Annotated in this window: 55 protein-coding genes, 4 tRNA genes and 1 pseudogene (2 of these 60 running past the window's edge); 22 read left to right on the top strand and 38 right to left on the bottom strand. The window is 65.5% G+C overall.

All coding sequences use genetic code 11. The features are described from left to right. The 5 genes from U4012_RS11365 to hpnI form a co-directional block, all read right to left on the bottom strand. On the bottom strand, positions 1–36 hold the start of the coding sequence (locus U4012_RS11365; RefSeq protein ID WP_044849120.1) for a lipoprotein. The gene continues 522 nt to the left of window position 1, outside the view; 36 of the gene's 558 nt are visible here — the first part of the coding sequence; the start codon lies at positions 34–36; its stop codon lies off the left edge, out of view. Positions 37–124: 88 nt separating this feature from the next. Then, on the bottom strand, positions 125–1165 hold the full coding sequence (locus tag U4012_RS11360; RefSeq protein WP_044849119.1) for a lysylphosphatidylglycerol synthase domain-containing protein: 1041 nt from the start codon (positions 1163–1165) through the stop codon (positions 125–127). Next, complete coding sequence (gene hpnK / locus U4012_RS11355; RefSeq protein ID WP_321798495.1) at positions 1162–2046, bottom strand: hopanoid biosynthesis-associated protein HpnK; 885 nt, start codon at positions 2044–2046, stop codon at positions 1162–1164. Before hpnK ends, U4012_RS11360 begins: the two co-directional genes overlap by 4 nt. A gap of 3 nt (positions 2047–2049) precedes the next feature. Continuing rightward, positions 2050–3492: a hopanoid biosynthesis associated radical SAM protein HpnJ gene (hpnJ, locus tag U4012_RS11350; protein WP_308234889.1), complete on the bottom strand. Its 1443-nt coding sequence runs from the start codon at positions 3490–3492 to the stop codon at positions 2050–2052. Between the two features lie 167 nt (positions 3493–3659). Further along, complete coding sequence (hpnI, locus tag U4012_RS11345; protein WP_044849116.1) at positions 3660–4835, bottom strand: bacteriohopanetetrol glucosamine biosynthesis glycosyltransferase HpnI; 1176 nt, start codon at positions 4833–4835, stop codon at positions 3660–3662. A 640-nt stretch (positions 4836–5475) separates the two neighbouring features. Here hpnI and U4012_RS11340 point away from each other — a divergent pair. Continuing rightward, on the top strand, positions 5476–6474 hold the full coding sequence (locus U4012_RS11340) for an LLM class flavin-dependent oxidoreductase (protein WP_044849136.1): 999 nt from the start codon (positions 5476–5478) through the stop codon (positions 6472–6474). Positions 6475–6516: 42 nt separating this feature from the next. Here the strand turns inward: U4012_RS11340 and U4012_RS11335 are convergent, their stop codons facing one another. Continuing rightward, positions 6517–7578, bottom strand: coding sequence for an alpha/beta fold hydrolase (locus tag U4012_RS11335; protein WP_124487407.1), 1062 nt, complete (start codon positions 7576–7578; stop codon positions 6517–6519). Positions 7579–7752: 174 nt separating this feature from the next. Here U4012_RS11335 and pdxY point away from each other — a divergent pair, with 174 nt between their 5' ends. From pdxY to U4012_RS11320, 3 genes are all read left to right on the top strand, one after another. Next, positions 7753–8613: a pyridoxal kinase PdxY gene (gene pdxY, locus U4012_RS11330; protein WP_044849114.1), complete on the top strand. Its 861-nt coding sequence runs from the start codon at positions 7753–7755 to the stop codon at positions 8611–8613. A gap of 346 nt (positions 8614–8959) precedes the next feature. After that, on the top strand, positions 8960–11104 hold the full coding sequence (locus U4012_RS11325; protein WP_321798489.1) for a phosphocholine-specific phospholipase C: 2145 nt from the start codon (positions 8960–8962) through the stop codon (positions 11102–11104). 394 nt (positions 11105–11498) lie between these two features. After that, positions 11499–12647, top strand: a complete 1149-nt coding sequence (locus U4012_RS11320; RefSeq protein ID WP_321798487.1) for a branched-chain amino acid ABC transporter substrate-binding protein — start codon at positions 11499–11501, stop codon at positions 12645–12647. A gap of 220 nt (positions 12648–12867) precedes the next feature. Here the strand turns inward: U4012_RS11320 and U4012_RS11315 are convergent, their stop codons facing one another. Beyond that, positions 12868–13629, bottom strand: coding sequence for a FadR/GntR family transcriptional regulator (locus U4012_RS11315; protein ID WP_044844738.1), 762 nt, complete (start codon positions 13627–13629; stop codon positions 12868–12870). A gap of 424 nt (positions 13630–14053) precedes the next feature. Here U4012_RS11315 and gudD point away from each other — a divergent pair, with 424 nt between their 5' ends. Beyond that, entirely contained in the window at positions 14054–15406 is a 1353-nt protein-coding gene (gene gudD, locus U4012_RS11310; protein WP_321798485.1) for a glucarate dehydratase, read from the top strand. Positions 15407–15504: 98 nt separating this feature from the next. Here the strand turns inward: gudD and U4012_RS11305 are convergent, their stop codons facing one another. From U4012_RS11305 to U4012_RS11295, 3 genes are all read right to left on the bottom strand, one after another. Then, positions 15505–15969 carry a DUF2214 family protein gene (locus U4012_RS11305; RefSeq protein WP_257767732.1) on the bottom strand — a complete coding sequence of 155 codons (465 nt, stop codon included), beginning with the start codon at positions 15967–15969 and terminating at the stop codon, positions 15505–15507. A 37-nt stretch (positions 15970–16006) separates the two neighbouring features. Continuing rightward, a complete protein-coding gene (locus U4012_RS11300; RefSeq protein WP_124487414.1) occupies positions 16007–16807 on the bottom strand; it encodes a hypothetical protein in 801 nt (266 codons plus the stop codon). 238 nt (positions 16808–17045) lie between these two features. Continuing rightward, positions 17046–18110, bottom strand: a complete 1065-nt coding sequence (locus U4012_RS11295) for a glycosyltransferase family 4 protein (RefSeq protein ID WP_044844742.1) — start codon at positions 18108–18110, stop codon at positions 17046–17048. 563 nt (positions 18111–18673) lie between these two features. Here U4012_RS11295 and U4012_RS11290 point away from each other — a divergent pair. After that, entirely contained in the window at positions 18674–20503 is a 1830-nt protein-coding gene (locus tag U4012_RS11290) for an ABC transporter ATP-binding protein (RefSeq protein ID WP_044844743.1), read from the top strand. Positions 20504–20611: 108 nt separating this feature from the next. On the opposite strand, the gene otsA is transcribed toward U4012_RS11290, so the two are convergent. Continuing rightward, positions 20612–21988, bottom strand: a complete 1377-nt coding sequence (otsA, locus tag U4012_RS11285) for an alpha,alpha-trehalose-phosphate synthase (UDP-forming) (RefSeq protein ID WP_321798481.1) — start codon at positions 21986–21988, stop codon at positions 20612–20614. Further along, entirely contained in the window at positions 21985–22737 is a 753-nt protein-coding gene (gene otsB / locus U4012_RS11280; RefSeq protein WP_044844745.1) for a trehalose-phosphatase, read from the bottom strand. Before otsB ends, otsA begins: the two co-directional genes overlap by 4 nt. Before the next feature lie 283 nt (positions 22738–23020). Here otsB and U4012_RS11275 point away from each other — a divergent pair, with 283 nt between their 5' ends. The 3 genes from U4012_RS11275 to U4012_RS11265 are packed head-to-tail and all read left to right on the top strand — an operon-like array spanning position 23021 to position 25016. Beyond that, positions 23021–23668, top strand: coding sequence for an SCO family protein (locus tag U4012_RS11275; protein WP_321798479.1), 648 nt, complete (start codon positions 23021–23023; stop codon positions 23666–23668). 24 nt (positions 23669–23692) lie between these two features. Further along, entirely contained in the window at positions 23693–24133 is a 441-nt protein-coding gene (locus tag U4012_RS11270) for a copper chaperone PCu(A)C (protein WP_321798477.1), read from the top strand. Between the two features lie 10 nt (positions 24134–24143). Further along, positions 24144–25016 (top strand): cytochrome c oxidase assembly protein, encoded by an 873-nt coding sequence (locus U4012_RS11265; RefSeq protein ID WP_124521357.1) that lies wholly within the window; start codon positions 24144–24146, stop codon positions 25014–25016. Positions 25017–25030: 14 nt separating this feature from the next. Here U4012_RS11265 and U4012_RS11260 read toward each other — a convergent pair whose 3' ends face one another. Continuing rightward, on the bottom strand, positions 25031–25522 hold the full coding sequence (locus U4012_RS11260) for a GNAT family N-acetyltransferase (RefSeq protein ID WP_044844749.1): 492 nt from the start codon (positions 25520–25522) through the stop codon (positions 25031–25033). Positions 25523–25650: 128 nt separating this feature from the next. After that, positions 25651–26517 (bottom strand): pirin family protein, encoded by an 867-nt coding sequence (locus tag U4012_RS11255; RefSeq protein ID WP_321798473.1) that lies wholly within the window; start codon positions 26515–26517, stop codon positions 25651–25653. Between the two features lie 110 nt (positions 26518–26627). Here U4012_RS11255 and U4012_RS11250 point away from each other — a divergent pair, with 110 nt between their 5' ends. Both U4012_RS11250 and U4012_RS11245 read left to right on the top strand, forming a co-directional pair. Beyond that, the gene (locus tag U4012_RS11250; protein ID WP_321798471.1) at positions 26628–27545 is read left to right on the top strand and encodes a LysR family transcriptional regulator; all 918 of its coding nucleotides are present in this window, start codon (positions 26628–26630) and stop codon (positions 27543–27545) included. A 163-nt stretch (positions 27546–27708) separates the two neighbouring features. Next, the gene (locus tag U4012_RS11245; protein WP_124487423.1) at positions 27709–28221 is read left to right on the top strand and encodes a GAF domain-containing protein; all 513 of its coding nucleotides are present in this window, start codon (positions 27709–27711) and stop codon (positions 28219–28221) included. 127 nt (positions 28222–28348) lie between these two features. On the opposite strand, the gene map is transcribed toward U4012_RS11245, so the two are convergent. Next, positions 28349–29155, bottom strand: coding sequence for a type I methionyl aminopeptidase (gene map, locus U4012_RS11240; protein ID WP_044844753.1), 807 nt, complete (start codon positions 29153–29155; stop codon positions 28349–28351). Beyond that, entirely contained in the window at positions 29155–29394 is a 240-nt protein-coding gene (locus U4012_RS11235) for a ParD-like family protein (RefSeq protein WP_321798467.1), read from the bottom strand. Before U4012_RS11235 ends, map begins: the two co-directional genes overlap by 1 nt. Positions 29395–29534: 140 nt before the next feature. On the opposite strand from U4012_RS11235, the gene U4012_RS11230 reads away from it, so the two are divergent. The 3 genes from U4012_RS11230 to U4012_RS11220 all read left to right on the top strand — a co-directional run bounded on the left by U4012_RS11230 (position 29535) and on the right by U4012_RS11220 (position 32244). Continuing rightward, positions 29535–30194: a helix-turn-helix domain-containing protein gene (locus U4012_RS11230; RefSeq protein ID WP_321798465.1), complete on the top strand. Its 660-nt coding sequence runs from the start codon at positions 29535–29537 to the stop codon at positions 30192–30194. Next, on the top strand, positions 30191–30739 hold the full coding sequence (locus tag U4012_RS11225; protein ID WP_321798463.1) for an N-acetyltransferase family protein: 549 nt from the start codon (positions 30191–30193) through the stop codon (positions 30737–30739). Before U4012_RS11230 ends, U4012_RS11225 begins: the two co-directional genes overlap by 4 nt. A 581-nt stretch (positions 30740–31320) precedes the next feature. After that, a complete protein-coding gene (locus tag U4012_RS11220) occupies positions 31321–32244 on the top strand; it encodes a DUF4238 domain-containing protein (RefSeq protein ID WP_321798461.1) in 924 nt (307 codons plus the stop codon). Positions 32245–32404: 160 nt separating this feature from the next. On the opposite strand, the gene U4012_RS11215 is transcribed toward U4012_RS11220, so the two are convergent. The 7 genes and pseudogenes from U4012_RS11215 to U4012_RS11190 form a co-directional block, all read right to left on the bottom strand. After that, positions 32405–33289, bottom strand: coding sequence for a M48 family metalloprotease (locus U4012_RS11215; protein WP_321798458.1), 885 nt, complete (start codon positions 33287–33289; stop codon positions 32405–32407). Positions 33290–33385: 96 nt separating this feature from the next. Beyond that, positions 33386–34102, bottom strand: coding sequence for an Imm52 family immunity protein (locus U4012_RS11210; protein WP_321798456.1), 717 nt, complete (start codon positions 34100–34102; stop codon positions 33386–33388). A 12-nt stretch (positions 34103–34114) separates the two neighbouring features. Beyond that, positions 34115–34552: a restriction endonuclease fold toxin 5 domain-containing protein gene (locus U4012_RS11205; RefSeq protein WP_370448779.1), complete on the bottom strand. Its 438-nt coding sequence runs from the start codon at positions 34550–34552 to the stop codon at positions 34115–34117. A gap of 61 nt (positions 34553–34613) precedes the next feature. Then, on the bottom strand, positions 34614–35084 hold the full coding sequence (locus U4012_RS11200) for a hypothetical protein (RefSeq protein ID WP_321798451.1): 471 nt from the start codon (positions 35082–35084) through the stop codon (positions 34614–34616). Next, positions 35074–35571, bottom strand: a complete 498-nt coding sequence (locus U4012_RS11195) for a DUF4123 domain-containing protein (RefSeq protein WP_321798449.1) — start codon at positions 35569–35571, stop codon at positions 35074–35076. The genes U4012_RS11200 and U4012_RS11195 overlap by 11 nt, the downstream gene beginning before the upstream one ends. A 6-nt stretch (positions 35572–35577) precedes the next feature. Further along, on the bottom strand, positions 35578–36009 hold the full coding sequence (locus U4012_RS35915) for a PAAR domain-containing protein (protein WP_174414472.1): 432 nt from the start codon (positions 36007–36009) through the stop codon (positions 35578–35580). 173 nt (positions 36010–36182) lie between these two features. Further along, positions 36183–36643: pseudogene (locus U4012_RS11190) on the bottom strand (DNA adenine methylase); the annotation flags it as partial. On the opposite strand from U4012_RS11190, the gene U4012_RS11185 reads away from it, so the two are divergent. The 5 genes from U4012_RS11185 to U4012_RS11165 all read left to right on the top strand — a co-directional run bounded on the left by U4012_RS11185 (position 36561) and on the right by U4012_RS11165 (position 39698). After that, positions 36561–37784, top strand: a complete 1224-nt coding sequence (locus U4012_RS11185; protein WP_321798447.1) for a pyridoxal phosphate biosynthetic protein PdxJ — start codon at positions 36561–36563, stop codon at positions 37782–37784. The pseudogene U4012_RS11190 and the gene U4012_RS11185 sit on opposite strands and share 83 nt — an antisense overlap. Beyond that, positions 37766–37975 (top strand): hypothetical protein, encoded by a 210-nt coding sequence (locus U4012_RS11180; protein ID WP_321798445.1) that lies wholly within the window; start codon positions 37766–37768, stop codon positions 37973–37975. The genes U4012_RS11185 and U4012_RS11180 overlap by 19 nt, the downstream gene beginning before the upstream one ends. After that, positions 37945–38430, top strand: a complete 486-nt coding sequence (locus U4012_RS11175; protein WP_321798443.1) for a hypothetical protein — start codon at positions 37945–37947, stop codon at positions 38428–38430. The genes U4012_RS11180 and U4012_RS11175 overlap by 31 nt, the downstream gene beginning before the upstream one ends. Next, a complete protein-coding gene (locus U4012_RS11170; RefSeq protein ID WP_321798440.1) occupies positions 38427–39215 on the top strand; it encodes a hypothetical protein in 789 nt (262 codons plus the stop codon). Before U4012_RS11175 ends, U4012_RS11170 begins: the two co-directional genes overlap by 4 nt. 135 nt (positions 39216–39350) lie before the next feature. Further along, a complete protein-coding gene (locus U4012_RS11165; protein ID WP_321798438.1) occupies positions 39351–39698 on the top strand; it encodes a helix-turn-helix domain-containing protein in 348 nt (115 codons plus the stop codon). Between the two features lie 145 nt (positions 39699–39843). On the opposite strand, the gene U4012_RS11160 is transcribed toward U4012_RS11165, so the two are convergent. The 8 genes from U4012_RS11160 to uvrC form a co-directional block, all read right to left on the bottom strand. Further along, positions 39844–41517 carry a hypothetical protein gene (locus U4012_RS11160; RefSeq protein ID WP_321798436.1) on the bottom strand — a complete coding sequence of 558 codons (1674 nt, stop codon included), beginning with the start codon at positions 41515–41517 and terminating at the stop codon, positions 39844–39846. A 132-nt stretch (positions 41518–41649) separates the two neighbouring features. Continuing rightward, a complete protein-coding gene (locus U4012_RS11155) occupies positions 41650–42849 on the bottom strand; it encodes a site-specific integrase (protein WP_321798434.1) in 1200 nt (399 codons plus the stop codon). Positions 42850–43019: 170 nt separating this feature from the next. Next, a tRNA-Cys gene (locus U4012_RS11150) sits at positions 43020–43093 on the bottom strand. Positions 43094–43195: 102 nt separating this feature from the next. Beyond that, a tRNA-Gly gene (locus U4012_RS11145) sits at positions 43196–43271 on the bottom strand. A 51-nt stretch (positions 43272–43322) separates the two neighbouring features. After that, positions 43323–43398: transfer RNA gene (locus tag U4012_RS11140), tRNA-Gly, on the bottom strand. 53 nt (positions 43399–43451) lie between these two features. Further along, positions 43452–43527 (bottom strand) — tRNA-Gly (locus U4012_RS11135). Positions 43528–43677: 150 nt separating this feature from the next. Continuing rightward, positions 43678–44265, bottom strand: coding sequence for a CDP-diacylglycerol--glycerol-3-phosphate 3-phosphatidyltransferase (gene pgsA / locus U4012_RS11130; protein ID WP_006757520.1), 588 nt, complete (start codon positions 44263–44265; stop codon positions 43678–43680). 99 nt (positions 44266–44364) lie between these two features. Beyond that, the gene (gene uvrC, locus U4012_RS11125) at positions 44365–46407 is read right to left on the bottom strand and encodes an excinuclease ABC subunit UvrC (RefSeq protein WP_321798432.1); all 2043 of its coding nucleotides are present in this window, start codon (positions 46405–46407) and stop codon (positions 44365–44367) included. 76 nt (positions 46408–46483) lie between these two features. Here uvrC and earP point away from each other — a divergent pair, with 76 nt between their 5' ends. The 3 genes from earP to U4012_RS11110 all read left to right on the top strand — a co-directional run bounded on the left by earP (position 46484) and on the right by U4012_RS11110 (position 50033). Next, positions 46484–47680 carry an elongation factor P maturation arginine rhamnosyltransferase EarP gene (gene earP / locus U4012_RS11120; RefSeq protein ID WP_321798430.1) on the top strand — a complete coding sequence of 399 codons (1197 nt, stop codon included), beginning with the start codon at positions 46484–46486 and terminating at the stop codon, positions 47678–47680. Between the two features lie 138 nt (positions 47681–47818). Further along, positions 47819–48376: an elongation factor P gene (gene efp / locus U4012_RS11115; RefSeq protein ID WP_044844759.1), complete on the top strand. Its 558-nt coding sequence runs from the start codon at positions 47819–47821 to the stop codon at positions 48374–48376. 271 nt (positions 48377–48647) lie between these two features. Continuing rightward, the gene (locus tag U4012_RS11110; protein ID WP_044844760.1) at positions 48648–50033 is read left to right on the top strand and encodes a sigma-54-dependent transcriptional regulator; all 1386 of its coding nucleotides are present in this window, start codon (positions 48648–48650) and stop codon (positions 50031–50033) included. Positions 50034–50188: 155 nt separating this feature from the next. Here U4012_RS11110 and nagZ read toward each other — a convergent pair whose 3' ends face one another. The 7 genes from nagZ to lepB form a co-directional block, all read right to left on the bottom strand. Continuing rightward, positions 50189–51217, bottom strand: coding sequence for a beta-N-acetylhexosaminidase (gene nagZ, locus U4012_RS11105; protein ID WP_321798426.1), 1029 nt, complete (start codon positions 51215–51217; stop codon positions 50189–50191). Between the two features lie 16 nt (positions 51218–51233). Next, positions 51234–51671 carry a holo-ACP synthase gene (acpS, locus tag U4012_RS11100; RefSeq protein ID WP_044844762.1) on the bottom strand — a complete coding sequence of 146 codons (438 nt, stop codon included), beginning with the start codon at positions 51669–51671 and terminating at the stop codon, positions 51234–51236. Positions 51672–51740: 69 nt separating this feature from the next. Continuing rightward, complete coding sequence (gene pdxJ / locus U4012_RS11095; protein WP_321798423.1) at positions 51741–52517, bottom strand: pyridoxine 5'-phosphate synthase; 777 nt, start codon at positions 52515–52517, stop codon at positions 51741–51743. Beyond that, positions 52514–53353 (bottom strand): DNA repair protein RecO, encoded by an 840-nt coding sequence (recO, locus tag U4012_RS11090; protein ID WP_014897645.1) that lies wholly within the window; start codon positions 53351–53353, stop codon positions 52514–52516. The genes pdxJ and recO overlap by 4 nt, the downstream gene beginning before the upstream one ends. Further along, positions 53340–54239 (bottom strand): GTPase Era, encoded by a 900-nt coding sequence (era, locus tag U4012_RS11085; protein WP_006476493.1) that lies wholly within the window; start codon positions 54237–54239, stop codon positions 53340–53342. The genes recO and era overlap by 14 nt, the downstream gene beginning before the upstream one ends. Positions 54240–54299: 60 nt before the next feature. Further along, positions 54300–55583, bottom strand: coding sequence for a ribonuclease III (gene rnc / locus U4012_RS11080; RefSeq protein ID WP_321798560.1), 1284 nt, complete (start codon positions 55581–55583; stop codon positions 54300–54302). A gap of 153 nt (positions 55584–55736) precedes the next feature. Then, positions 55737–56328, bottom strand: the 3' portion of a protein-coding gene (lepB, locus tag U4012_RS11075; RefSeq protein ID WP_124487453.1) for a signal peptidase I. Its footprint extends 302 nt past the window's final position; the window shows 592 of its 894 coding nt (coding positions 303–894); its start codon lies beyond the right edge, outside the window; its stop codon occupies positions 55737–55739.

Below are 56328 nucleotides of genomic sequence, written 5' to 3'. Positions count from 1 at the left end.
CATCGTGACGGGAAGCAGCCGGAAACGGAAGATCATCGGAAGAAATGCGCGTCGAGAAAACACGCGGCAAGGATACCCGCGCAACGCCAAAAGCGCGAGACGGACCGCGCGGCCCGTCTCGTGATCAATGCGTCGTTTCGGTTTGCACCTGGGCCTCGCGGCCCGCTTGCGGGGCGCGCGGCCCGGCCGGCACCGCCTTGATCCGGCGGCGCGTGCGCACCAGCTCGGCCAATTGCCACGACCCGAGCGCGAGACAGCCGAACAGCACCTCGCGGCCGCGCTTGACCAGCGCGAGCGACAGCGCCGTCTCGCGATCGACGCCGAACATCTGCGCGAGCAGCACGACGGTCGCCTCCTGCACGCCGAGACCGCCCGGCACCATGAACGCCGCATGCCGCACGGCCTGCGTCATCGCCTCGATCGCGATCGCGCCGCCGATCGAGACCGGATGACCGAGCAGCGCGAGCGCCCAGTAAATTTCGAGCGCGCCGAGCACGTAGCCGGACAGCTGCCAGAAGAACGCACTGAACAGCAGCGGCGTGCGCGACATCAGCGCGTCGATGTCGCCGTCGAGGCGGCGGCCGTCGACGCCCTGCAGCAACCGGTGCGAATCGCCGAGCAGGCGCCCCGCGAACCGCTCGATCGCATGGAAGATCCCGCCGCGCCGCATCAGCACGACGCCGAGCACCGGCAGCGGCAGCGTCAGCAGCAGCGCGAGGCCGATCGTGCCGCCGCCCATGTCGTGCGTCGTCGCGAGCAGCAGCACGAGGCCGAGCGCCGCGAACGCATACTGGACGACGATCGTCACCAGCACCTCGACGATCACCGACGCGGTCACGCGGCTCGCGTCGGGCACCTGCCAGCGCGCCATCCGGATCCCGACCAACTCGCCGCCGATCCCGACCACCGGCAGCAGCCGGTTCACCGCTTCACGCACGGTCGCGACCCACCACAGGAACGACAGCGACGCGCGCCGGTCGAGCAGCTGGTGCCACGCATACGCGTCGAGCAGCAGCGGCAGCGCATGGAACGGCACGAGCCACAGCAGCGCGAAGCCGGCGCGCTCGAGCATCCGCGTCACGTCGCCGATGCCTTCGTGCAGCCCGAGCGCGAGCAGGATCCCGATGCCGATCGGCCAGCCGAGCCATTTGATCCACTTGGTCATGACGGCTGCGCCCCCGCTTCGCGCGACGCACGCGTGCCGCGCCGCGCCGCGGGCTGGCCGAACACGTCGGCAAAACCGCCGGTCGCGACGCCCGCGGCCTTCAGCGCGGCCGCGACGCGCGGCGACAGCAGCGCATCCAGTTCGTCGACCGGCCGGTAAGCGGCCATCGTCGGCGTGATCGGGCCGTCGCCGGCTTCCGCCGGATGACAGTAGATCTCGCCGACCCCGGGCGGCAATGCCGCGAGCGCGTCGAGCAGCACGGCCTCGTCCATCGCGCCCGTATGCTCGATCCCGACCACGTAGTCGTTGTGCGCGAGCCCCGCACGGTCGAGCCGGGCGCGCACCAGCGCGATCCACGGCTTGAGCAGCGCGGGCGCACGCGTTTCGTACGGCAGCCGCACCGCACGCAGCCCGTAGTCGCGGCCGATCTCGATGATCATCGACAGCACGGTCGGATGCAGGTGGAAATGCTTGTGCGCGTTCACGTGGTCGAGCGGCAGGCCGCTCGCCGCGAACGCGTCGAACTGCGCGCGGATCTCGCGGCGCAGCTGCGCACGCACGTGCGGCAGGAAGAAGAAGCGGCAGCCATCCTTCGCCATCGCGTCGCCGAAGCGCCCGTCGGGGCCGACGAGCGCGGGTATGTCATGCGCGGGTAGCGTGGCCGGCCCGTCCGCGAGGACGAGATGCAGGCCGACCGCGAGCGACGGCAGGCGCCGCGCGCGTTCGATCGCATCCTGCGCCGCGGGCGCACCGACCATCAGGCTCGCGGCGTTCAGCACGCCGTCGCGATGCGCGCGCTCGACCGCCGCGTTGACGCGCGGATGCAGCCCGAAGTCGTCCGCGGTGAAGATCAGCGCCCGCGCCGCCCGCTGCGTCGCCACGAATCAGGCCTCGTGCGCGCGCAGGAAGCGGAAGAACTCGACGCCTTCGCGCAAGCGACGCTTCATCATGTCCCAGCTCGTCAGCATCTCGCGGACGATCTCCCAGATCTTCGACGGGCGGAAGTAGAACTGGCGATAGAACTGCTCGAGATGGTGATAGATCTCGTCGCGCGACAGGTGCGGATAGCCGATCGCCGCGAGCTGCACGCCTTCCTTGCTGACCAGGTTGATGGTCTTGTTCTCTTCCATCCAGCCGTTCTCGACGGCCTGCTTGTAAAGCGTCGTGCCCGGATACGGCGCGGCGAGCGACACCTGGATCGTGTGCGGATTGATTTCCTTCGCGTACTCGATCGTCTTCTTGATGGTGTCCTGCGTCTCGCCCGGCAGGCCGAGGATGAAGGTGCCGTGGATCTTGATGCCGAGCTTCTTGCAGTCCGCGCTGAAGCGGCGCGCGAAATCGGTGCGCACGCCCTTCTTGATGTTCACGAGGATCTGGTCGTCGCCGGATTCGAAGCCGACCAGCAGCAGGCGCAGGCCGTTTTCCTTCATGATCTTCAGCGACTTGTACGGCACGTTCGCCTTCGCGTTGCACGACCACGTCATGCCGAGCTTGCCCAGGCCGATGGCGATCGCTTCGGCGCGCGGCAGGTCGTCGGTGAAGGTGTCGTCGTCGAACATCAGCTCCTTCACTTCCGGCATGTTGTCGCGGATCCACTTCGCTTCCGCGAGCACGTTCTCGACCGAGCGCGTGCGGTAGCGATGGCCGCTGACCGTCTGCGGCCACAGGCAGAACGTGCAGCGCGACTTGCAGCCGCGGCCCGTGTAGATCGACACGTACGGATAGTTCAGGTAGCCGATGAAGTAGTTGTCGATCTTCAGGTCGCGCTTGTAGACGGGCGCGACGAACGGCAGTTCGTCCATGTTCTCGAGGATCGGACGCGCTTCGTTGTGCTCGATCGAGCCGTCCTTCGCGCGCCAGCTCAAGCCCTTGATCTCGGGGAACGGCTTGCCTTCGGCGATTTCCTTGCAGGTGTAGTCGAATTCCTCGCGGCACACGAAGTCGATCGCGTCGCTCGCCGTGAGCGAGTTGTGCGGATCGACCATCACCTTCGCGCCCACCATGCCGACCAGCATCGACGGCTTCATCTTCTTCAGATCCTGCGCGAACATCGCGTCGGTCGGGAACGACGGCGTACTCGTGTGGATGATCACGAGATCGTAGTCGTTGGCGATCTTCAGCGTTTCCTCGACCGACAGGCCGTCGGCCGGCGCGTCGACGACGCGGCTGCCCGGCACGAGCGCGGCCGGCTGCGCGAGCCACGTCGGGTACCAGAAGGAACGGATTTCGCGCTTCGCCTGATAGCGCGAGCCGGCTCCGCCGTCGAAGCCGTCATACGAAGGGGCCTGCAAGAACAGCGTTTTCATGAATGCTCCGGTAGCCTGCATAGTTCGATTCGTTTCAACGATTCAGTCAATCAACCGCGGGCCGCCCTGCCGGCGCCCGCCTCTCTGTCATGTCGCGTCGCGCGGCGTGGCCGCGCGGCGCGTCTCGGCCCTCGGGCCGGATTCGATCGGGACCGGGCGCATCGCCGGTTCCCTTCGGGGAACGTACGTCAGCGGCCGTCCCCGCCCTCCACGATCACCGTCGCGCGTTCGCCGCCGACGACCGTCATCCGCGCGCCGCGCCACACGACGTGCGTGCCGAACACGGCCGCGAGCCATTCGAGCGCGAGCAGCGTGTCGCGCACCGCGACGAGCGGCAGGTCGCGCCAGAACGCGCGCCAGCCGTCCTCGCCGCGCGCGTGCAGCACCAGCCGCCCGAACGCGCCCACGACGGCCGCGCCACCCGCCAGCGTGCCGGCGACGGTGCCGTCGAGACGCAGCGCGAGCGCCGCGCCGATCGCGAGCCACGGCGCGGTAAACGTGATGAACAGGAACGCGAAGCCGGCCGGGTTCAGCGAACGGATCGTGCGCAGCCAGCGCGTCTCGCGGTGCCAGAGCGGCCCGAACGACGGCTCGATCACGTCGGTCGCGACCTCGACCTCGGACAGCACGGTGCGCCGCCCGAGGCGGCGCGGCAGCTCGGCCAGCCAGAAGTCGTCGGCCAGCTCGTCCTTCAACGCGAGAAAACCGCCGATCCGCTCGAGCGTGTCGCGCGTGAGCGCCAGCGTCGCGCCGAAGCCGAAGCGGCTCGAGCGGCCGAGGTGCGTGATCCGTACCGACGGCGCGAACCAGGCATCGACGAACTGCGCGCCGATCCGCGTCCAGAACCCGCCGACGCTGCGCGCATGATACAGGCACGTGACGACCCCGACCGACGCGTCGGCGAGCGGCGCCGTCACACGCTCCAGATAGTCCGGCTTCACCGCGATGTCGCTGTCCGCGATCACGATGCGGCCGTACTTCGCGCGTTCGGCGAGATTGATCAGGTTGCTGACCTTCAGGTTCTTGCCGTGCACGCGCGCGTCGATCACGAGCGTGATGTCGCATTCCGGATAGTCGGCGCGCAGCCGCTCGACCACGGCGACCGCCGGATCGGATGCCGACGCGACCCCGAACAGCACTTCATGGCGCGGGTGGCGCTGTTCGCAGAACGTCGCGAGGTTCTCGTACAGGTGCGGCTCGGCGCCGCACAGCGGCTTGAGCACGCTGACGGGCTCGAAACCGTCGCGCGCGGCGGTGCGCGGCGTGCGCGGGCGCGGCGCGAACGCCGCGACGAACGCATAGCCGGCCGCAGCCAGCGTGAACACGGTCAGGAGCCAGTCGAGCAGCGTGACGGTCGGCGTCATGCGCGACGCCCTCCGGCGACGCGGGCGCCCTGCCGACCGATCGAACCGGGTTGAACGTGATTGGGTATTCCGACAGCAACGAACGCGGGCACGACCCGACTCCTTGTTCCAGCAGCGTCTGTGTAAATGGGGAGGCACGGCCCATTTCCCCGAAAGCGGCCATGCCCGGCATCGCGTGGCACATCCTCGCGCGATGCCCGGACGGGATGCGGGAAGATTCTAATGGCTACCGTCGGCACAACATGGACAGGCGCCGGATTTTAGCAGCCCGCGCCACCCCGCGCTTGGCACCACGCGAAACGGACTACTGCGATTTCGGCAAAGCTGTGCGGCCGGGGAACCATTCCGGTGCCACCTCGTTCACGTTAGCGTAAGCACTTTGCAGGCGGATTGCAGTCTTGAAAATCAAACGTTTCGTGGAAATTTGTATGTCGATGCGAAGACATGCCCAATCGCCGTAAAGATCGGTAATTATTCGGCGATTAGATTGATTTTTGCAACAGTTGTCCGCGCCACCTTGCGCCCCTGAAAGGCGCATGGGTATCCGCGCGTCGCCAGCGCGTTCCGGAACCCTTTGGCAAAATCATCGCCATCTGTTGCGCATGCGCATCACCGCGCCCCTCCCTTCCGAAGGCCACCGATGATTCCGTTTTCCGTACTCGATCTCGCCCCCATTCCCGCCGGCGCCGACGCCGCGCAGGCGTTCCGCAACACCGTCGATCTCGCGCAGCACGCGGAGCGCCTCGGTTATCGCCGCTACTGGCTCGCCGAACATCACAACATGCCCGGCATCGCGAGCGCGGCGACGGCCGTCGTGATCGGCCATGTGGCGGGTGCGACGAAGACGATCCGCGTCGGCTCGGGCGGGATCATGCTGCCGAACCATGCGCCGCTCGTGATCGCCGAGCAGTTCGGCACGCTCGCGTCGCTGTATCCGGGGCGCATCGACCTCGGGCTCGGCCGCGCGCCCGGCACCGACCAGACCACGTCGCGCGCACTGCGCCGCGACCTGATCGGCAGCGCCGACTCGTTTCCGGACGACGTCGCCGAGCTGCAGCGCTACTTCGCGGAACCGGTGCCCGGCCAGCGCGTGCGCGCGGTGCCCGGCGCGGGGCTGGACGTGCCCGTGTGGCTGCTCGGTTCGAGCCTCTTCAGCGCGCAACTCGCCGCGATGCTCGGGCTGCCGTTCGCGTTCGCGTCGCACTTCGCGCCGGACTACCTGATGCGCGCGCTCGAAGTCTATCGCGCGCAGTACCGGCCGTCGGCCGCGTGGCCGAAGCCGCATGCGATGGTCGGCGTCAACGTGTTCGCAGCCGATACCGACGACGAGGCGCGGCGCCTCTTCACGTCGCTGCAGCAGCAGTTCATCAACCTGCGCCGCGGCACGCCCGGCAAGCTGCCGCCGCCCGTCGACGCGCTCGAGGCGAGCGAGTTCGAACTCGCGAACGTCGCGCATGCGCTGTCGTTCGCGGCCGTCGGCTCGCGCGACACGGTGCGCGACAAGCTGCGCGACCGGATCGCGCAAACCGGCGCGGACGAGGTGATCATCACCGCGCAGATCTACGATCACGCCGCGCGCGTGCGCTCGTTCGAGCTGGCCGCGCAGATCCGCGACGAACTCGCGAACGAAACCCGCTGACCCGGCGGGCGGCCCACCCAGGCGGGTGCGCCCGCCTGCGCGTCACTGCGGGTGCACCGCCCCCATCCCGTCGAGCAGCGCCTTGTGGAACGCGTCCGGATCCTGGATCTGCGGCGCGTGCCCGAGCGCCGGGAATTCGACGAGCTGCGCGCCGGGAATCGCCGCCTGCGTGCGTTTCGCGAGTTCCGGGTAACGGCCGAGCTTCGCGTGCACGTCCGGCGGCGCCACGTCCTTGCCGATCGCGGTCGTGTCCTTGTCGCCGATCAGCAGCAGCGTCGGCACGCGTATCGCGCCGAGTTCGTAGACCACCGGCTGCGTGAGGATCATGTCGTAGATCAGCGCCGAGTTCCACGCGACCGCGTCGCGGCCCGGGCCGCGATACATGCCGGCGAGCATCTGCACCCAGCGCTCGTAGGACGGCGCCCACTTGCCCGCGTAGTAGGTCGCCTGCTCGTAACGGCGGATGCCGTCCGCCGTCGTCTTCTGCTCGCGTGCGTACCAGTAGTCGACCGACAGCGGCGGCACGCCGAGCGCCTTCCAGTCCTCGAGGCCGATCGGGTTCACCAGCACGAGCTGCTCGGTCGCCTTCGGGTACATCAGCGCGTAACGCATCGCGAGCATCCCGCCCGTCGAATGGCCGACGATCGTCGCCGATTTCACGCCGACCGACTCGAGCAGCGCATGCGTGTTGCGCGCGAGCTGCTGGAAGCTGTACTGGTAGCGCTCGGGCTTCGACGACTTGCAGAAGCCGATCTGGTCCGGCGCGATCACGCGATAGCCGGCGCGGCTCAGCACGCCGATCGTGTCTTCCCAGGTCGCCGCGCAGAAGTTCTTCCCGTGCAGCAGCACGACGGTGCGGCCGTTCGGGTGCGCCGGCTGCACGTCCATGTACATCATCTCGAGGGTGTCGCGCTGCGACACGAACGCGTAGCGATGCACCGGCTCCGGATAGGCGAAGCCTTCCAGGCGAGGGCCGTACGCGGGCCCGTCGTTGCCGGCCGGTGCCGGGACGGCGACCGCGACCGACGTCGCGCATGCGGCGGCGACGCCCGCGCCGAGCACGGCCGCGCGCGCGAGGGAGAACATCTTGCAATTCGAAGGCATGGCGCTCACGGTAATGGGAAATGCACGCGGTCAGCCGGGCGGCTTCACGCCCCGCGATTCTACGCGGTCGGGCTGACGACGGCGCGCAACACTCGTCGGCCGAGCGACTTCCGCGCACGCGACGAACTCGGGTATCGTGTGACGAGACCCTGAAACGCCTGCAGGCGAACGCTCATGAAAAACGTCCTCAGCATTCAGTCGCACGTCATCTACGGACACGCCGGCAACAGCGCGGCCGTGTTCCCGATGCAGCGCCTCGGCGTCAACGTCTGGCCGCTCAACACCGTCCAGCTGTCGAATCACATGCAGTACGGCCACTGGGCCGGTAGCGCGATCGACGCCGCGAAGATGGAGCAGCTGGTCGACGGCGTCGCCGCGATCGGCGCGCTCAAGCGCTGCGACGCGGTACTGTCCGGCTTCGTCGGCTCGCCGGCGCAGGCGCGCGCGACGGTCGAGATCGTGCGCTCGGTGAAGGCGATGAACCCGAACGCGTGGTACTTCTGCGATCCGGCGATGGGCCAGACGGGCGGCATCCGCCCCGAACCCGGCGTCGAGGAATTCATCGTCGCGGAGATGCCGGCGCTCGCGGACGGCATGTCGCCGAACCACACCGAGCTGCAGAAGCTCGCCGGGCGGCGCATCGAAACCGTCGCCGAAGCCGTCGACGCGTGCCGCGCGCTGATCCGCCGCGGGCCGAAAATCATCCTCGTCAAGCACCTGCACGACCGCAGCAGCCCGGCCGACCGCTTCAACATGCTCGCCGTCACCGAGACCGAAGCGTGGATCGGCCAGCGCCCGCTGTATGCGTTTCCACGCCATCCGGTCGGTGTCGGCGACCTCACCAGCGCCATTTTCGTCGCGCGCCGGTTGCGCGGCGACTCGGTGCGCGCCGCGTTCGAGCACACGCTCGCGGCGGTGCACGCGGTCGTGAAGGCAACCTACGACGCACGCCGCTACGAGCTCGAACTCGTCGCCGCGCAGGACGAAATCGCGCGCCCGAGCGAATGGTTCGGCGCGTGGGTGACGGACGCCTGACGCCGCTGCATCCGCATCGCAGGCGCGCGTCAAGCGCCATTTGCTGTCCTGCTGTCCTGCTGTCCTGCTGTCCTGCTGTCCTGCTTTCCCGCTTTCCCGCTTTCCCGCTGTCCGCTGTCCGCTTTCCCGCTATCCGCGTCCCCGCTGCCCGTTGCACCGCGACCGTCGGCCGTTGTCCGTTCAACGCCGCGCCTGCAAACGTTTCCGGACTTCACATGAATGACACCGATTTCTCGCTATGCTCGCGGCGGCACGACCCGGCGCAGCCGCATCCTGCGCCGCGGGGCGCGTCCATTTTCCGCATGTCCCGCCAACCGGCTCCCCCCTTTAACGCACGATAACGACCATGACCCGATCGAACCGTCGTGACTTCCTGCGCGTCGCCGCCGGCACCGCCGGCGCAGCCGCGCTGAACCTGTTCCCGCCCGTGATCCGCGATGCGCTCGCCATCCCCGCGAACCGCCGTACCGGCACGATCCGCGATATCGAACACATCGTGATCCTGATGCAGGAGAACCGTTCGTTCGACCATTACTTCGGCACGATGCGTGGTGTCCGCGGATTCGGCGACCCGCGCCCGCTGCGCCTCGCGAACGGCAAGTCGGTATTCCATCAGCCGGTCGGCCCGGCCGAGCTGCTGCCGTTCCACCCGGGCGCCGACAAGCTCGGCCTGCAGTTCCTGCAGGACCTGCCGCACGGCTGGCAGGACATGCACGCCGCATGGAACAAGGGCCGCTACGACCAGTGGGTGCCGAACAAGGGCACCACGACGATGGCGTACCTGAAGCGCGACGACATCCCGTTCCACTACCAGCTCGCCGACGCGTTCACGATCTGCGACGCGTACCACTGCGCGATCCCGAGCTCGACCGACCCGAACCGCTACTACATGTGGACCGGCTACGTCGGCAATGACGGCACGGGCGGCGGCCCGGTGCTCGGCAACGAGGAAAAGGGCTACGGCTGGACGACCTATCCGGAAGTGCTCGAGCAGGCCGGCGTGTCGTGGAAGATCTACCAGGACGTCGGCACGGGGCTCGATGCGAACGGCTCGTGGGGCTGGACGCAAAACCCGTACATCGGCAACTACGGCGACAACGCGCTGCTCTACTTCAACCAGTACCGCAGTGCGCTGCCCGGCACGCCGCTGTACGACAAGGCGCGCACCGGCACCAACATCAGCGCCGGCGGCACGCTGTTCGACGTGCTGCAGCAGGACGTGAAGAACGGCACGCTGCCGCAGGTGTCGTGGATCTGCGCGCCGGAAGCGTACTCGGAGCACCCGAACTGGCCGGCGAACTACGGCGCGTGGTACATCGAGCAGGTGCTGAAGGTGCTCGTATCGAATCCGGACGTGTGGAGCAAGACCGCGCTCTTCATCACCTACGACGAGAACGACGGCTTCTTCGACCACGTGCCGCCGCCGTTCGCACCGCAGTCGCGCGACAACGGGCTGTCGACGGTCGCGACGACCAACGAGGTGTTCGCCGGCGACGCGTCGCACATGGCCGGCCCGTACGGGCTCGGGCCGCGCGTGCCGATGCTGGTGGTGTCGCCGTGGACCAAGGGCGGCTGGGTCTGCTCGCAGACCTTCGATCACACGTCGCTGCTGCAATTCATCGAAGCACGCTTCGGCGCGCAGTACGCGGTCACCGCGGCGAACGTGTCGCCGTGGCGCCGCACGGTGTGCGGCAACCTGACGTCCGCGTTCGACTTCGCGACGCCCGACGCAAGCTGGCCGCAGCTCCCGGACACGAGCGGCTACGCGCCGCCCGACCGCAACCGTCACCCCGACTACATCCCGGTGCCGCCGGTCGTCCAGCATCTGCCGAAGCAGGAGGCCGGCCTGCGTCCGGCGCGCGCGCTGCCGTACGAACTGTTCGTGCATGGCCGGATCGACAATGCGAGCGGCCAGTTCCGGCTGACCTTCGCGAACACCGGCACCGCGGGCGCGGCGTTCCAGGTCCAGGCGCGCAATCGTGTCGACGGCCCGTGGACCTACACGGTCGACGCCGGCAAGCGGCTTTCCGACCTGTGGAGCCCGGCGCCGTCGCTCGGCCTGTACGACCTCGACGTGTACGGCCCGAACGGCTTCTACTGCCACTTCCGCAGCCCCGCGGCGACGGCGGTCGGCCCCGCGAGCATCAACCCCGAGGTGATCTACGGCTACGACGTCGCGAACGGCAACATCACGCTGCGCCTGATGAACCGCGGCCACCAGGCCGTGCGGCTCAAGGTGACGAGCGCATACGGCCACGACCATCCGCGCGAGTTCGACCTCAAGCCGGGTACGCACGTCGACGACTACTGGGATCTGCGCGGCAGCCACGGCTGGTACGACCTGACCGTCAGCGACGGCCGCCCGCTCGGCTTCCTGCGCCGTTTCGCGGGCCACGTGGAGACCGGCCGCCCGAGCACGAGCGACCCGGCGATCCGCACGAACGCGTCGCATGACGACGCCGAAGCCGCGTCGGACGCCCTGTCCGACTGACGACGCCGAAGCCGCGTCGGACGCCCTGTCCGACTGACGACGGCGAACGCGGCGCGGCCCCGCCGGGGGCTGCGCCGCCCGCCCGCACCCGCCTCCCGTCCGTTCGTGACGGGAAACTCCCGATACCGGCCGCCCGCGCTCGCGCGGAAGCTATGCGCAAATCCGCATCGAATGCGCGGCAAATTGCCAAGACCCGCGCATATCGGCGACCTATATATCGAGACGATCGGGGCTCCTCGCAGAGCCTGACGGGAGGTCCTTTCCGGGAAGCATCAGCAAGCCGACCTCCACGTCCGATTCCGAGAAGCGGTCGAACCGCCCGCCCGTCGCACGCGCCCGGCCCGCCGGCTGCGTGCGGTACCCACCCGCTGGTGTTAGAACAAGAGGAACGAACATGACATTCCGTCATTCCCTGTTGTCGGTATCGGTCGTATCCGCGGTAGCCCTTCTCTCGCAACACGCCGCCCAGGCCGCCGACGCGTCCGACGTGAAGGTCGGCTTTGCCGCGCCGCTCACCGGCGTGAACGCCGGCTACGGCAAGGATCTCCAGAACGGCGTGCAGCTCGCGCTCGACGACGCCGCCGCGCAGAAGGTGCAGATCGCCGGCAAGCCCGTGCATTTCGACCTGGTCGTGCAGGACGACCAGGCCGACCCACGCATCGGCGTGCAGGCCGCGCAGGCGCTCGTCGACCAGAACGTGTCGGTGGTGGTCGGCCACTTCAACTCGGGCACGACGATTCCGGCGTCGGTGGTCTACGACAAGGCCGGCATTCCGGTGATCGACCCGGCCGCGACCAACCCGACGCTCACGTCGCGCGGGCTCGCGAACATGTTCATGGTGATCGCGACCGACGGCCAGAACGCAGGCAACGCGGGCAAGTACGCGGTCGACGTGACCAAGGCGAAGCGCATCGCGATCATCGACGACCGCACCGCGTTCGGCCAGGGTGAGGCGGACGAGTTCGAGAAGGCCGTGAAGGCGGCCGGCGGCAACATCATCGGCCGCGAGTTCACCAGCAACCAGGCGGTCGACTTCCGCGCGCAGATCACGAGCCTGAAGGGCAAGAACCCCGACCTGATCTTCTTCGGCGGTCTCGACTCGCTCGCCGCGAACTTCATCAAGCAGATGCGCCAGCTCGGGCTGAACGCGCAGTTCGTCGGCGGTGGCGGTGTGAAGGACAACGAGTTCATCAAGATCGCCGGCCCGGCCGCGGAAGGCGCGATGGCGTGGGAATACGGGCGGCCGCTCGACGAGCTGCCTCAGGGCAAGGATTTCGAGCAGCGTTTCAAGAAGCGCTTCGGCGTCGACGTGCTGTCGTACGCGCAGTTCGGCTACGACGCGGCATGGGCGGCGATCAAGGCGATGCAGGCGGCCAACTCGACCGATCCGAAGGTCTATCGCCCGGCGCTGAAGAAGGTCGACTTCGAAGGCGTCACCGGCCGCATCTCGTTCGCGAACGACGGCTCGCTGAAGAGCGGGATGTCGACGCTGTACCAGGTGAAGAGCGGCACGTGGAAGACCATCGTGACGAAGGGGGGCTGATCGGGCAGGATCGGCGGTCCGGGTAGCCGGGCCGCGGCCGGGGCGCGGGCGACGGCGGGAACGCCGCCCCGGCGCCCCTCCCACGATACAGGTGACCGGACGATCCGCAGCCGGCGCTAAAGCGATCGGCGCAATCGCACCGACCTCATACGATGACTGATGTTGCGGCGATATTCGTCAAGGCCTGCGGCGCCGCGCAGGCCATGTCAGCGGCCACGCGTCAGCTGGCCTGCGTGTCGCGTTCCGCCTCGGCCGCCTCGTGCGCACGGCGCAGCCGCTCGCGGCTGTTGGTCAGGTGCGTGCGCATCGCGGCGCGCGCGGCTTCCGGGTCGTGACGCGCGATCGCCTCGTAAATGTCTTCATGCTCGTGATTGAGCCGGGCGACATAGCGCTCGAGGTCGTCGCCGGCGAAGCGCGCCGAATTCACGCGCGTGCGCGGAATGATCGACGCGCCGAGCTGCGTCATGATGTCGACGAAATAGCGGTTGCCGGTGGACTGTGCGATCTGCAGGTGGAACTGGAAATCGAGTGGTGCCGTGTCACGGCCGCCGCCCGCCCCCGACGCGATCGCGTCGAGCGCGCGCCGCAACGCGGCGAGGTCGGTATCGTTCGCGCGCTGCGCGGCGAGGCTCGCGCATTCGCTTTCGAGGCTGATGCGCAGCTCGAGCACCGCCAGCACGTCGCGCAGCGTCGTGATGGTCGCGGGATCGATACCGAGCGTCTGCCGGCGCGCCGGCTCGAGCACGAAGCTGCCGATGCCGTGGCGCGTCTCGACGAGGCCGCTCGCCTGCATCCGCGAGATCGCTTCGCGCACGACCGTGCGGCTGACGCCCTGCGCCGCCATGACTTCGGTTTCGGTCGGCAGCTTGTCGCCGGGACGCAGCGTGCCGTTTTCGATCTGCGCGGTCAGCGCGTCGACGACATCTTGTGCGAGGCTGCGTGCGCGACGGCGCGGCGCTGCGGGAAGCGTGGGCACGGACATGAGGCCGGTTCCTTTTTGAATGATCGTAATGTGAGCCGAGGGTTTACGCGGGGTTTGAGCGAACGCCGATGATTCATTATACTGCGTCACAAGTCATCCGACGACTGATGATCGCGACACGGGTCTCCTGTCGACCGAGGCTGGCGCTCCAGCGCTGCCCGGTCCCGTGGTTCGCGATCGGCCGGCATTCGCGCTTCTGCGCGGCTGCCGGCGCCCGGTTTCGCGACCGATCAAAGCGCGCTTGCGCGCGTGCTCCGGCCTGTCGCGACACCGGCATCGAGCGGGTCGCCCCCATCCTTTCGGGTTGCTGTCGACATGCGGGGCTTGCGCGCCGCGCACGTCGGTTGTCGAATGATCGCACCTCCCGCCGCGCGCAGCAAAGATTTTGCCGCACGGCATTGCCCACTCTTTTGCCACCGCCGCCATGAACGCCGTCACTGCCTCGCCTTCCCACGACACGCCGCGCATCGTCGACCTGCAAGCCATTCCGGTCGCCGGCCACGACAGCATGCTGCTCAACCTGAGCGGCGCGCACGGCCCGTTCTTCACCCGCAACCTCGTGATCCTGAAGGACAGCGCGGGCCGGACCGGCGTCGGCGAGGTGCCGGGCGGCGAAAGCATCCGCCGCACGCTGGAGGACGCGCGCGCGCTCGTCGTCGGTCAGCCGGTCGGCAATTACCATGCGGTGCTCAACGACGTGCGGCGCACCTTTGCCGACCGCGACGCGAGCGGCCGCGGCCTGCAGACCTTCGACCTGCGCACCACGATCCACGCGGTCACCGCGCTCGAAGCCGCGCTGCTCGACCTGCTCGGCCAGCATCTCGGCGTGCCCGTGGCGGCCCTCCTCGGCGAAGGGCAGCAGCGCGAGCGCGTCGAGATGCTCGGCTATCTGTTCTACATCGGCGATCGCACGCAAACTGCGCTGCCCTATCGCGACGGCCGCGGCGCGACCGACGACTGGACCCGCGTGCGCGACGAAGCCGCGCTGACGCCCCAGGCGGTCGTGCGCCTCGCCGAAGCCGCGCATGCGCGCTACGGGTTCAACGACTTCAAGCTGAAGGGCGGCGTGTTCGAAGGCGCGCGCGAGGTCGACGCCGTGACAGCGCTTGCCGAGCGCTTCCCCGAAGCGCGCGTGACGCTCGATCCGAACGGCGCATGGTCGCTCGACGAGGCCGTGCGGCTGTGCCGCGACCTGCATCACGTGCTCGCGTATGCGGAAGATCCGTGCGGCGCGGAGAACGGTTATTCGGGCCGCGAGGTGATGGCCGAATTCCGCCGCTCGACCGGGCTGCCGACGGCCACCAACATGATCGCGACCGACTGGCGCCAGATGGGCCACGCGGTGCAGTTGCAGGCGGTCGACATCCCGCTCGCCGATCCGCACTTCTGGACGATGCAGGGCTCGGTGCGCGTCGCGCAGATGTGCCGCGACTGGGGCCTCACGTGGGGCTCGCATTCGAACAACCACTTCGACGTATCGCTCGCGATGTTCACGCACGTCGCGGCCGCCGCGCCCGGCCAGGTCACCGCAATCGACACGCACTGGATCTGGCAGGACGGCGAACGGCTGACGCGCGAGCCGCTGAAGATCGAGAACGGGCTCGTGGAAGTGCCGAAGCGTCCGGGCCTCGGCATCGACATCGACATGGAGGCGGTCGCGGTCGCGCACGAACTGTACAAGCAGCACGGGCTCGGCGCGCGCGACGACGCGGCCGCGATGCAGTATCTGATTCCGGGGTGGACGTTCAACAACAAGCGCCCCTGCCTCGTGCGCTGAGCGCGGGACGAAACGGGCGGCGGGTCCGCCCGGTCGACATGCGCGGCCGGCCGGGCGTAGCCGGCCAGACCTAGCCGGCCGCACCTACCAGGCCAGACCTAGCCGGCCGCCCCAATCCCCCGCGCCATCCCCGACGCGGCGAGCACGATCACCATCACGAGCACGGCCTGCCAGTGGCCGATCCGCACATAGCTCCGTGCGCGGCCCAGATCGGGCATCTGCTGCTGCCGCGCGGCGATGCGCCAGCGGATCAGCCCGAGCATCGGCACGATCTCGAGCAGGAGGATCAGCACGAGCGCGGTCATCTTGAGGTGAAAGAGCGGCTCATGAAGGTAGTACGCCGAGCCCTTCTCGAAGCCGCCGAATGCGCGCGTGAGCCCGGTCGCGATCAGTACCAGCGCGGACAATCCCCAGGCCGCGTCGGCCTTGAACACGCCGGGCAGGTCGGCGGCCTGCGCCGACGCGATGACCCGGCGCAGCGCACGGTTGCGTCCCGCGATCGCGGCGAACGCGACGCCGAATGCCATCAGGTGAACGGCTGCCAGCAACCAGCGGACGATCATTGCGCCTCCTTGTCGCCCGCGCGCCGCGCAGGCCTTGTCAGACGATCTGTTTGAGCGCCGCGTCGAGCGCGAGCACCGCGACCCGGTCGCCCTCGGTCGCGAGCGGCGCGCGCATCACGATCTGCCGGTTATGGCCGACGGCCGCCGGCGAATCCCACAGCAGCTCCACCTTCGGCCGCCGGAACAGGCTGCCGCGACGCGGCGGCACGGCGGCCGGCTGCGCACCCTGCTCGCCCGCGGCGGGCGCGACCCGGCCGGGCCAGCGCACCGACAGTTCGCGCGCGTCGTACTGACCGACCTTGCGGCTCTCCATCCAGACGATCGCGGTACGCGTGAGCGTGTCGAGCGAGATCGCGTAGCGGCCGACCGCGAAGCGGCGCGCGGCCACGTTGGTGCGCCACAGCGGCCGCGGGCGGCACATCCAGACGATCGCCGCATACAGCGCCGGCGCGGCGACGAGCCAGCCGTTGGTCGCCGTCACCGCGTGCAGCGCGCGGCGCCAGCCGGCCGCCCACGCGAACGCGCCGATCGACCACACGGCGAACAGGAAACCGATCAGCGCGAAGACCCGCAGCGCCTGGCGCAGCCACTGCGGCAGCGGATGGAACGGCCGCTCGGCGCGCGCGACGGCGCCCGGCAGCGCGAGCAGCAGGAAGATCAGGACGAGATAGACGAACGCCCAGGGCGACGACACCATCGCCGACAGCGACGCGCGATAGCCCATCTGGGACATCGAGAACAGCCAGCGCGCGAGCAGCACGAGACCGATCGCGCGCAACGCGAAGATCACGCCGGCGCCGGGGGCCGGTGCTGCGCGCGTGGTTTTCGTTCTCGCCAAGACTGCTCTCCTCTCGATGTTCGTGCGGGGCCGGATTTCACGGCACGGCCATTATAGGGACATTACCGTCTGGACAGACGGCCGGATGGCGTGCCGGACCGCTTCCGCGGCCGTTCGCGGCGCCGGGCGCGGCGAGAATACAACAGATCCGCGCCGCAGATGTGACAACGCCCCGCCGGAGACCCGGACGGGGCGTCGATGACTGGACCTCAGCCGCGGTGCGGCCGGCGGCCCGGCATCAGCCTGCGTTGACTTCGCGCAGGACGGTGCGGCGCTTCTGGCGCAGCAGTTCCTCGTAGCCCTTCACGTAGTTCTGCGCCATCACCTTCGACGAGAAACGGGCTTCGAACGCGGCGCGCACCTTCTCGCGCGGCAGCGTATCGAGGCGCTTGAGCGCCGCGACGGCCGACAGTTCGTCTTCGACGACGAAGCCCGACACGCCGTTCTCGATCACTTCCGGCACCGAGCCGCGCTTGAACGCGATCACCGGCGTGCCGCACGCCATCGCCTCGATCATCACCAGGCCGAAGGGCTCCGGCCAGTCGATCGGGAACAGCAGCGCGTGCGCGTTGCCCAGGAATTCGGTCTTTTCCGACTCGCTGATTTCGCCGATGTACTCGACGTGCGGCAGCGCGAACAGCGGCTTGATCTTCTCTTCGTAGTACGCGCGGTCAGCCTTGTCGAGCTTCGCGGCGATCTTGATCGGCAGGCCGGCCTGCTCGGCGATGCGGATCGCGGTGTCGACGCGCTTTTCCGGCGAGATGCGGCCGAGGAACGCGAGGTAGCTCGGCTTCACGTTCGGGATCGGCGTCAGCAGGTTTTCCGGCAGGCCGTGGTACACGGTCGACAGCCAGTTCGCCTGCGGCAGCGGGATACGCTGGTTGTCGGAGATCGACACGACCGGCACGTCGCTGAACGCATTGAAGATCGGCTGCAGTTCCGGCAGGTCGAGACGGCCGTGCATCGTCGTCAGATGCGGGACCGGCTGGCGCGAGAACAGCGAGAACGGGTAGTAGTCGATGTGGCAGTGCAGCACGTCGAACTCTTCCGCGCGGCGGCGCACCTGCTCGAGGAGCAGCATGTGCGGAGCCATCACGTCGCGGATCGTCGGGTCGAGGCGCAGTGCCTGCGGCCAGCACGCTTCGAGCTTCGCCGACGTTTGCGAATCGCCGCTCGCGAAGAGCGTGACGTCATGCCCCATCTCGACAAGTGCTTCGGTGAGGTAGGACACCACTCGCTCGGTACCACCGTACAGTTTCGGGGGCACCGCTTCGTGCAACGGAGCGATTTGGGCGATTCGCATGCGTAACTCCTAAAAAATCGGCTAAAAACCAGGTATGGGTCGGCAACCTGCCGGCGGTCCGGGCTGGATGCATTTCATCCGAAAAATCGGACGAATCAGCCTGCCGGGGGCGTCGAACCCGCGCTGCTCAAGGAGCGTCGGCGACGCGACAGGCATAGAACGTTTGAAACGAAGACCCGTTGACAGGGGTTCGTAAAAACCTGGAATCGAACCCGGAGCCGATTATCTAGGGTTAATCCCGATACGGCGCACAACATTTCAAACTCTTTGCTTTGTTACAAAGGCGCAACACTTTGCAACCCGCGGACTTGGGTGTCCGTTCTAGAGTGGAAGGCTCTTTTTGGCGTTCCGAGTCATCCGCCACGGCCGGCATCGTGATTCCGGTGCACGCGGCAGGACGGATGCCGGATTTTATCTCAAAATTGATCGCGCGCCCCTGACCAAGGCAAGATTCGCGCTGCGCAATGCACGGCCTTGTTTACAATGCCGGATTATTCAGTCCGGGCGGCCGTGGGCTGCGATCCTGACGATCCGCTCAACCACCGAATCACCGCACGCATATTTTGGAATCTCTCACCCCTGCCCAGCGCAACGCCCACAACGCGAAGCTGTCGAGCTACGCGCATCGGCCGATCGCGTTCCTGTTCCGCTACATCCGCCTGCATCCGGTCGCGCACCTGGTCGTGCTCTGCAGCGTGCTGGCCGCCGTCGGCTGCGCGCTCGGCTCGCAATACGCGATCAAGCATCTGATCGACGTGCTCGCGACCGGGCGCCATCATCCGGGCCCGCTGTGGAGCGCGTTCGCGCTGCTCGTCGGCCTGATCGCGGCCGACAACCTGCTGTGGCGCGTCGGCGGCTGGGCCGCCGCGCACACGTTCGTCGCGGTCACCGGCGACCTGCGGCGCGACCTGTTCCAGTACCTGATCGGCCATTCGCCGACCTACTACTCGGAAAAGCAGCCGGGCACGCTCGCGAGCCGCATCACCGCCACGTCGAACGCCGTCTATACGTCGGAGAACACGATGGCGTGGAACGTGCTGCCGCCGTGCATCGCGGTGATGGGCGCGATCCTGATGATCATCGTCGTGAACCCGCTGATGGCCGCCGGCCTGCTCGGCTGTTCGGCCGTGCTCTCCGTCGTGCTGTTCAAGCTCGCCGGGCGCGGCTCCGCGCGCCATCACGCGTTCGCGTCGAAGGCCGCCGCGGTCGACGGCGAGCTCGTCGACGTGATCGGCAACATGGGCCTCGTGCGCGCATTCGGGATGACGCTGCGCGAACAGAAGCGCTTCGGCGCGACGGTGAAGGCCGAGATGGACGCGCGCCAGCAAAGCCTGTTCTACCTCGAGAAGCTGCGCCTGCTGCACGCGGTGATCACCGCGATGCTGTCCGCCGGCCTGCTCGGCTGGGCGTTGTGGCTGTGGGACCAGGGCCGCGCGACCTCCGGCGACATCGTGCTCGTCAGCTCGCTCGGCTTCACGATCCTGCACGGCACCCGCGACCTCGCCGTCGCGCTCGTCGACGTCACGCAGCACGTGGCACGCCTGTCCGAAGCCGTGAAGACGCTGCTCGAGCCGCACGGGATGCCGGACCGCTCCGACGCGCAGCCGCTGTCGGCCAAGGGCGGCCGCGTCGATTTCGAACGCGTGACGTTCGCGTATCCGCATCGCCGCGCGATCCTCGACCACTTCGATCTCCATATCGAACCGGGCCAGCGCGTCGGCCTGATCGGCAAGTCGGGCGCCGGCAAGTCGACCGTGCTCGCGCTGCTGCAGCGCTTCTACGACACGCAGGACGGCGCCGTGATGGTCGACGGCCAGGACGTGAAGGCGATCACGCAGGACAGCCTGCGCCATGCGATCGCGCTCGTGCCGCAGGACATCTCGCTGCTGCACCGGACCATCTACGACAACATCGCGTACGGCCGCCCCGAGGCGACCCGCGAGGAAGTGCTCGCCGCCGCGCGCGACGCCCGCTGCTCGGAGTTCATCGAGGCGATGCCGGAAGGCTATGACACGATCGTCGGCGACCGTGGCGTGAAACTGTCGGGCGGCCAGCGCCAGCGCATCGCGATCGCGCGCGCGATCCTGAAGGACGCGCCGATCCTGCTGCTCGACGAAGCGACGTCCGCACTCGACAGCGCATCCGAGGAAGCGATCCAGAGCGCGCTCGACCGCCTGATGGTCGGCCGCACGGTGATCGCGATCGCGCACCGGCTGTCGACGCTGCGCAACTTCGACCGGATCATCGTGATGAGCAACGGCAAGGTGATCGACGACGGCAGCCCCGACGTGCTGCGCAATCGTCCGGGCCTGTACCGCGACCTGCTCGCGAAGCAGCACGGCCGCCATCACGCCCCCGACGGCACCGCGCCGACCGGCGAACGCGTGGCCTGACGCCGCCCAGACAGCATCCCGTCCTGGCAGCCGATAAAAAAACCGCCGTGCGCGAAGCACGGCGGTTTTTTCATGGCGCCGCGCGACCGTCGCCGCGCTGCACGCGGATCACACGCGCTGCAGGTCGCGCAGGAAGTTGTCGCGCCACACCGACACGTTGTTCTCGCGCAGCTGCGCGATCATGTCCGCATAACGCGCGCGCCGCTCCGCGAGCGGCATCGTCAGCGCCTGCGACAGCGCATCGGCCATCCCGTCGATGTCGATCGGATTGACGATCAACGCGCCCGTCAGCTCGCGAGCGGCGCCCGCGAAGCGCGACAACACCAGCACGCCCGGATCGTCCGGATTCTGCGCGGACACGTACTCCTTCGCGACCAGGTTCATCCCGTCGCGCAGTGGCGTCACGAAGCCCACGCGTGCGAGGCGATACAGTGCGGCCAGCACCTGCCGATCGTACTGGCGATGAATGTAGAGGATCGGCGCCCAGTCGAGCTCCGCATAGCGGCCGTTGATGCGCCCCGACTCCGCTTCGAGCTGCAGGCGGATGTCCTGGTACGCGCGCAGGTCGGCGCGCGTCGACGGCGCGATCTGCAGGAACGACACGCGGTTGCGGATCGAGGTCTGGTGCTCCAGCAGCTTCTCGAACGCGCGGAACCGCTCGACGAGCCCCTTCGAATAATCGAGCCGGTCGACGCTCATGATCAGTTGGCGCCCGCGCAGCGACGTGGCCATGCGCGCAGCCTTGCCGTGCTCGCCCGCCTGCGCGAGCGACGCGATCTCGTCCGGATACACGCCGATCGGATAGGCGGCCGCGCGCAGCGTGTTGCCGAACGCGCTCACGCGCACCGTGTGCCCTTCGCGCGCCACTTCGCCGCCGGCCTCGAACTCGATGTAGTCGCAGAACGCGCGCAGGTCCGGCTCGGTCTGGAAGCCGAGCAGATCGAACGCGCACAGCGACTCGACGAGCTCGCGATGCGGCGGCACGTTGACGAGCACCTGCGCGGCCGGAAACGGAATGTGCAGGAAAAAGCCGATGCGGTTCTTCACGCCGGCCGCACGCAGCGCACGCGCGAACGGGATCAGGTGATAGTCGTGCACCCAGATCACGTCGTCGTCCTGCAGCAGCGGCACGAGCTGCTGCGCGAGCCAGACGTTCACGCGGCCGTAGCCGTCGAACTCGTGGCGGTCGTACTGGATCAGGTCCGCGCGGTAATGGAACGCGGGCCACAGCGTCGCGTTCGAGAACCCGCGGTAGTACTGGTCGTAATCGCGGCGCGACAGCCCGACGGTCGCGAACGTCACGGGGCCGCGCTCCTCGATGCGGATCTGCGGCGCACCGGACGCGACCACCTCGCCGCTCCAGCCGAACCACATGCCGCCCGTCTCCTTCAGCGCATCGTAGACGCCGATCGCGAGACCGCCCGCCGCCGGTTCGCCTTCCGAAATCGGGGCGACGCGGTTCGAAACGATGATGAGTCGACTCATGCGCCCTGCAGCTCCGCGCCAAGCCAGCGGGCGATCTGCGCGTGCAGCGCGTCGACCGAGTCGAGCCGCGTGCGGGCCGACGTCTCGCCCGCGCCAACCTTGATCGACAGGCCGCCGCGCGCGTTGACCACCGCGAAGCCCTTCTCGTCGGTCAGGTCGTCGCCCGCGAACAGCGGCACGCGGCCCGCGAACGGCGGCTCGTCGAGGAACGCGGCCAGCGCGCGCCCCTTGTCGACGCCCTTCGGCTTGATCTCGAACACCATCTTGCCGGGCTGCAGCACGTACGCATCCGCGTATTCGGCGACGAGGCGCTCGGCCGCTGCGCGCGCAACCGGCTCACGCTCGGGCGCGTTGCGGTAGTGCAGCGCGACGGCCGCGCCCTTGATTTCGAGCAGCATGCCCGGATGACGGTCGACGACGGCCGCGAGTTCGCGCTCGATGCGCAGCAGCCGCTCGTCGTTGAAGCCGATGCGCTGCGTGTCGCCGTTCGCGTCGCGCCGCTCGGCGCCGTGCAGGCCGGCGATCGGCAGGTCCGGCATGTTCAGGAACGTGTCGAGGTTGTCGATGCCGCGACCCGACACGATGGCGACCGCACCGTGCGAACGGCGCCGCAGTTCATCGAGCAGCGTCAGCAGCGACGGCGGCACGTGAATGCTGTCGGGCGTCGGTGCCAGCTCGACGAGCGTGCCGTCGAAGTCGAAAAAGAACGCGGTATCGGTCAGGGACAGGGAAGCCGGAACGGATTGCATCGATTCGATGGTCTGAGAGCGGCCTGCCAACGCGGGGGCCGCCGCTGCGAGAATGGAATTGTGCGCATCTTACCGCGCCTGCGTACCGAGATGGGCGAAACCGGTGCGGGGCTTGCCTCGCGCCGCCGCCCGCGTCAACTGCGACATATTGCCCCGCTCGCCCGTGCCGTACGGGTTTCGAAAGGACGCGGGCGCGGGAATTGCGCTACAGTCGGCAACCGCCGGCCGCGCGACGCATGGCGCCGCGCCGGCCGACGACCGTTCCGTCCGATCGAGCCCCAGGATGTCGTCTGCCCGTCCCGCGCCGCACTGGCGCTTCCTCAGCCTGACCCGCCTCGTCCGCACGGCCGCGGCGCTGACCGCCGCCATCGCGCTCGCGGCCTGCACGCACGACGAGCCGAGCTGGCGCCTGACCAACGTCACGGGCCACCTGCCCGACCTGTCGTTCACGCTCACCGGCGGCGACGGCCGCACGGTCGACGCGAACGCGTTTCGCGGCCGCATCGCGCTCGTCTACTTCGGCTACACGCACTGTCCCGACGTCTGCCCCGAAACGATGGCGCGGCTGATGGAAGTGCTCGCGAAGCTCGGCCCGCAGGCGAACGGCGTGCGCATCCTGTTCGTCTCGGTCGATCCCGCGCGCGACACGCCGCAGGCGATGCAGTCGTACGTCGCCGCGTTCGATGCCGCACACGCGCGCGGCCTGACCGGCACCGACGGCCAGATCGAATCGCTCGCGAAACGCTATCGGGTCGCGTACCAGATGGAAAAACGCGACCCGTCCGGCGGCTACGAAGTCACGCACAGCTCGGCCGTGTACATCTTCGACGCGACCGGCCGCGCGCGCCTGCTCGCGACCGACCGCGATTCGCCCGACGCGATCGCCGCCGATGTACGCCGGATCATCGACACTGCCTCCACCACCTCCTGAATTCCGAACTCCGACATCTCCGACATGAAGACGACCCTCAAGACGTTCGCCCTCCTTGCCGCGCTGTGCACCGCTGCGCAAGCCGGTGCCGCGGGCGCGATCACCGCGCAGAATGCATGGGTGCGCTGGCTGCCGAACCGGCTGCCCGCGGGCGGCTACGTGACGCTCGTCAACACGGGCGACAAGCCGGTCGACCTGGTCGACGTCGACAGCCCCGACTACGGGATGGCGATGCTGCACCAGACCGTGTCGAACGGCTCGACGCAGAAGATGGAAATGGTCGACAAGCTGACGATCCCCGCGCGCGGCAAGGTCGACATCGCGCCGGGCGGCTATCACTTCATGCTCGAGGAACCGAAGCACGCGATCAAGCCCGGCGACACCGTGCGCCTGCGCCTGAAGTTCTCCGACGGCGAAACGGTCGACACGCCGTTCGCCGTGAAGTCGCCGGCCCAGGCGAAGTGATGCGCGCGCGATGAACGTCCTGTACTGGCTCGATCCGTGGGAACCGTCGCCGACCGTGGTCATCGCGGTGCTGACGGCCGCCGTGCTGTTCGCGCGCGGCGTGAAGAAGGCGAAGGTGTCGCCGCTGCGGCAGTTCTCGTTCTGGCTCGGGCTGACGGCGCTCTACATCGCGCTGCATACGCGGCTCGACTACTTCTTCGAGCACGAATTCTTCCTGCACCGCGCGCAGCACCTGGTGCTGCATCACCTCGGGCCGTTCTTCATCGCACTGGCCTACCCGGGCGCCGCGATCCGCGCGGGCATTCCGTTTCGCTGGCGGCAGCGCTTCGTGCGCCCCGCGCTCGCGTGGGCACCCGTGCGCGCGACGCTCGACGTGGTGTTCCATCCGGTCGTCGCGGTCGTGCTGTTCGTCGGGCTGATCTATTTCTGGCTGCTGTCGCCGATCCATTTCGTCGCGATGCTGGACTGGCGCCTGTATCGCGTGATGAACTGGAGCATGGTGATCGACGGGCTGCTGTTCTGGTGGCTCGTCGTCGATCCGCGTCCCGCGCCGCCCGCGCGGCTGTCGCCGGGCCGCCGGATCCTGATCGTCGTCGCGGCGATCCCGCCGCAGATCGCGCTCGGCGCGCTGATCTTCTTCACGCCGCACGAGCTGTATCCGATCTACTCGATCTGCGGACGCGCGTTCACGTGGCTCAGCCCGCTGCGCGACCAGCAGATCGGCGGCCTGCTGCTGTGGATTCCGGGTTCGATGATGAGCGTGATCGGCGCGCTGATCGCGCTGCGGCACTGGTTGCGGTTGTCCGCGCGCGGCCGCTTGATCGAAGAGCGGGCTGCCGCCCTGCACGCGGCACGCCCGCCGGTGACGCGCGCCGCCCACTGACGGCGCGCCGCGCGTCAGCCGCGCGCGCTGGTCATCCACACGTGCGGGATGCCGTCCTCGTCGTGCACGTCCGAACTCGGCGTGAAGCCGAATGCCCCGTAGAAGCGCTGCAGGTGCGCCTGCGCATGCAGGCTCACCTGCGCATCCGGCCACTGCGCGCGGATGTGCCCGAGCGCGCGCGAGAGCAGCGCGTTACCGAGGCCCGCACCGCGAAACGCGGCGGTCGTCAGCACGCGGCCGATGCGCACGTCAGGGTGCTGCGCATCCGGCAGCAGCACGCGCAGGTAACCGGCGAGACGGCCCGCGGGATCGTATGCGGCCAGGTGCCACGCAGCCTGGTCCGCACCGTCGATGTCGCGATAGACGCAGTTCTGCTCGACGACGAACACGGCGCTGCGCGCGTCGAGGATCGAATAGACTTCGCGCGCCGTCAGCGCGTCGAAGAATTTCCAGTGCCAGTCGAGATCGTCGGCATGCAGGGATGCGGCGGGTGCGGAAGCATTCATGGTCGGTCCTGATTCGGGCGCGCCGGCCGGCGCGCGGCAACCGCCGATTATGCCTCGAAGCGCACGCGGCACGCGTGCCGCCCTTTCCCGCGTGAAAAAAAGGCCCCGCATTGCGCGGGGCCTGTCCGTCATGCCGGCATCTGGCCGAAGCGGCCGTTGTTGAAATCCTCGATCGCGTTCCGGATTTCCTCTTGCGAGTTCATCACGAACGGGCCGTAACCGACGACCGGCTCATCGATCGGCTCGCCGCTCAGGATCAGCAGCTTGGCGTCGCCGTTCGCTTCGATCTCGACGTCGCGGCCGTCGCGGCTCAACTGCACGAACTGCGCTTCACGGGCGACCGTCTCGCCGTTCACCAGCAGCGTACCGCTCAGCACGACCACCGCGAGCGTGCGCCCTTCGGCGATCGGGAACCGCGCACGGCCGCCGGCTGCAAGCCGCACGTCCCACACGTCGATCGGCGTGTGCGTGCGGGCCGGGCCGCGCCGGCCGTCGAATTCGCCCGCGATGATCCGCGCGCGACCTGCGCCGTCCGGCAGTTCGACCACCGGGATGTCCGCGTCCAGAATCGTCTGATAGCCGGGCGCACCCATCTTGTCGGCGGCGGGCAGGTTCACCCACAGCTGCACCATCTCGAGCGGGCCGCCCCGCTTCGTGAACGCTTCCGAGTGGAATTCCTCGTGCAGGATCCCGCTCGCGGCCGTCATCCACTGCACGTCGCCCGGGCCGATCACGCCACCCGCACCGGTCGAGTCGCGGTGCGCGACTTCGCCGTCATAGACGATCGTCACCGTTTCGAACCCGCGGTGCGGGTGCTGGCCCACCCCGCGCGGTGCCGAAGCCGGCTCGAAGTTCGCGGGACCCGCGTAGTCGAGCAGCAGGAACGGGCTCAGGTGCGTCCCGTGAGACTGGTAGCTGAACATCGAACGCACCGGGAAACCGTCGCCGACCCAATGACCGCGCGGCGCACTGTACACACCCTGGATCTTCTTCATTTGCCTTCTCCGAATTGCGGCGAAACACGTGTTTCGCAACCTGAGTAGGAATATAGAGGTGGAACGATCGATCCGGTAGACTGCCAAAATCGCACTCAGCGTTCTATTTCATGAACGATAACGAACGGGATCTGAACGATCTCTATTACTTCGTGCAGGTGGTCGAGCACGGCGGCTTCGCACCGGCCGGGCGCGCGCTGAACATGCCGAAGTCGAAGCTGAGCCGCCGCATCGCGCTGCTCGAGGCGCGGCTCGGGATGCGGCTGATCCAGCGTTCGACGCGCCGTTTCACCGTCACCGACGTCGGCCAGACCTACTACGCACATTGTCGCGCGATGCTCGTCGAGGCGGACGCCGCCGACGAGGCGATCGCGCTGCTGCACGAGGAGCCGCGCGGCATCGTGCGGGTCAGCTGCCCGGTCGTGCTGCTCGATTCGCTGGTCGGCACGATGATCGCCGCGTTCATGGTCGCGTGCCCGCGCGTCGAGATTCACCTGGAAGCGACCAACCGGCGCGTCGACGTGGTCGGCGAAGGGATCGACGTCGCGATCCGCGTGCGCCCGCCGCCGCTCGAGGACAGCGATCTCGCGCTGCGCGTGCTGGCCGAGCGCGGCCAGTGCCTCGTCGCGAGCCCCGCGTTGCTGCGCGAGCGCGGCGTGCCGGCCGTCCCCGCCGACCTGACCCGCCTGCCGAGCCTCGATCACGGCGTGCCGCAGGCCACGCACGTGTGGCGGCTGCGCGGCCCCGACGGCGCGCAGGCGGAAATCCACCATCAGCCGCGGCTCGTCACGGGCGGCATGCTCGCGCTGCGCGCGGCCGCCGTCGCGGGGGTCGGCGTCGTGCAGCTGCCGACGATGATGGTGCGCGACGAAGTCGCGCGCGGCGAACTGGCGACCGTGCTGCCGGACTGGGCGCCGCGCCGCGAGATCGTGCATGCGGTGTTCGCGTCGCGGCGCGGGCTGCTGCCCGCGGTGCGCGCGCTGCTCGATTTCCTGGCCGAGCGGTTCGCCGAACTCGAGCCCGATTGAGCGGCATCGCCACGGCGGTCACCCCGCGTTCGGCGTTTCGGCGTGTGCGTCGAACCGGACGCTGCAGACCGGCCGCGCGTGCCGTAGACTGCGGGACGCGCATCGCGCTTTTCACGCCGTTTTCACAACCCCGCTGTTCACAACCTCTTTTCGCCTTTCAGCCATGTTCACGCTGTCCACCGACCCTCACGCCTCCAAGGCCGAACTCTATGCGACGCTCGTCGAGCAGGCACGCGCGCTCGTCGAATCGGAACGCGACCTGACCGCGAACGCCGCGAACTTCTCCGCGCTCGTCTATCACTCGCTCGACCGCCTGAACTGGGCCGGCTTCTATTTCTTCGACGGTTCGGAACTCGTGGTCGGGCCGTTCCAGGGCAAGCCCGCGTGCGTGCGGATCGCGCTCGGCAAGGGCGTGTGCGGCACGGCTGCGCAGACCCGCGAGACGCAGGTCGTGCGCGACGTGCATGCATTCCCGGGCCATATCGCCTGCGATGCCGCGTCGGAATCGGAAATCGTCGTGCCGCTGGTCGCTGCCGACGGCACGCTGATCGGTGTGTGGGACGTCGACAGCCCCGTCGCCGCGCGTTTCGACGACGAGGACCGCAACGGGATGGAAGCGCTGTGCCGCGTGTTCGTCGAACACGCGTGGCAGAAGGCGCGCGGTCGAGCCGCGTGACGCTGCCGGCGGCGGCTGCGGAGGCCGCAGCCTGCTGATCGCGCCGCTTGGCCGCCAACGAAAACGGGCCCCGCTCATTCACGCGGGGCCCGTTTTCGTTGCGTCGCGGCGCGCGGCGCGCCGCGTGTCAGGCCGCGTGCGTGCCGGAAAGCGCCGCGAACGCCGGCGGCTTCACGTCGTCCGACAGGATCTCGAAGCCCTGCTCCGTCACGACGACCATGTGCTCCCACTGCGCGGACAGCGAATGATCCTTCGTGACGACCGTCCAGCCGTCCGCCAGCACGCGCGTATCGCGCTTGCCCGCATTCAGCATCGGCTCGATCGTGAAGATCATCCCCGGCCGCAGCGGCACGCCGGTGCCCGGGCGGCCATAATGCAACACCTGCGGCTCGTCGTGGTACACGTCGCCGATCCCGTGCCCGCAGTACTCGCGGACCACGCTGAATCCCTCACGATGCGCGACCTGCTGGATCGCATAGCCGACGTCGCCGAGCGTCGCGCCGGGACGCACCGCGCGGATGCCCGCATGCATCGCCTCATAGGTCGTCGCGACGAGGCGCCGCGCGAGTTCGCCCGGCTCGCCGACGAAGTACATGCGGCTCGTGTCGCCGAACCAGCCGTCCTTGATCACCGCGATGTCGAGATTCACGATGTCGCCGTCGCGCATCGGCCGCGATGACGGAATGCCGTGACAGACCACGTGATTGACCGACGTGCACAGGGTTTTCGGATAGCCGTGATAGCCGATGTTCGCCGGGATCGCGCCGAGCACGTCGACGATATATTCGCGGCAGCGCACGTCGAGCTCGTCGGTGGTGACGCCCGGTTTCACGTGTTCGGTGATCATCGTCAGCACCTGGGACGCGAGCTTCGCGGCCTCGCGCGACTTGGCGATTTCCGCGGCACCGCGGATCGGGATTTCGCGCCTCGCCATTACGCCACCTGCTCGATGCCGTGGGCGACGACCGATTCCGCGCCGCCGGCATCGCCGCCGCGCGCTTCGGTCTCGATCAGCAGCCGGCAGATATCGCCGTAGGACAGCGACGGATTGAGTTCCGCCAGCATCCCGACGCGCAGCCAGTGCTCCGCCTGCGCATTGATCGAACGGCTCAGCGCGGTACTGGTCGAGCGCAGCCGTTCGTGCATGTGCTCGGATATCTTGATGATTCCCATATGTCTCTAATTAAACGAAATATAGTCGTTTCGTATATTACGCTCACCCCGGTCGCCCGGCAAGCGCCCGGCTGCCGACGAATCGCCGATCCGGGATCCCGTTGACATCGAATTCCAACTTGCTGGAAAATAAATCCATCATGAAAGAATCAACCGACGCCCCTGGCGACGACACCGGCATCAACGAACGCATCGCCCGGCGCGTGCGCGAGCTGCGCACGCTACGAGGCTACACGCTCGATGCGCTCGCCGCGCGTTCCGGCGTCAGCCGCTCGATGATCTCGCTCATCGAGCGCGCGTCGGCGAGCCCGACGGCCGTCGTGCTCGACAAGCTCGCGGCCGGTCTCGGCGTGTCGCTGGCCGGGCTGTTCGGCGGCGATCGCGACGACGCGCCCGCGCAACCGCTCGTGCGGCGCGCGCAGCAGGCGGAATGGCGCGATCCGGCGTCCGGTTACGTGCGGCGCAATCTGTCGCCCCCCGGCTGGCCGTCGCCGATCCAGCTCGTCGAGGTCGATTTCCCGCCCGGCGCGCGCGTCGCGTACGACTCCGGCGGGCGCGAAAGCGCGCTGCATCAACAAATATGGGTCGTCCACGGGCGTGTCGACGTCACGTGCGGCGACCAGCTTCACGAACTTCACGAAGGCGACTGTCTGGCCATGCGCGTCGATCAGCCGCTGATTTTCAGCAACCCGTCGTCGCACGTCGCGCGCTATGTCGTCGCGATCTGCGATGTCCCCGCCGCCGCCGGCGCGCGGAGTGTTTCATCCGTTCAAGGCCGACAGGCGCAGGAGCCCGCATGAATTCCCCGAAACCGCGCGAAGACGTGCGCCTGATCGATTGCAGCGAGGCCGAGCATGCCGCGGCCATCCTCGACATCCTGAACGACGCGATCGTGAATTCGACCGCGCTGTACGACTACCGGCCGCGCCCGCCGGAAGCGATGGTCACGTGGTTCGCGACGAAGCGCGCCGGCTGTTTTCCGGTCGTCGGCGCGGTGGATGAGTCGGGCACGCTGGTCGGCTTCGCGAGCTGGGGCACGTTCCGCGCGTTCCCCGCGTTCAAGTACACGGTCGAACACAGCGTGTACGTCCACCGCGACCATCGCGGCCGCGGGCTCGGCGAGCTGCTGCTGCGCGAGTTGATCCGGCGTGCGCGTGAAGCCGAAGTGCATGTGCTGGTCGGCTGCATCGATGCGACCAACGGCGGCAGCGTCGCGCTGCACACACGCCTCGGCTTCGTGCACTCCGGCACGATCACCGAAGCCGGCTTCAAGTTCGGCCGCTGGCTCGATGCGGCGTTCTATCAGCTGAGGCTCGACACGCCGGCTCGGCCGGTCGATGGCTGATCGGCATCGCCGAATGTCTGGCACGCGCATGATGACGCGGGCGGCCGCAGCCGCGGTCCGGAAAACGGCATCGACACCCCGTCGGATCTCGAATCGGAAATTCGCAAACAGGTTTTAGACGAACCGGCCGACGGCAACAATCCGAATCGCGGGACGATCACGCTGCCGATCCTGAACAGCAAGGGCCGGCATCTGCTCGCGATTTACGACTATGGCGGCAAGAGCACGTCGACGTGCGAGCGGGTGACGCTGACGTATCCGGCGGAGTAGCCGCGCGGATCGAGCGCAGAAAAAAGAAAAGCCCCGCCGAGGCGGGGCTTTTCCTTTCTTGCTGGAGGCGCGAGCCGGAGTCGAACCGGCCTAAACGGCTTTGCAGGCCGTCACATTTCTATATTTATCATCGATTTAGACCAATTAACCACCCACATTCGCCACTCAAAGGCAGTATATGCGCGCCGGAATGTCCGACCCAAACCGTACTCTCTATGTATCGCCTCGCTACCAATAACGGATAATTGTGCACCACCTCGGTCGATAGGCACCACAGAGCGAGAACGTCGCTTCCAGGAACAGGATCATCGATGCGCAATCAACCCAGAAACAATCACTATGTCCCCGATTTTTTACTAAAACGGTGGATCGGTGTCGATAACAAGGTAACTTATTTCGAATGGCTTCCGACTGGCGCACTGAACACTGGTCGATGCGGCTCGCGCGGAGCGGGATTCCAACGTGATCTCTATTCACAGATGAATCCCTCCGGAGACGTGGATACTAGCCTCGAGCGCGAACTGTTTACCAAGCTCGTCGATGAACCAAGCGCTCCGGTCCACGTAAAGCTACTTGACGGCCAACTCGGAACATTGTCTGAGGACGAGCGCTCGCATTGGTCGCGCTTCCTCGTTGCGCAGATGGTTCGGGTTCCGTCGATGGTTCAATATCTTTGCGACGCTGGCCGGCAGATGATGTTGCGCGATGTCAAGGACATTGAACCGCCGGAGGAAATCAAAGCACAGCTCGAAGGAACCACGCTGGAGCAATATCTCAGAACAGACGCAGCTTGGCGACTCGACAACGCGTCAAAGCGCGCACTTGAGATCATCATTCAGTCGCAACTGCTCAATGATGTTTTTCTTAAAGCTCACTGGGCGGTGCATCCTATCACCGCATCCAACGTCAATTTCGTTATCGGCGATCGCCCTCTTCTGCTCGAAGGGCGAATGACAGACTTATTTCTTTTCGCACTTCCACTGTCGCCAACGCAACTCTTCTTAGCGTCAAACGATTGCATGGCAATTTGTCACGTGGCCGCCGAAAATCAACGAGATCTTGTCCGCACTGTCAATCGAGAATCGGCTGAGGTCGCAGACAAGTATGTTTACGCGACGGACGGACGGCAGGCCGCGCTTGCAGAGCGCTATTTGCGGAAGTTCGACGCCCCCGATGATCGCCATATCGTCTCAGGGTTGAGAACTGTATTACGTGCGGGTCGGCCCGCGCAGTAGCTCAGGGGATGGAATGATAAGCGACAGGCTTATCCAGCAAGGCTCCCACCCTTTGCTGCAGCAAATTCGTAGCACATAAAAAAGCCCGCTCGTAGCGGGCTTTTTCACCTCTAGGACGTAGCGCGACCTCAAGTAAGCTGGCTGGGTCGACTCCGTGCGTTTAAAGACGGGCGAGCCGCTGCTCGAGTGGCGGATGGGTATCGAATACGCTGACACTTCGGCGCGTATCAGTAAGCAAGCGTAGAGCGGACTTCATGTCTGCCGGGCTCGTCATTGCTGCACCGTCCGCGTCCGCGGCAAACTCTCGTGCTCGACTGTAAGCGTAAAACATCGAAGTTAACGCCCAATTCAAAGCATAAAAAACCGCAACAATCACCACTGGCAGCCATCCGATTTGGATAGCGAGGCCAAGCAACGATCCGACCATTTTCAATGCCGCAGGGGTGCCACTAAGTGCCCATGCAAGCACTGCAAATAGCACCCCAAGAACAGCAGCAACCTGAAGCGTCGATTTAATCACGGTTTTAGAAAGCTCGGACAGCATCCACGGATACATACGAACAGCGTGACTAAACGACAGAATATAGGTCTTGTTTTGTGCATCCCCATTCTTCACATGAGCAACCTCGTGCGCCGCAATAGCAAGAAATTGCGAAGGACTTGCAGCATCGATTAACCCCGTCGAGAACGCAATCAACGCCTTCTTCTCCAGTACAGACGAAATGGCGAACGCATTTAATTCGTCAGCAGGATACCGCCCGACTCTAACCTGAAGACCCAACCCATCAATCAGCGGTCGAAGCAATTGCTTCAAAGCCGGGTCATCTTGAAAATTAACATTCTTAATCTCCCGATCAATTGGATTAGAAAAGTAATTCGCCGCCCCAAGAATCGGAAAAACCAAAAAAACAAACAAAAGGAATGCCCTGCTTACGTACTGCGCATGCTCGTCGCCTAATGCACGCCCAACTAAAAATGTCAAAAGCGCGAAAACACAGACAACACACAAGCCCACAAGCGAAGCTTTAGCCAATCGCGGATACATCCCTATCACTTTATTTCCCCCGAAAGCGCACCCAAACATTCCAGCAACCGATAAGCTCGGCCCCAACGATATTGCCCCACTGACACCGAGTTGTATTCAGATTTCAGATAGGAGCGGCAGCAAGTCCATAGAAATGAGTCGCGCCTCGATGTCGTGCGCCACGGCCAGGTGCTCCTCGTTGTCAGTCGAGAACACCTCATCCTTGATGCTGACGAGGATCGTCCCGAGCCGCTTCTTCCGGTCTGCCGATAGCACGGGCACGATCTCCTGCGCCTCGGGAATCTGTTGAGTGGTCAGCTCCACCGGCAGATAGATCATCCAACCGACACCGGGGCGATCCTGAAACGCCTGCTTCTCCGAGTAGCCATCAGGTGCGGCCGAGATCACGGCCGGCAAAAATTCCTGTGCGGTCTTGACTACAACACCAGCCACAAGATCCTTGTTGTCGATAAACGCCCCGCGCGCGCCAATTGAAACCGTGTCAGGGAAATGCCCACCGCAGGCGAAGACCTCTACGGACGCGCCGATGGAATCGTCGGCGCTGCCGTCCCATATCCCGAGCGATGACGTTTCTTCGCCCCGGTATTCATTCTCCAGCGCCGCGACCGCCGTGCTACTGGGCTGGCCATCGGCCGCGTACACCTCGCCCGTCTGAGCCTCTTCGAGCGTATCGCCCTGCATTCGCCAATTCGGACGCGACAGTTCCGGAGCCGCTGCCGCCATTACATCAACAATCGCACCGACCTTCGCGAGTGTTTGCGAGAAAGCGAACACCTCGATCCCGCCGGCCTTGATGAAGGAATCAATTTTCATGATGGTAGGAATTTACGGAAAATACTCCGACTCGATCGACATGGTCTTAAACCATACCGACATCCGCCTATAGGTCAACGGCCCTTGGAAATAGTACCGTAGCCGCGTCGGCGGATTCGCCTTGACCCGCATCGCGCGCTTGATCGCCTGATCGCGCATATGGCGAAAGCCCTTGAAGAACTGTTCGGACTTCGGAATAGATCCATCAAGGAACTGGTCATAGTTCCCCTTGGCCTCTTGCAGCAAGCACTCTTGCGGCTTGAACCCGTCAAAATCGATTCCAAGCCACTCCCACTCGTCGCTCCACTGGCAGCTCTCCGTATCGAACGCAAATCCGGTTACGCGCGCCTGATATCGGTACGCCGGCCAGTTTGCGCCGTGTCGGCTCCGCACAAGCTTGCCCGTCTGTTCGGGTGGGCACTTCTTGCAAGGCGCAGTGGAATCGGACATTGTCCGCGATTCCGTTTTTGCCTTCGCCTGCTCGTCCATCTTGCTGACGTCGCCCCGAAGGCTACCGATCCCCGCTACTGCCACGCCCCCCAATAAAGCGCTTCCAATAGCCGACAATACCGGCCCCGCTTCCGCTGCTGCGGCTGTCACTAGAGGGATTAACGGTGCCGCCATGCGGAACTCCTTTCAAGCTATCGGGATGTTGTGATCGCCAAGTGATCTCTTGGACGTAGACGTGAAAACGCTCATCGGCGCTACGGCCGGGTTTCGTCAACCATGCCTTCGCAGCCGGCTTCTCGTAAAAGTGCGGCGAATACGCCTCGATTTTCAAGAACTGAACCAGATGCTCGCTATCCTGAATCCCGAGAGATCGAGCGGCGCGATATGCATCCCAGAGCCGGTTATGAAGATCGATATCCTGCGTCAAAGCAGGATCTGCCTTGAGCAGATCACGGCGCACGCCGTCAACGAAATTGCGAGCCTCGCCCTCGGTGAGTGCAGACACGTGGGCGGGAGTAAGGTTAAGCGGCATGGGGATGCGCCCTGAAGAGCTGCCCGTCGATCTCGATCAACCAGTCGAAGGTCGGGGAGAAAAATGTCGTCCGCTCGGTCGGACTAAGGGCAGGTGCGAAATGCCGCATCACACGGGCGTCGTAATAGCGAAGCATTACCGACCGGCCATCCGGCAATATGCCGTCGAGCCGGTCGCGAAGTTCTGCCGCAAGCTGGTGCGGTTGATACGCGCTGATAATCCAGCTCACCCCATATTCACCCTGCGCTAACTGCCCGAGCACACGCCGGCAATCGCCGTCGACAGCCGCGAAGTCGAATAGCCACGGGCCGGCATCCGCGAGCGGGGCGTCTGGTGTTGCATCAAGCAGCGCAATTGCCGCGTCACGCGCCCGGCGCGGCTCGGAACCGCCCTGCTCCGAATACAACAGCCCATCCACAAGCACAAACAGACGAACCGGAAGGCTCGCCCGCTCTTGCATCGCTGAATAGATAGCTTGAATGCTCATCGACGCTCACCCGCGAACGACCATCGCAGCCGCATTCTTGGCAGCAGCAACCATGCACGAGAGACAGAATCCCTGTGATGGCTTCGGGGTAGCGAGTTCGAGCGCGACCGGACCTCCTGTCGCAGAGAACCCCATTCTGACGAGTGCATCCGACTCGAAGGACTGAAACATCTCTGACTGCGATGCAATCATGGTTGGGAGAGGACTGCACCCGCAAGCGACCTTATCGCCTTCCAGCGCAGCTTCGTGCCCCATCAAGTTACCCGGCCAACGCGGCCCCTCTGCAACGATGACGCCGACACGCTTGCACGCTGGACAAGTTACTTTGGCACCTACGTAGGTGAGTCCAACCCCGTCGCAACTCATTGTCGGGATAGCGTCGACGACCACCCCGCCGCTGGTCGATTGGTCTCCGACTCGGAGATAGTTCCGCTTCACATGCAGGCCCTCTCGGTTTCTAATGATCCGACTATTACCCGAGCAAGAGACCGATGTCGAGAGTCGGAAGGCGACTTGACCAAATGTGACATTTAACCAACTCGCCCCCGCGCTCAAAACCCCGCAAAATTGCCGGGTATGCCGCAGGAGCTGTCCTGCGGGCGAGCCATCCGCTAGAACAGACCAACCGGCTGCGACGCGTCATCCCAACTGAAAATGATCAGCTCGTTACGGTCGACGGCCTCAACACCAACCGTGTACTGGATCGGCACGGTCTCGATGTAAAACCCCTCGAACACGCGTCGAATGTCCGGGTGATCGTTGAGACTCACAATCGCGCGACCTTTGAGACGGCGCAACCGCTCGGCCATCTTTTCGTACTCCGCGAACGGGAACGGCACGCCATACCCCTGCGTCTCGTAATACGGGGATCGAGATAGAACAGCGTGTGCGGCCGATCGTATCGATCAATGCACGCAGCCCAATCCAAGCGTTCGATGAAGGCATTCGCCAACCGCTGATGCGCGACGGATAGCTCCTCCTTGAGACGAATGGGATTCAATCCCGGCGCAGCCAGCGTCTTCGATCCGAACGTCTGCCCTTCGAGCTTCCCACCAAAGCAGTTCGTATACAAAGGGCAGCACCGCTTCCTCGCGGCCGGCAAGGCGATTGAAGCGGGCAAGGACATCGGAAAGATTCCGGTCGTCGTCCGTGACGCCAAGACGGTCAACCGCGCCGAAATGGTGATCGACGGTTATCTCAGCAACAACGGCAAGCAGTCGTCGCCGCTTGATCTGACCGCTGCCGTCGCAGAGCTGCGCGACATTCATGGCATGACGCTTGCCGCCATCTGCAAGCGCTTGAACGTCACCGATCAAACGATCCGCAACGTCGGCCTGCTCGAACGGGCACCGGCCGAACTGCATCAACTCATACGGAACGGCCAATGTACCGGCACACTGGCCATCGAGCAGATCCGCCTGCACGGCGGCGACAAGGCGCTCGAACGCATCGTCGTCGGGATCTCCAAAGCCGCTGAAGCTGGCAAGACGAAGGTGACGAAGAAGTACCTCGAAGCAGCGCCCCTGCTCGATACGCATCCGGACGCGAACCCCTCTCCCGAGCACGTAGCCGCAGCCGCCAACAGCGGCACCGACAGCGACGCCGCACCGCTCGTCGCGTCAACGGCCGCGGATGCCACGATCGAGACACATGCGCCGGTGCAGGCAGTGTCGCGCCAAACCGCCCCCGCCAAGATCAGTGAGAAACAGTCAAAGCAACTTTTGCAGGCCCTGCAGGCTGTACTCCATGACAAGAATTTCGGCCGACTGGCAAAGCCGACCATCGAAGCAGTACACACTGCGCTGCTGCCGCTCGCCGATCTTCTCGGCTGCCCTTCGTCCGGAAAGGTCTGGCCGGTCTCCGAGCCGGACGCAAATGGTGGCTGCGAGCCTATCGATACGGTATGCGGACCTGACCGAACCGGGAGAATCAAGGGCCCGCTGGCCTACATTCGCGTCGCTCAACCCGCACCCGGCGCGTGGATTTACGCGATCGAATACAACACCGGGACCAGCTTCGCGAGCGACCCACTGAAGGTATCGCCCAGACGCGCGCGGTATGGACGCGAGTTCAAGCGATTCGTTCCGGCGCAGCGCGGCTCATCGAGACGATCAAATCGCCGGTCCACGGGCGAACCAAGGCCGAGCAAGCATCATTCAAGCGCATTCTCGAATGGGCGCACGAGATCATCGGCATGCCCGATCCCGACATGACGGCCGAATTCTCCGCTGCCACCGCGAAGGGTGAACGCCCCGATTTGTCGGATGTGCTGACGGCCATCGGGCATAAGCAACGGATCGCGTCGAATCGGGCGCTGCTCGACGCCGCATTCCCGACTTACAAGGCGAAGCTCGCTCTTGGCCCTGCGTCCGCATGGCCGTTCCCGACCGGAGCCGCAAATTGAACCCGCGCCCGGCCCTTTCTACCCCACGTCCGCTGCCGCGAAAGCGGGAACACGCGGAGAAGCGCCCGGCTATCGCTCTGGCGAGCGTCAACGGTACTTCAACGCAGTCGGACTGCAGCGGGCTGACGCCCGCAAAAGCGATCCAGAAGGACGAAGCGCCGCTCGCGCGGCGCAAACCTATCCAGATGAACGAAGCCTTGGCGGATATCCGCCAAGGCAGGCTCACGCGCCTCGACGCCCTTCGCAACGAGATCCGCGCGTTGATCACGGAGATCTCGCACGCGGCCGACGTCGAGCTGCTGGACCTGATGGCCGACGAGGTCGGATCGTTCGCTCGCCACAAGGCGGCGCAGGACGCACGCACCTGGGCAGCAACCGCTGGGATCACGCTGGAAACCGGCTTGATGCAGCTTGGCCGAGCGCTGCCGGCAACACTCAACGGGGAGCGGTCATGACCAAGCAATGCTATCAAGAGAAGCGCTTCCGGGCCGACACGCTCGACCTCATCGAGACGATCAACTCGATCGTCGACGAGTACGAGTCGCAGGGCTACGTGCTGACCACCCGGCAGTTGTATTACCAGCTCGTCGCGCGCGACATCATCCCAAACAACCTGCAGGAGTACAAACGCGCAGCCGCGATCATCAATGACGCCAAGCTGGCCGGGCTGATCGATTGGGACATGCTGGAAGACCGCACACGGTCTTTCGTTCGTCGTGGCCGATGGACGTCGCCGACGTCGATTATCGAAGCGTGTGCCGAGCAGTATCACCAAGATATGTGGGTCGGCCAATCGCGCCGCGTGTTCGTTATCGTAGAGAAAGAGGCGCTCGTCGGAGTGCTTGAACGCGTCTGCCATCGGTACGACACACCGCTGCTCGCCGCGCGCGGCTACCCCTCGTCGACCGTGCTGCGCGAGTTTGCGATCAACGACATCCTGCCGGCGATGCGCGAAGGCCAAAGCGGTCTAGTCCTGCATCTGGGCGACCACGACCCGAGCGGCATCGATATGACGCGCGACCTGCTCGAACGCCTGCGTACGTTCGGCGGCCACACGTTCGACCTGAAGCGCATCGCGCTCAACATCCAGCAGGTCGAGGAGCTGCAGCCCCCCCGAAAACCCGGCCAAGTCCACCGACTCACGCTTCGGTGCGTATCTGCGCGAATACGGCGAGTCGAGCTGGGAACTCGACGCTCTGCCCCCGCAGTACCTAGACGAGTTGGTCGCATCCCACATTGACACCGTGATCGACACTGGCGCGTGGAACACCAACCAGCAGATTATTCGCGACGCGCGCCAGCAGATCCAGCGGGCGTCATGGTACATCGCCGCGGGCTGTCCCCACTACGATGACCCCGAGCACGGAAAACAAGAATGAGAACCTTTGATCTTCAAGAGTGCGCAGACTTCCTCAAAGTCGACCGCACAACGGCAATGAGACTTGCGCAACAAGGTGAAATTGTCGGCGCTCGCATTGGGCGCGCATGGGTGTTCATCGAAGACGACGTCGTCACATTCCTGCGCGAACAGGCACAACAGCAGACCCTCGAACGGCTCGAAGCGCGCACAAATCCCGATCGGGCCGAGACTGACCGCCGGACTCAGGCCGCAATTCAACGCCAATTGCAAGCAACGCCAGTTCGTCGCCCGGGGCGCTCAGCGCGACCGCTACCTCGCCTTCCTGAACTACCCGCCAACTCAGCCGCGATACAACCTGCGTGAACCGTTGGCTGCCCGCCTATCGCCGGGCAGCCAACGCAGAGACGGCGATCAAACTGCATTGCGCCGCTCGGCGTCACAATCCCAAACCCTGATTGATCGTAACGCAGCCAAAAACGCTCAACGCATTGTTGTTACAGCGAGCAATCTATTCAGAAAGATGTGGAACGTCCGGCGGTAAAATAGCCGGCGATCCGCCGACTTCCTCTCCAAAACTGAATCGCGAAAAATAAAGGTAGCTTTTAATTTTCTCCACCTTTACCGCATCCTCCACAAACGATTTAAGCGCCACGCCCGTCATAGGAATGGCGCGAATTTGTTTAAATTTAAAACCATTCAGTGATACCTGCGACTCGCGATCATCGATATTCACATCCGAAACGCCGTAAATCGCAAACCCTCTCGCTCCAATCGCAAAGCATCCTATGGCGATTGTCGACATCGGTTTCTCATCAAGAAGAATCGATTCAGTACCAGCATCCACTTTGATTTTAGGCGGCTGCCGACCAGCGACCAAAGCATCAAATATTCTAATAGATCGCGACTTTTCAAACACATCGTCATACGAAAACATCACATCAGATTCAACGCCCGCCTGACGACATAGATTCAATAGCGAATCAAAAACGTGCAGACAGTTTACGGCATCACGCAAAATAATTTCATGATTAGGAATCGGTCGCGGAGCAACCTCAATCTTAATCAAATGACTAAAGTTATCAAATTGCAGCTCAAGGATACCGACCCCAGAAAGCAGACCGATCGCGAATTTCCAGTGATTAACCCACTCCGCCGGTGTACACCTCTTTTCGCTTGGCGAAAACATATAGTGCACGGCAGTATCGCCGCCAATTTTCTCGATTACAAAATCAATCAAGGCGCATCGGATTCGGGCCTTGAGCACCCCAATCATCGGCGGCGCAACCATCACATCACCTCGAAATGTGATTGGAATATCCGCCGGAGATGCACGATACGTGACTCTACAGGAATCGGTAGGTGCAGGCTCGAAAACAACCGCACCAATCGACTCGGGTTCAGTTATTGTGATATCGAAACGGGTTTCCGAAACCTGAAGAATAGTATTCTGAATCTCTCCTTTCAGGCCAAGGAATACGTCGGCCATATCTGATTCGGTGAGACCTTGAAACGTAGTTGTTACTGAGTACGGCTGCTCGCCAAACCCCAACTTCTTGAGACTGGCCTGCTTACGCTCAATATAATCCGGAAGACTGTCGCCTATGCACCGGAGCAGCGCCACCCTCAACGAATCGCCGTTCAAATCAATTCTCTCCGATACTACTGGCACGAAGGATATTGACTTTTTATGCAGCGACGAACACTCCGGATCCTTTTTCTCCTCTTCACGCAACCGCCTCAGTATCGCCCCCAACCTATTATCGGCAATATGAATTAGAAAAACACCCGTGTAATTTTTATTTGCATCAACCTTGAAAACCATTATGAAAGATGGTTTCGGCTCTTTTGCGAGGCGCTCCGCCATATTTAGCTTGAGCTTTGCAGAGCGCGACTCGTCGAGAATCGTTTTAACCTGCACGTAGCACGACAGCGCCCCTGTCCGCTGATCTAGCTTACCTACGCCAGGCGCTCCAAAGTTGACGACAAAATCCCAACCGGCGCGATCACGCACAGCTTTATTACAAATCAGGCCGGCTTCGGCACACATTTCGCCGAAGCGTTGCTCCCCTTTCTCACCAAGAGCGTCGTTATCCACCATTTCCCCTCGCACATTCCGCTTTGCCATTTTCGTAACTGATTGTGGTTTTCGAGTATTGGCGCGTCCGAAGTCGGCAATTGCCAATAACGCCCCATCACCATTCGACTGAGGAGTCTACCGCGAATTGCTTCGTACACTGGAACAAGACAACTAAAGCGGCCTCGACGAACCGCAACGACGCAATTGGCTGAATCGGCAATGTCCGAGATCAAGACGCTACCATAGCCGTGCTGCCAAATCGCTCCCGCGCAAATTCGCGTAGCGCATTAGCACTTTCGGATCAGTATGGCCCGTGATCTTCGCGATCTGAATATCACTCAGCGTGGTCCGTTCGTACAGCCGTGACGTAGCCTCGTGCCGCAGGTCATGGAATACGAGATCTGGACAGCAGGCTGCGTCGAATATCCTGCCGAACTGGCCCGACAGCCGCACCGTAACGCGCTCCAGAACCTTCCGGTTGAGGAGCGGCATATTCTTCGCTCGCATGCCCGCCTCGATCTCGGCAATCCACGGAAACAGCCGCCCGTCATCAAACGTGAATCCTTCCATTTCTGGATCTAGGCTATTCACAGCCGCGACATAACGCTCAAACGCTCCTACCGCAACTGTCGTAAGCGGAACCGCGCGCTTGCTGCCGTTCTTGGTCCGCTCAAGGGCGGCCGTGCGCCGGTCAACGTCAAACTGCGCGATCTCCAGTGTGTACATTTCACGCATGCGCATCGCTGACTCGATCGCAAGTTCGAACAGGAACACCAACGCTGGCCGATACGGTAGCTCGAAGGCTCGTTCACGTCCCTTCGGCTTCCCTCCCGCCATAATGCGCCGGATCTCCGCTTCCTCAACGACGCTCGGCCGCCGATCGCGATGCACGTCTTCTTTCACCGCGACGTCTTGCGCCTCAACGGCCACGCGATCCTCGTCTGTATACGTCGCATAGCGCTTAGGCAGCAATCTAAGCGGATTGACGGCAAGCATTGGAGTGCCGGACTTGACCACCCAATCGAAACAGCGTGCGAGCGCCCCGACATTGTGGCGAATCGTCGACGGCGACAAATGGTGCTCACGCTTCATAGCTGTCACCCATCGTTCTGCCCAGTCGTAGTCCACGGTTGAGAGCGCTCTCGATTGCAGCCGGCCGCCGAGCAACGTATTTAACACCTGGACATCGGAGTCGGGTACCGACAAGCGACGCAGATACTCCCGAACAGCGTCCAGCGTCGTCGCGATCGCTTCGCGCTGCTCAATGACGTCAGCCGGCACAATGCCGGCATCGAGCAATTGCTCAAGACGAGCGACATATGCATCGCCCTCTTCTTCGGACTGGAAGGTAAGGGAAAGTGGCTTTGGGAGGAGCTTTGAACGTCGGATGATGTATTCCCACGTTCCGGAGGTCGTAGTCGCTTGGTCGCCATGCACTGACGCGAACTCACCTATACGGCCAAAGAGCCGACTTAGGCGTGGTTACGCGTGTTTCTTGAGTGGTTAGAGGCGACTTTGTACCACTCTAGGCGACTTTCTTACAAGGATGAAAGCGGGGCCGGAAAAAGAAAAAGCCCTGATTTCTCAGGGCTTTTTCTCTTCCTACCTGGAGGCGCGAGCCGGAGTCGAACCGGCCTAAACGGCTTTGCAGGCCGCTGCATAACCGCTTTGCTATCGCGCCAAAAGCGGACTGTCCGGATGCCATGAAGGCAAGCGACAGATTCTTTTATTCAAGGACCGTCGGTCCATCAAATAAAAAGGGAAGCGTGGCTTCCCCATGACTTGGAGCGGGAGACGAGTCTCGAACTCGCGACCTCAACCTTGGCAAGGTTGCGCTCTACCAACTGAGCTACTCCCGCATTGTCCTGCACCTGCAGCGCTTTGCCTTACAACACGCTGCCAGAAAAATCTGGAGCGGGAGACGAGTCTCGAACTCGCGACCTCAACCTTGGCAAGGTTGCGCTCTACCAACTGAGCTACTCCCGCATGTGTCCTGCATCTGCAGCGCTTTGCCGTACAACACGCTGCCAGAAAAAATCTGGAGCGGGAGACGAGTCTCGAACTCGCGACCTCAACCTTGGCAAGGTTGCGCTCTACCAACTGAGCTACTCCCGCGTATTGCTGCGCTACTTCTACTGCTTCCCCGTCACACACTTACTTCGTCGTGCAGCGGAGAAGCGAGATTATGTCGAAGGCACATTCGTGTGTCAAGGGCTTTTCCAGCCCTTTTTCCAAAAAACTGGGAAACGACCGTGCAGGGGCCGGTCACGCGCCGCCGCGCTCGCGAATCTGCGGCCATGCGAGCTTCATGTAGTACAGCATCGACCAGATCGTCAGCACCGCGGCGAGGTACATCAGCCACTCGCCCCACACGCGCGTGTCGATCGTCGCGATGCCGAGCGGCAGCGGGCCGTAGTACAGCAGCATCGGAATCGCGACCATCTGGCACGCGGTCTTGAACTTGCCGAGCTGGTTCACCGCGACGCTCTTCGACGCACCGATCTGTGCCATCCATTCGCGCAGCGCCGAAATCGCGATCTCGCGGCCGACGATCACGAGCGCGATCGCCGCATCGACCCGCGAAATCTGCACGAGGATCAGCAGCGCGGCCGTCACCATCAGCTTGTCCGCGACCGGATCGAGGAACGCGCCGAACGACGACGTCTGGTTCCACTTGCGGGCGAGAAACCCGTCGAACCAGTCGGTCAGCGCGGCGAGGATGAAGATCGCCGCCGCCGCGAGGTTGCGGTGCGCGCCGCCCATCACCGTGTCCGGCAGATAGAACACGCCGACGACGAGCGGGATCAGCACGATCCGTACCCACGTCAGGAAAATCGGGAAATTGAACGGCATGGCATGCGGGTCAGTAAAGGATTCGCAATTGTGCCGTGTCGACCGGCCTGCCACAAGAACGCGAGATCGCGCTCGGGCGCGGCCGGTCGCACGGCCGGATCAGTGAAGCTGCTTGTAGATCTGCTCGGCGAGCGCGTGCGAGATGCCGTCGACGCTCGCCAGCTCCTCGACGCTCGCCGCGACCACACCGCGCAGCCCGCCGAACCGCGCAAGCAGCCGCTGCCGGCGTTTCGCACCGACCCCTTCGAGCTCCTCGAGCCGCGAGGTCTGGCGCGCCTTCGCCCGTTTCGCGCGCATCCCGGTGATCGCGAAACGGTGCGCCTCGTCGCGGATCTGCGCGACGAGCATCAGCGCGGCGCTCTCCTTGCCGAGTTCGAGCGGCGGGCGGCCGTCCGCGAACACGAGCGTCTCGAGGCCGACCTTGCGCCCCTCGCCCTTCGCGACGCCGACCAGCATCGACGTATCGAGCCCGAGCTCGGTGAACACCTGGCGCGCGATCTCGACCTGCCCCTTGCCGCCGTCGATCAGCACGATGTTCGGCAGCAGGCTCGATGCCTCGGCCTGGCGCGTCGATTCGCCGTCGATGCCGGCCGCATCGTCGGCGGCCGCCGCCTGCGCGGCCTGCTCGACCATCTTCTCGTAGCGGCGCGTCAGCACCTGCCGCATGGCCGCGTAATCGTCGCCCGGCGTGATGCCGGTGATGTTGTAGCGACGGTACTCGCCCGACTGCATCTTGTGATGGTGATAGACGACGCACGACGCCTGCGTCGCCTCGCCCATCGTATGGCTGATGTCGAAACATTCGATCCGCAGCGTCGCGAGATCGTCGCTTTCGAAGCCGAGCGTTTCCGCGAGCGCGCGCGTGCGCGCCTGCTGCGAACCCTGCTCGGACAGCAGCCGCGCGAGCGCGATCTGCGCGTTCTGCTCGGCCATCGACAGCCACGCGCGCCGCTGCCCCTGCGGCTGCCGCACCAGCGAGACCTTGTGACCGGCCTGCTCGGACAGCAGCTCGAGCAGGTCGCGGCTCGCGGGCGCATGGCTCACGACCAGCACGGGCGGCACGCGATTGCCGAGATAGTGCTGCGCGATGAACGCATCGAGCACCTCGGCCTCCACCGACGCGCCCGCGTCACGCGCGGCGGCAGCGTCTTCCGCGGGCCGGTCGGGCAACGCCGCAGCGGTGTCGCCGGCAGCCTCCGCTGCGTCGGCCTCGCCCTCGGCCTCGTCGCCGAGCCCGCCTTCGGCCAGCGTCAGCGCACTTTCGACGTGCGCCGGGAAATAGGCCTTGTCGCCGAGATGCCGGCCGCCGCGCACCATCGCCAGGTTCACGCACACGCGTCCGCCCTGCGCGACCACCGCGAGGATGTCGACGTCGCTGTCGCTGCCGACCTCGATCGCCTGCTGGTGCAGCACCGTCGCGAGCGAGCTCATCTGGTTGCGCACGGCGGCCGCCTGCTCGAACTTCAGCTCGGCCGCGAACGCGTGCATCTTCTGCTCGAGTTCCTTCATCACTTCCGATTGCCGGCCGAGCAGGAAGCGCGCGGCGTTCGACACGTCGATCGCGTAGTCGTCCTCGGAAATCGCGCCGACGCACGGCGCCGTGCAGCGCCCGATCTGATGCAGCAGGCACGGCCGCGTACGATTGTTGAAGACCGAATCCTCGCAGGTGCGCAGCTGGAACACGCGCTGCAGGATCTGGATGCTCTCGCGCACGGCCCACGCGCTCGGGAACGGCCCGAAATACTGGTTCTGCTTGTCGACCGAGCCGCGGTAGTACGCCATGCGCGGAAAGCGGTGCGCGGTGAGCTTCAGGTACGGATACGACTTGTCGTCGCGAAACAGGATGTTGTAGCGCGGCGCGAGTGCCTTGATCAGGTTGTTCTCGAGCAGCAGCGCCTCCGCCTCCGAGCGCGTGACGGTCGTCTCGATGCGCGCGATGCGCGTGACCATCATCGCGATGCGCGGCGACAGCTGCGTCTTCGTGAAATAGCTCGAGACGCGCTTCTTCAGGTCGCGCGCCTTGCCGACGTAAAGCACGGCGCCCGCCGCATCGTAGTAGCGGTAGACGCCCGGCATGTGCGGCAGTTGCACGAGGATCTTCTTCGGTTCGAACGGGGTGTCGGCGGCTTCTGGGGATGTCATGCGCGATTCGGGTGCCTTGTGGCGCGGAACGAGTCCATTAGAATCGCCAGTTTAGAGCATTCACCGGTCCGCTTCGATGCCCCGCCCCGCCCCCGCCTCCCCTGCCTCCGCTGCGCCGCTCGCGCCCGACGAACCGATCGCGTGCGACCTCTTCTGCACCGTGATCGACAACTTCGGCGACATCGGCGTGTGCTGGCGCCTCGCCCGCCAGCTCGCGCACGAGCACGGCTGGCAGGTGCGCCTGTTCATCGACGACCTGCGCACGTTCGCGCGGCTGCTGCCGGGGGTCGATCCCGATGCCGGGCGGCAGACGCTCGACGGCATCGTGATCGAGCACTGGCATGCGGAAGTCGGCGACGCACTGGAGATCGCCGACGTCGTGATCGAGGCCTTCGCGTGCGAGCTGCCCGGCGCCTATCTCGCCGCGATGGCGCGCCGCGCGCGCCGCCCAGTGTGGATCAATCTCGAATACCTGAGCGCCGAGGACTGGGTCGCCGATTTCCATTTGCGGCCGTCGCCGCATCCGCGCTATCCGCTGCTGAAGACGTTCTTCTTCCCGGGACTGTCGGCCGGCACGGGCGGCGTGCTGAAGGAACGCGACCTCGACGCGCGCCGCACGGCCTTCGAAGCCGACGCGGCGGCGCGCACCGCCTGGTGGCGGCATGCGACGGGCGACGCGCCACCGGCGCCGGGCACGACCGTCGTCAGCCTGTTCGCGTATGAGAATCCGGGCGTCGACGCGCTGCTCGCGCAGTGGCGCGACGGCCCGTCGCCCGTCGTCGCGCTCGTGCCCGCCGGCCGCGTGTCGCCGGCCGTCGCCCGCTTCTTCGGGGTCGAACCGTTCGGCGCCGGCGCGCGCGCAAGCCGCGGCAATCTGACCGCGTACGGGCTCGCGTTCGTCCCGCAGGCCGACTACGACCCGCTGCTGTGGGTGGCCGACGTCAACTTCGTGCGCGGCGAGGACTCGTTCGTCCGCGCGCAATGGGCGCGCAAGCCGTTCGTATGGCACATCTACCCGCAGGCCGACGATGCGCACCTGCCGAAGCTCGACGCCGCGCTCGCGCACCTGTCGGCCGGCCTCGCCGATGCGCCGCGCGCGGCGCTCGGGCGCTTCTGGCATGCATGGAACGGCGCCGGCACGCCCGACTGGGGCGATTTGCTGCAACACCGTGCCGCACTGGATGCCAACGCGGCGTGCTGGGCCGACGCGCTGGCGAGCGTCGGCGATCTCGCCGGAAAGCTGGCGGAATACGTAAAATCTCAGTTAAAATAAGCGGTTATCCGACGGCTGACCACGCAAGCGCTCGCGTTTGGGGCTCTTGGCACCTACCGGAACGCACCGCCGCTTGCGCCGTCAGCCGTTGCGCAACGCTCAGGCACCTATTTATTTGATTGGATCAGGACAGTTTTTATGAAGACCGCACAGGAACTCCGCGTAGGCAACGTCGTGCAGATCGGCAGCGAAGCATGGGTCATCGCAAAGGCGGAATACAACAAGTCGGGCCGCAACTCCGCCGTCGTCAAGATGAAGATGAAGAACCTGCTGACGAACGCAGGCCAGGAATCGGTCTACAAGGCTGACGACAAGTTCGACGTCGTCGTGCTCGACCGCAAGGAAGTGACGTACTCGTACTTCGCCGACCCGATGTACGTGTTCATGGACGCCGACTACAACCAGTACGAAGTCGAAGCGGAAATGATGGGCGAAGCGCTGAACTACCTCGAAGACGGCATGGCGTGCGAAGTCGTGTTCTACAACGAGAAGGCGATCTCGGTCGAACTGCCGACGATCCTGGTTCGCGAGATCACCTACACGGAACCGGCCGTCAAGGGCGACACGTCGTCGGGCAAGGTGCTGAAGAACGCCAAGCTCGCAACGGGCTTCGAACTGCAAGTGCCGCTGTTCTGCAATACCGGCGACAAGATCGAAATCGATACGCGTACGAACGAATATCGCAGCCGCGCGTAATCGCCTGCGATTGCCGGATCGAACAAAGCGCCCTTCGGGGCGCTTTTTGTTTGTCTGGCGTCAACAGCAGCGGGCGTCGGCACCATGGACAGCACGAAATCCAGCATTAAAGGTATTCAATTTGTATCATCGGTAACTGTTTTATAGCGTGAAAGAAATAATGCACGTCAGGCGTTCAGCGGGGCATAAAATCAGTTTTTAATCTGACATGCGGCTGCGGCCGGCTCCGATGGCCGACAGCCCGCCTCTCTTGACTCGACTCGCGTCCACCATGCCACACGCCCTGATTGTCGAAGACGATCCCAACAGTCTGTCCGGCCTGACCGCGCTGCTCGCCGCAGACGGCTTCTCGGTCGACACGGCCACGTCGCTCGCCGAGGCACGCACGGCGCTCGGCCGCTCGATTCCCGATGTCGTCCTGGTCGACCTGAACCTGCCGGACGGCAGCGGATTCGACCTGCTCCAGCACCTGCCGCAGCAGCAACCGAACGGCTCGCTGCCGGTGATCGTGCTGACGGGCAACGCGACGGTCGAGAGCGCGATCGAAGGCCTGCGTCACGGCATCTGGGACTACCTGCTGAAGCCGATCAACATTCCGCGCCTGCGCAGCCTGCTGGCCCGGATTCCGCGCCCCTACGAACTGATCGACGAAGTGCGGACGCTGCGCGCGTCGCTGCGCCACCTCGGCCGCTTCGGCGCGCTGGTCGGCCGCAGCGAGGCGATGCAGCACGTGTACGACATGATCGAGCACAACGCGGGCACCGAAACGGCCGTGCTGTTCACCGGCGAAGCCGGCACCGGCAAGAAGCTGGCCGCGCGCACGCTGCACGACCTGAGCCGGCGCCGCAAGGGGCCGTTCGTGTCGTTCGACTGCCGCACGATCGCCCAGGCCGGACGCCACGGCGCGTCGCTCGACAGCGTGCTGTTCGGCCATGAACGCGGCGCGTTCGACGGTGCCGAGCGGCGCGAGTCGGGCCTGTTCGAACAGGCCGGCGGCGGCACGCTGTTCCTCGACGAGATCACCGCACTGCCGCTCGTGCTGCAGGAGGCGCTGCTGCATGCGCTCGACTCGCAGAACTTCATGCGGATCGGTGGCACGAGCTCGATCGCGAGCGACTTCCGGCTGATCGCGACCACGCGCCGCCCGGCCCGCGAGGCGGTCGCGAACGGCATGCTGCGCGAGGATCTGTGGCTGCGTCTCGATGCGGCGTCGATCACGATGCCGCCGCTGCGCGAACGCGACGGCGATGTCCTCGCCATCGCGGACGCGCTGATCGACGACCTCAACCGCGAAGCGCGCGGCACCGGCCGCAGCACGACCGACAAGCGCGCGGCGCCGGGCTTCGTGCGCGAATGCGTGTCCTACGAATGGCCCGGCAACGTGCGCGAACTCCAGGAGCGCGTGCGCTTCGCCTATGACGCATCCGGCGATTTCATCGAAACGCTGCGCGCGGGCGAAGCAAGCTTCGCGGCCGGCGCCGCGCTGAACGGCAGCAGCGTGCAGATCAAGGTCGGCACCCCGCTGTCCGACGTCGAGGATCTGCTGATCCGCGCGACGCTCGACGCGGTCGGCGGCACGCGCCATCGCGCGGCGACGCTGCTCGGCATCAGCCCCAAGACGCTGTACAACAAGTTGCAGCGGATGAAGGTCAACTGACCGGGCTGCCGTTGTTCGGGGCGCCGGCCGGAGCTGACGGTTAGTTGCGCAAAGACGTGTGACCCCGCGCTTCGCCGTCAATGGAAAAAGCCGCGCAAAAGCGCGGCTTTTTTGCTTCGGCAACGGGACCGGCGGCCTCGCGCCGCCCTTCCCGCTTACGCCAGTGCGCTGCTCAACAGCGCCTGCGCCTGCAGATACTCAGGCTGCGCGATCAGCTTGTCCCACTTGAGCGGCTTGCCGCGCGCCCGCATCCGCTTGATGCGCCGCACCGACTCGGTCGACGCCTGCGCCTTCAGGCCGTTCAGCACGACTTCGGCCGCATCCGGCTGGTTGCAGACGAGCACCATGTCGCAACCGGCGGCGAGCGCCGCGTCGGCCGCCTGCGTGAGCGTGCCGCCCTCGCGTGCCGCCTCCATCGACAGGTCGTCGCTGAAGATCGCGCCCGTGAAGCCGAGCTGCCCGCGCAGGATGTCCTGCAGCCACACGCGCGAGAAGCCGGCCGGCCGCTTGTCGACCTGCGTGTAGATCACGTGTGCGGGAATCACCGCGGTCAGCGACAGGCCGAGCCAGTCGTACGGCGCGACGTCCTGCTTGAGGATCGCGTCGAGCTGCCGGTCGTCGGTCGGCAGCGCGACGTGCGAATCGGCTTCCGCGAAACCGTGCCCCGGGAAATGCTTGCCGCAGTTCGCCATGCCGGCGAGCGACAGCCCGTGGTTGAGGCTCTTCGCGAGCAGCGTGACGACGCGCGGGTCGCGATGGAACGCACGATCGCCGATCACCTTCGAATGCCCGTAGTCGAGATCGAGCACCGGCGTGAAGCTCATGTCGATGCCGCATGCGCGCAGCTCGGCCGCCAGGATGTAGCCGACCGCGGTCGCGACCTTCGTCGCGAGCAGCACGTCGCGGTCCCACAGTTCGCCGAGGCGGCGCATCGCCGGCAACACCGTGAAGCCGTCGGTGCGGAACCGCTGCACGCGGCCGCCTTCGTGATCGACGGCGATCAGGATGTCCTCGCGCACCGCGCGGATCGAGTCGGTCAGCGCGCTCAGCTGCGCACGGTTCTGGAAATGCCGCGCGAACAGGATCACGCCGCCGGTGTTCGGATGCGCAAGGCGCCGCGCATCGTCGCGCGACAGGGCCGTGCCGACGACGTCGAGCATGACCGGGCCGGGAGTCGTTTTCATCGAATCGGAAAGTCCGTCAGGGAGTGGTTCGGGAAACAGGTGCGGGTGCAGGCGGCGCTGCGTCGGTCTCGGCGACCACGAACGACACCGCGTAGTCGCGTTCGTCGCTGACCGTCACGCGCGCCGTGATGCCGCGCGCGGCGAGCCAGTCGGCCAGTTCACCCGACGCGACGACGTACGGTTCGCCGCTGCGCTGGTTGAGGGTCTGCAGCGCGCGCCACGTCATCGGCCAGTGCATGCCGAGCCCGATCGCCTTCGAGAACGCTTCCTTCGCGGAAAAGCGCGTCGCGAGAAACGCGATGCCGCGCGCCTCGGAGCGCGCGCGGCGCGCATGGAACACGCGCAGCTCGTCGGGGCCCAGCACCTTCTCGGCAAACCGGCCGCCCGTGCGCTCGAGCACGGCCGCGATGCGGCTCACCTGGACGATGTCGGTACCGATGCCGTAGATCGCCATGTCAGCGCCCGCCGTGACGCACGGACGACGCCGGGTGACGAGCGAAGCGCGCGCGCACGGAATGCATCGTCAGCGCGCGCCGCCGTGCAGCGCGGCCACGCGCGCGGCGACCATGATCGCCTTCATCTCGCGCACCGCGTTGTCCCAGCCCGCGAAGATCGCGTGCGCGACGATCGCGTGGCCGATGTTCAGCTCGACGATGCCGTCGATCGCGGCGATCTGCTGCACGTTCGTGTAATGCAGTCCGTGACCGGCGTTGACCTTCAGGCCCAGTTGCGCGCCGGCCTGCACGCCCGCGACGATGCGTTCGTATTCGCGCTGCTGCTCGACTTCGTCGTGCGCATCGGCATAGCGGCCGGTATGCAACTCGACCACCGGCGCGCCGGCTTCGTGCGCGGCGCGGATCTGCGTTTCGTCCGGATCGATGAACAGCGACACGCGCACGCCGGCGTCGGCGAGCTGCCTGCATGCCGCACGCACGGCCTCGAAGCGGCCGGCGACGTCGAGACCGCCTTCGGTCGTCAGTTCCTCGCGCTTCTCGGGCACGAGGCACGCGTCGTGCGGACGCACTTCGCATGCGATGTCGAGCATCTCGGCCGTCACCGCGCATTCGAGGTTCATCCGCGTCTTCAGCTGCGGGCGCAACGTGCGCACGTCGGCGTCGACGATGTGGCGGCGGTCCTCGCGCAGGTGCAGCGTGATCGCGTCCGCACCGGCCTCTTCGGCCGCGAGCGCCGCGCGTATCGGATCGGGATAGGCCGTGCCGCGCGCGTTGCGCAGCGTCGCGACGTGGTCGATGTTCACGCCGAGGTCGATGACGGTGGGCGTTGTCAGGAAGAAGCTCATAGGTTTTGCAGGTCGATCAGGATCTGACGCGTGGCAAGCGGCGTACCGCCGAGATAGGTGTTCAGCAGGAAGCGCATCAGCGTCTTGCTTTGCGCGACCGTCTGGGCTCGATGGTAATCGTCCTGCTCCATGTCGAGCAACGTCTGTCCGGTAATCACCGGCCAGTGCGACGGCACGTCGTCGTCCGCATTGCGCACGCCGCGCTCGGGATCGAACACGTAGCGGCGATCGGGCTCGACCGCCCGGCGCGCGACCGTGCGGTTCAGCGCCATCGCATAGCCGGTCTCGCGCAGCAGCACGCGCTCGAACGAGCGCAGCACCTGCACCGCGGGCTCGCCGTGCGCGAGGCGCGTCAAGGTCAGCACGTAATGATTGAAGAGCGGCGGCTGCGGATCCTCGCGCGCGCAGAATTTCACGAGCAGCTCGTTCGCGTAGAAGCCGCACAGCAGCCCGTCGCCGCCGAGCGGCAGCATCCCGCCGACCCATTCGGCGCCCGTCAGCGTGCGCACTTCGGATTTGCCCGACCAGGACAGCAGCAGCGGCTGGAACGTCTGCAGCACGCCGCGCAGCGCGGAGTGCGGGCGCTTCGCGCCCTTCGCGACGAGCGCGAGCCGGCCGTGATCGCGCGTCAGCACGTCGATGATCAGGCTCGTTTCACGGTACGGATAGCTGTGCAGCACGAACGCCGGCTGCTCGGCGACGCGGAAATCGGACGTGCGAGAGGTCGCGCGCCGCGCCTTGCGACGCGGCGGTTCGGGCGGTGCCGGCAACGGCGCGTCGTTCGCGCCGGCGGTCACCGCATCTTCGGTCGACGTCAGCGCGTCATTCGTACCCATAGGCACGCAGCCCCGCCTCGTTGTCGGCCCAGCCGCTCTTCACCTTCACGAAGGTCTCGAGGTACACGGGGCCGTCGAACAGCTTCTCCATGTCCATCCGCGCCTCGGTGCTGATCTGCTTGAGCTTCTCGCCCTTCTTGCCGATCACCATCGCCTTGTGCGAATCGCGTTCGACGAGGATCGTCGCAAAGATGCGCTTCAGGCGCCCTTCCTCCTCGAACTTGTCGATCAGGACGGTGCTCGTGTACGGCAGTTCGTCGCCGGTCCAGCGGAACACCTTCTCGCGCAGGATTTCGGCCGCGAGAAAGCGCGAGCTGCGGTCGGTCAGCTCGTCCTCGCCGTAGATCGGCTCGCCTTCCGGCAGGTACGGCTTGATCGTGTCCAGCAGGCGCTTGATGTCTTCCGGCTTCTGCGCCGACAGCGGCACGAGCTCGGTGAATTCGCGCAGCTCGCTCACCTTCTGCATGAACGGGAACAGCGTGGCCTTGTCGTTCACGCGGTCGATCTTGTTCGCGATCAGCAGCGTCGGCATGCCGGGCGGGATCAGGTCGAGCACCTTCTGGTCGTCGGGCCCGAAGCGGCCGGCCTCGATCACGAACAGGATCACGTCGACCGACGTGAGCGTCGACGTGACCGCGCGGTTCAGCGAGCGGTTCAGCGCGGTGCTGTGACGGGTCTGGAAGCCCGGCGTGTCGACGAACACGAATTGCGCGTCGTCGAACGTGTTGATGCCGGTGATGCGATGGCGCGTGGTTTGCGCCTTGCGCGACGTGATGCTGATCTTCTGGCCGACGAGTGCGTTCATCAACGTCGACTTGCCGACGTTCGGGCGGCCCACGATCGCGATCATGCCGCAACGGAAACCGGTAGGAGCGGGAGTGTTCATATCGTTTGGGAGACAGGTTCGGAAACGGCCGCGCGACGCGCGGCACGATCGATGGGCAATTCAGTGATCGGCATCGGCCACGCGCGCCTGCGCGGCAGCGAGGCTTGCGCCGCCCTGCGGCGCCTCGGGGCCCGGCGCCGCGGCGTCGCGGGCGCGCGGCGTCGCACGCGACGCGGCGTCGGAACCGGCAGCAGGCTTGTCGGCGGACGACACGGCCGGATCGGTCGCCTGCCCCGCCGGCTTGTCGGCTGCGCGGGGCGCGCCTTCGGCTGGCTTGTCGGCGCGTTCGGCAGGCTTCTCCGCCGCGCGCACGCCGGGTTCGTTGCGATCCGCCGGCTTGTCTGACGGTTTGTCGCTCGCCTTGTCGGCAGGCTTGTCGGCCGTCGGTTTCGCGGGCCGGTCGGCCTTGTCCGCGGCTGTATCGACATGCGCCGCGCGAATCGCGGCCATCGGCGCCTGCGCCGGCCGGTCGCCCGGCTGTGCGCCGGCATCGGCCGCTGCGGACGCGGCAGCGGCCGCCTTCGCGTCGCGCGCCGCTGCACGCTCCTTACGTTCCGGAGAACGCAGGTCGAGCGCTTCCTGCACACCCTTCACGCCGGGCACGATTTCAGGCTCGACATGCTTCGACCCGCGTGCGTTCTTCGAACGCTTCGGCTTCGCGGCCAGCATCGGCGCGGCTGCCAGCACCTCGTCGAGCGCCTTCTTCGCGGCGGCCTGCTCGGCCGCCCGCCGGCTCGCGCCGGAGCCCGACACCTTCACGTCGAGCTTCGGCACCGTGCATTCGACCTCGAACTGCTGATTGTGCGCCGCACCATGGGTCGCGACGACCGTGTAGGTCGGCAGCGCGATCTTGTGCCCCTGCAGGTATTCCTGCAGCAGCGTCTTCGCGTCCTTGCCGAGCGTGCGCGGATCGATGTGGTCGAGAATCGGGATATAGAGGCGCTTGATGACCCCTTGGGCGGCTTCGAAGCCGCCATCGAGGAATACCGCCCCGATGATGGCTTCGAACGCGTCCGCGAGGATCGACGGGCGACGGAAGCCGCCGCTGCGCAACTCGCCCTCGCCCAGCCGCAACCCTTCGGAAATATTCAGGGCCTGAGCGATTTCATACAGCGACTGCTGCTTGACGAGGTTGGCGCGCACGCGCGACAGGTCGCCTTCGTCCAGCTTGCTGAAACGCTGGAACAAAAGGGCGGCCACCGCGCAATTCAGAACGGAATCGCCGAGAAACTCGAGCCGTTCGTTGTGCGTGGCACTGTGACTGCGATGGGTCAAAGCCTGGCGCAACAATTCCGCATTGCGAAATTCGTAGCGCAGCCGGCTTTCCAACTGGGATAGGGGCATGTGCAGGAGTATAACGCGGGCGCCGGTCGGGCCGAAACGGCACGGCCGGACGCGAAAAGGCGTGACGAGGCGGTGTTGCCGCCGGTTCTTAAAGTAGTTCGGCAATACGCGACGCGGCCCGTGCGTCGCATATTGCGTGCGAGTCGAATACGGTCAGTTGAAGGAACCGATGCGCTTCAGGTCGCCGAAGTTCATCCAGATGAAGAACGCGCGGCCGACGATGTTGTTGTCCGGCACGAAACCCCAGTAGCGGCTGTCCGCGCTGTTGTCGCGGTTGTCGCCCATCATGAAGTAGTGACCGGGCGGCACCTTGCAGATCACGCCGCGGCTGTTGTACGTGCAGTTGTCGCGATACGGATAGTCGTAGGCGCCCATCACGAACGGCGGCACGGCGGGATTGTTGAGGATCGCGTTCTTCTTCGTGCCGATCGTTTCCTCGAACTGCTTCGCGTAGTTCTGGCGCTCGTCGTCGAAGAAATCCGGCAGCGGCGTTTCGGGCACCGGCTGGCCGTTGATCGTCAGTTGCTTGTCCTGGTAAGCGACCGTGTCGCCCGGCAGGCCGATCACGCGCTTGATGTAGTCGACCGACTCGTCCTTCGGATAACGGAACACGACGACGTCGCCGCGCGACAGCGGGCTGCCCTGCGTGATCTTCGTGTTCGTGATCGGCATGCGCAGGCCGTATTCGAACTTGTTGACGAGGATGAAGTCGCCGACCAGCAGCGTCGGCACCATCGAGCCCGAC

Origin of the sequence: Burkholderia sp. BCC1988 (assembly GCF_905339895.1) — a bacterium.
Lineage (GTDB): Bacteria > Pseudomonadota > Gammaproteobacteria > Burkholderiales > Burkholderiaceae > Burkholderia.
The sequence above is the reverse complement of the archived record's forward strand: the minus strand, read 5'-3'. Positions and strand labels throughout refer to the sequence as shown.

Bases quoted from the DNA above. Each gene is read 5' to 3' on its own strand.
- pgsA (WP_006757520.1), bottom strand. From the start codon at position 44,265: ATGCCGTTCAATTTCCCGATTTTCCTGACGTGGGTACGGATCGTGCTG.
- U4012_RS11110 (WP_044844760.1), top strand. From the start codon at position 48,648: ATGCCACACGCCCTGATTGTCGAAGACGATCCCAACAGTCTGTCCGGC.
- U4012_RS11320 (WP_321798487.1), top strand. From the start codon at position 11,499: ATGACATTCCGTCATTCCCTGTTGTCGGTATCGGTCGTATCCGCGGTA.
- acpS (WP_044844762.1), bottom strand. From the start codon at position 51,671: ATGGCGATCTACGGCATCGGTACCGACATCGTCCAGGTGAGCCGCATC.
- U4012_RS11185 (WP_321798447.1), top strand. From the start codon at position 36,561: ATGGGATTCAATCCCGGCGCAGCCAGCGTCTTCGATCCGAACGTCTGC.
- U4012_RS11295 (WP_044844742.1), bottom strand. From the start codon at position 18,110: ATGCGAATCGCCCAAATCGCTCCGTTGCACGAAGCGGTGCCCCCGAAA.
- recO (WP_014897645.1), bottom strand. From the start codon at position 53,353: ATGGGTACGAATGACGCGCTGACGTCGACCGAAGATGCGGTGACCGCC.
- otsA (WP_321798481.1), bottom strand. From the start codon at position 21,988: ATGAGTCGACTCATCATCGTTTCGAACCGCGTCGCCCCGATTTCGGAA.
- U4012_RS11265 (WP_124521357.1), top strand. From the start codon at position 24,144: ATGAACGTCCTGTACTGGCTCGATCCGTGGGAACCGTCGCCGACCGTG.
- U4012_RS11270 (WP_321798477.1), top strand. From the start codon at position 23,693: ATGAAGACGACCCTCAAGACGTTCGCCCTCCTTGCCGCGCTGTGCACC.
- U4012_RS11175 (WP_321798443.1), top strand. From the start codon at position 37,945: ATGGCCGTTCCCGACCGGAGCCGCAAATTGAACCCGCGCCCGGCCCTT.
- U4012_RS11230 (WP_321798465.1), top strand. From the start codon at position 29,535: ATGAAAGAATCAACCGACGCCCCTGGCGACGACACCGGCATCAACGAA.
- U4012_RS11235 (WP_321798467.1), bottom strand. From the start codon at position 29,394: ATGGGAATCATCAAGATATCCGAGCACATGCACGAACGGCTGCGCTCG.
- rnc (WP_321798560.1), bottom strand. From the start codon at position 55,583: ATGCCCCTATCCCAGTTGGAAAGCCGGCTGCGCTACGAATTTCGCAAT.
- U4012_RS11335 (WP_124487407.1), bottom strand. From the start codon at position 7,578: ATGCCTTCGAATTGCAAGATGTTCTCCCTCGCGCGCGCGGCCGTGCTC.
- uvrC (WP_321798432.1), bottom strand. From the start codon at position 46,407: ATGACATCCCCAGAAGCCGCCGACACCCCGTTCGAACCGAAGAAGATC.
- U4012_RS11220 (WP_321798461.1), top strand. From the start codon at position 31,321: ATGCGCAATCAACCCAGAAACAATCACTATGTCCCCGATTTTTTACTA.
- U4012_RS11180 (WP_321798445.1), top strand. From the start codon at position 37,766: ATGCCCGATCCCGACATGACGGCCGAATTCTCCGCTGCCACCGCGAAG.
- era (WP_006476493.1), bottom strand. From the start codon at position 54,239: ATGAACACTCCCGCTCCTACCGGTTTCCGTTGCGGCATGATCGCGATC.
- U4012_RS11225 (WP_321798463.1), top strand. From the start codon at position 30,191: ATGAATTCCCCGAAACCGCGCGAAGACGTGCGCCTGATCGATTGCAGC.
- U4012_RS11255 (WP_321798473.1), bottom strand. From the start codon at position 26,517: ATGAAGAAGATCCAGGGTGTGTACAGTGCGCCGCGCGGTCATTGGGTC.
- U4012_RS11305 (WP_257767732.1), bottom strand. From the start codon at position 15,969: ATGATCGTCCGCTGGTTGCTGGCAGCCGTTCACCTGATGGCATTCGGC.
- otsB (WP_044844745.1), bottom strand. From the start codon at position 22,737: ATGCAATCCGTTCCGGCTTCCCTGTCCCTGACCGATACCGCGTTCTTT.
- U4012_RS11250 (WP_321798471.1), top strand. From the start codon at position 26,628: ATGAACGATAACGAACGGGATCTGAACGATCTCTATTACTTCGTGCAG.
- efp (WP_044844759.1), top strand. From the start codon at position 47,819: ATGAAGACCGCACAGGAACTCCGCGTAGGCAACGTCGTGCAGATCGGC.
- U4012_RS11360 (WP_044849119.1), bottom strand. From the start codon at position 1,165: ATGACCAAGTGGATCAAATGGCTCGGCTGGCCGATCGGCATCGGGATC.
- hpnI (WP_044849116.1), bottom strand. From the start codon at position 4,835: ATGACGCCGACCGTCACGCTGCTCGACTGGCTCCTGACCGTGTTCACG.
- pdxY (WP_044849114.1), top strand. From the start codon at position 7,753: ATGAAAAACGTCCTCAGCATTCAGTCGCACGTCATCTACGGACACGCC.
- U4012_RS11165 (WP_321798438.1), top strand. From the start codon at position 39,351: ATGAGAACCTTTGATCTTCAAGAGTGCGCAGACTTCCTCAAAGTCGAC.
- U4012_RS11245 (WP_124487423.1), top strand. From the start codon at position 27,709: ATGTTCACGCTGTCCACCGACCCTCACGCCTCCAAGGCCGAACTCTAT.
- earP (WP_321798430.1), top strand. From the start codon at position 46,484: ATGCCCCGCCCCGCCCCCGCCTCCCCTGCCTCCGCTGCGCCGCTCGCG.
- U4012_RS11210 (WP_321798456.1), bottom strand. From the start codon at position 34,102: ATGAAAATTGATTCCTTCATCAAGGCCGGCGGGATCGAGGTGTTCGCT.
- U4012_RS11205 (WP_370448779.1), bottom strand. From the start codon at position 34,552: ATGTCCGATTCCACTGCGCCTTGCAAGAAGTGCCCACCCGAACAGACG.
- U4012_RS11275 (WP_321798479.1), top strand. From the start codon at position 23,021: ATGTCGTCTGCCCGTCCCGCGCCGCACTGGCGCTTCCTCAGCCTGACC.
- U4012_RS11325 (WP_321798489.1), top strand. From the start codon at position 8,960: ATGACCCGATCGAACCGTCGTGACTTCCTGCGCGTCGCCGCCGGCACC.
- map (WP_044844753.1), bottom strand. From the start codon at position 29,155: ATGGCGAGGCGCGAAATCCCGATCCGCGGTGCCGCGGAAATCGCCAAG.
- U4012_RS11215 (WP_321798458.1), bottom strand. From the start codon at position 33,289: ATGTATCCGCGATTGGCTAAAGCTTCGCTTGTGGGCTTGTGTGTTGTC.
- U4012_RS11170 (WP_321798440.1), top strand. From the start codon at position 38,427: ATGACCAAGCAATGCTATCAAGAGAAGCGCTTCCGGGCCGACACGCTC.
- hpnJ (WP_308234889.1), bottom strand. From the start codon at position 3,492: ATGCAGGCTACCGGAGCATTCATGAAAACGCTGTTCTTGCAGGCCCCT.
- U4012_RS11195 (WP_321798449.1), bottom strand. From the start codon at position 35,571: ATGAGCATTCAAGCTATCTATTCAGCGATGCAAGAGCGGGCGAGCCTT.
- gudD (WP_321798485.1), top strand. From the start codon at position 14,054: ATGAACGCCGTCACTGCCTCGCCTTCCCACGACACGCCGCGCATCGTC.
- nagZ (WP_321798426.1), bottom strand. From the start codon at position 51,217: ATGAAAACGACTCCCGGCCCGGTCATGCTCGACGTCGTCGGCACGGCC.
- U4012_RS11340 (WP_044849136.1), top strand. From the start codon at position 5,476: ATGATTCCGTTTTCCGTACTCGATCTCGCCCCCATTCCCGCCGGCGCC.
- U4012_RS11200 (WP_321798451.1), bottom strand. From the start codon at position 35,084: ATGCCGCTTAACCTTACTCCCGCCCACGTGTCTGCACTCACCGAGGGC.
- U4012_RS11315 (WP_044844738.1), bottom strand. From the start codon at position 13,629: ATGTCCGTGCCCACGCTTCCCGCAGCGCCGCGCCGTCGCGCACGCAGC.
- pdxJ (WP_321798423.1), bottom strand. From the start codon at position 52,517: ATGAGCTTCTTCCTGACAACGCCCACCGTCATCGACCTCGGCGTGAAC.
- U4012_RS11260 (WP_044844749.1), bottom strand. From the start codon at position 25,522: ATGAATGCTTCCGCACCCGCCGCATCCCTGCATGCCGACGATCTCGAC.